Source organism: Peribacillus sp. V2I11 (genome assembly GCF_030817135.1).
Classification (GTDB): domain Bacteria; phylum Bacillota; class Bacilli; order Bacillales; family DSM-1321; genus Peribacillus; species Peribacillus simplex.
This window is the reverse complement of sequence record NZ_JAUSYW010000001.1, coordinates 2,119,264-2,176,934: the sequence shown is the minus strand read 5'-3', so window position 1 is coordinate 2,176,934 and position 57,671 is coordinate 2,119,264. Positions and strand designations below refer to the sequence as shown.

The window sequence follows — 57,671 nt, the reverse complement described above, 5'->3', positions numbered from 1 at the left end:
AATTGGAGTACCTTTTAAAAAGGGAGATGGATGAAATATTATTCGATTTGCAGGATGAAAGAGTTGACCACTTAGTCAAAAGGGCAATAAACGAGAAATATAACATCCTTTTCAGGCTGTTTAAAAGGGTGAGCACCGAGGAGGAATGCTTAATGTATATGAGGGGAAAAATGAATTTATCCAAGTGGAATCAGTCATGATATTTAAAAGTGAATTATATTCAAAAAATCTATTGACTATTGATTTATACGCTGGTATATTATAAAAGTTGCTGCAACATATAAGCTTTTGAAAAAGAATGAAAAAAGTTTTTTAAAAAAGTTATTGACGAAGCAACGATAAGATGTTAAGATATTAAAGTCGCTAAGAGAGATGGCGAATAAATTGCTCTTTGAAAACTGAACAAAACAAAGCGCCAACGTTAAATTTTAAGTGAGCACACACTATCAAAAAAGCAAATGAGCAAGTCAAACATTTCTTCGGAGAGTTTGATCCTGGCTCAGGACGAACGCTGGCGGCGTGCCTAATACATGCAAGTCGAGCGAATCTAAGGGAGCTTGCTCCCTTAGATTAGCGGCGGACGGGTGAGTAACACGTGGGCAACCTGCCTATAAGACTGGGATAACTTCGGGAAACCGGAGCTAATACCGGATACGTTCTTTTCTCGCATGAGAGAAGATGGAAAGACGGTTTACGCTGTCGCTTATAGATGGGCCCGCGGCGCATTAGCTAGTTGGTGAGGTAATGGCTCACCAAGGCGACGATGCGTAGCCGACCTGAGAGGGTGATCGGCCACACTGGGACTGAGACACGGCCCAGACTCCTACGGGAGGCAGCAGTAGGGAATCTTCCGCAATGGACGAAAGTCTGACGGAGCAACGCCGCGTGAACGAAGAAGGCCTTCGGGTCGTAAAGTTCTGTTGTTAGGGAAGAACAAGTACCAGAGTAACTGCTGGTACCTTGACGGTACCTAACCAGAAAGCCACGGCTAACTACGTGCCAGCAGCCGCGGTAATACGTAGGTGGCAAGCGTTGTCCGGAATTATTGGGCGTAAAGCGCGCGCAGGTGGTTCCTTAAGTCTGATGTGAAAGCCCACGGCTCAACCGTGGAGGGTCATTGGAAACTGGGGAACTTGAGTGCAGAAGAGGAAAGTGGAATTCCAAGTGTAGCGGTGAAATGCGTAGAGATTTGGAGGAACACCAGTGGCGAAGGCGACTTTCTGGTCTGTAACTGACACTGAGGCGCGAAAGCGTGGGGAGCAAACAGGATTAGATACCCTGGTAGTCCACGCCGTAAACGATGAGTGCTAAGTGTTAGAGGGTTTCCGCCCTTTAGTGCTGCAGCTAACGCATTAAGCACTCCGCCTGGGGAGTACGGCCGCAAGGCTGAAACTCAAAGGAATTGACGGGGGCCCGCACAAGCGGTGGAGCATGTGGTTTAATTCGAAGCAACGCGAAGAACCTTACCAGGTCTTGACATCCTCTGACAACCCTAGAGATAGGGCTTTCCCCTTCGGGGGACAGAGTGACAGGTGGTGCATGGTTGTCGTCAGCTCGTGTCGTGAGATGTTGGGTTAAGTCCCGCAACGAGCGCAACCCTTGATCTTAGTTGCCAGCATTCAGTTGGGCACTCTAAGGTGACTGCCGGTGACAAACCGGAGGAAGGTGGGGATGACGTCAAATCATCATGCCCCTTATGACCTGGGCTACACACGTGCTACAATGGATGGTACAAAGGGCTGCAAACCTGCGAAGGTAAGCGAATCCCATAAAGCCATTCTCAGTTCGGATTGTAGGCTGCAACTCGCCTACATGAAGCCGGAATCGCTAGTAATCGCGGATCAGCATGCCGCGGTGAATACGTTCCCGGGCCTTGTACACACCGCCCGTCACACCACGAGAGTTTGTAACACCCGAAGTCGGTGAGGTAACCTTCATGGAGCCAGCCGCCTAAGGTGGGACAGATGATTGGGGTGAAGTCGTAACAAGGTAGCCGTATCGGAAGGTGCGGCTGGATCACCTCCTTTCTAAGGATAATTACGAGAGCGCTTTTGTTTTGTTCAGTTTTGAATGAGTGATTCATTCAAATAGGAAAGACAAACATCACGATGTGATGGATTCTTTCTGCTTTGTTCCTTGAAAACTAGATAATAGATAGAAGGCAATTAATTTTTTTCAAAGCATCTGTAAGATCTTTTTTAACGGTTAAGTTAGAAAGGGCGCACGGTGGATGCCTTGGCACTAGGAGCCGATGAAGGACGGGACTAACACCGATATGCTTCGGGGAGCTGTAAGTAAGCTTTGATCCGGAGATTTCCGAATGGGGAAACCCACTGTTCGTAATGGAACAGTATCTTTACCTGAATACATAGGGTACTGAAGGCAGACCCGGGGAACTGAAACATCTAAGTACCCGGAGGAAGAGAAAGCAAATGCGATTTCCTGAGTAGCGGCGAGCGAAACGGAATTAGCCCAAACCAAGAGGCTTGCCTCTTGGGGTTGTAGGACACTCAACATGGAGTTACAAAGGAACGGGGTAAATGAAGCGATCTGGAAAGGTCCGTCGAAGAAGGTAAAAACCCTGTAGTTGAAACTTCGTTCCCTCCTGAGTGGATCCTGAGTACGGCGGGACACGAGAAATCCCGTCGGAAGCAGGGAGGACCATCTCCCAAGGCTAAATACTCCCTAGTGACCGATAGTGAACCAGTACCGTGAGGGAAAGGTGAAAAGCACCCCGGAAGGGGAGTGAAATAGATCCTGAAACCGTGTGCCTACAAGTAGTCAAAGCCCGTTAATGGGTAATGGCGTGCCTTTTGTAGAATGAACCGGCGAGTTACGATTTCATGCGAGGTTAAGTTGATGAGACGGAGCCGCAGCGAAAGCGAGTCTGAATAGGGCGAATGAGTATGAGGTCGTAGACCCGAAACCAGGTGATCTACCCATGTCCAGGGTGAAGTTCAGGTAACACTGAATGGAGGCCCGAACCCACGCACGTTGAAAAGTGCGGGGATGAGGTGTGGGTAGCGGAGAAATTCCAATCGAACCTGGAGATAGCTGGTTCTCTCCGAAATAGCTTTAGGGCTAGCCTCAAGATGAGAGTATTGGAGGTAGAGCACTGATTGGACTAGGGGCCCCCAACGGGTTACCGAATTCAGTCAAACTCCGAATGCCAAATACTTATTCTTGGGAGTCAGACTGCGAGTGATAAGATCCGTAGTCGAAAGGGAAACAGCCCAGACCACCAGCTAAGGTCCCAAAGTATACGTTAAGTGGAAAAGGATGTGGAGTTGCTTAGACAACCAGGATGTTGGCTTAGAAGCAGCCACCATTTAAAGAGTGCGTAATAGCTCACTGGTCGAGTGACTCCGCGCCGAAAATGTACCGGGGCTAAACGTATCACCGAAGCTGTGGATTGACACCATTAGGTGTCGATGGTAGGAGAGCGTTCTAAGGGCGTCGAAGTCAGACCGGAAGGACTGGTGGAGCGCTTAGAAGTGAGAATGCCGGTATGAGTAGCGAAAGAAGGGTGAGAATCCCTTCCACCGAATGCCTAAGGTTTCCTGAGGAAGGCTCGTCCGCTCAGGGTTAGTCGGGACCTAAGCCGAGGCCGAAAGGCGTAGGCGATGGACAACAGGTTGATATTCCTGTACCACCTATACATCGTTTGAACGATGGGGGGACGCAGAAGGATAGGGTAAGCGCGCTGTTGGATATGCGCGTCCAAGCAGTTAGGCCGGAAACGAGGCAAATCCCGTTTCCATTAAGGCGGAGCTGTGATGGCGAGGGAAATATAGTACCGAAGTTCCTGATTCCACGCTGCCAAGAAAAGCCTCTAGTGAGATGTAAGGTGCCCGTACCGCAAACCGACACAGGTAGGCGAGGAGAGAATCCTAAGGTGTGCGAGAGAACTCTCGTTAAGGAACTCGGCAAAATGACCCCGTAACTTCGGGAGAAGGGGGTGCTTTTTAGGGTGAATAGCCCAGAAAAGCCGCAGTGAATAGGCCCAGGCGACTGTTTAGCAAAAACACAGGTCTCTGCGAAGCCGCAAGGCGAAGTATAGGGGCTGACACCTGCCCGGTGCTGGAAGGTTAAGGGGAGAGGTTAGCGCAAGCGAAGCTTTGAACCGAAGCCCCAGTAAACGGCGGCCGTAACTATAACGGTCCTAAGGTAGCGAAATTCCTTGTCGGGTAAGTTCCGACCCGCACGAAAGGTGTAACGATCTGGGCACTGTCTCAACGAGAGACTCGGTGAAATTATAGTACCTGTGAAGATGCAGGTTACCCGCGACAGGACGGAAAGACCCCGTGGAGCTTTACTGCAGCCTGATATTGAATTTTGGTACAGCTTGTACAGGATAGGTAGGAGCCTGAGAAGCCGGAGCGCTAGCTTCGGTGGAGGCGTTGGTGGGATACTACCCTGGCTGTATTGAAATTCTAACCCGCGCCCCTTATCGGGGTGGGAGACAGTGTCAGGTGGGCAGTTTGACTGGGGCGGTCGCCTCCTAAAGAGTAACGGAGGCGCCCAAAGGTTCCCTCAGAATGGTTGGAAATCATTCGTAGAGTGTAAAGGCACAAGGGAGCTTGACTGCGAGACCTACAAGTCGAGCAGGGACGAAAGTCGGGCTTAGTGATCCGGTGGTTCCGCATGGAAGGGCCATCGCTCAACGGATAAAAGCTACCCCGGGGATAACAGGCTTATCTCCCCCAAGAGTCCACATCGACGGGGAGGTTTGGCACCTCGATGTCGGCTCATCGCATCCTGGGGCTGTAGTCGGTCCCAAGGGTTGGGCTGTTCGCCCATTAAAGCGGTACGCGAGCTGGGTTCAGAACGTCGTGAGACAGTTCGGTCCCTATCCGTCGCGGGCGCAGGAAATTTGAGAGGAGCTGTCCTTAGTACGAGAGGACCGGGATGGACGCACCGCTGGTGTACCAGTTGTCTTGCCAAAGGCATAGCTGGGTAGCTACGTGCGGACGGGATAAGTGCTGAAAGCATCTAAGCATGAAGCCCCCCTCAAGATGAGATTTCCCATGGCGCAAGCTAGTAAGATCCCTGAAAGATGATCAGGTTGATAGGTCAGAGGTGGAAGCGTGGCGACATGTGGAGCTGACTGATACTAATAGATCGAGGACTTAACCAACGCTTTAAAAAAATGAAATGCCTTCTTATCATTATCTAGTTTTGAAGGAATGAAAATTCTTCAAAAATGAATATAGTCTGGCAATGATGGCGAAGAGGTCACACCCGTACCCATTCCGAACACGGAAGTTAAGTTCTTCAGCGCCGATGGTAGTTGGGGGTTTCCCCCTGTGAGAGTAGGACGTTGCCAGGCTATTCATTTAAATCTTTAAATGGGTTTTAGGAAACATTATATTATTCCGCAGTAGCTCAGTGGTAGAGCATTCGGCTGTTAACCGAACGGTCGTAGGTTCGAGTCCTACCTGCGGAGCCATATGCTTCCATAGCTCAGTAGGTAGAGCACTTCCATGGTAAGGAAGAGGTCAGCGGTTCGAATCCGCTTGGGAGCTTCCCAATCTATCTATGAACACAAAACAGTTCGGCCCGTTGGTCAAGCGGTTAAGACACCGCCCTTTCACGGCGGTAACACGGGTTCGAATCCCGTACGGGTCACCATTTCTTAATTACTAAAACGGAGGATTAGCTCAGCTGGGAGAGCATCTGCCTTACAAGCAGAGGGTCGGCGGTTCGATCCCGTCATCCTCCACCATTTTATTCTTTACTTGCCGGTGTAGCTCAACTGGTAGAGCAACTGACTTGTAATCAGTAGGTTGGGGGTTCAAGTCCTCTTGCCGGCACCATTTACAACCATATATTGCGGAGGGGTAGCGAAGTGGCTAAACGCGGCGGACTGTAAATCCGCTCCTTCGGGTTCGGCAGTTCGAATCTGCCCCCCTCCACCATTTTAATAAAATCCTGTGGATCAGTTATATATTCTCTGTATTGGGGAAATATATGATTACCACCTTTTTATTTTGTTGATCATTAATCTTTGCATTTTATATATTGGGCTATAGCCAAGCGGTAAGGCAACGGATTTTGATTCCGTCATGCGAAGGTTCGATCCCTTCTAGCCCAGCCATTTGCGGAAGTAGTTCAGTGGTAGAATACAACCTTGCCAAGGTTGGGGTCGCGGGTTCGAATCCCGTCTTCCGCTTAATATATTTTATAAAACCCTTAGGGGCCTTAGCTCAGCTGGGAGAGCGCCTGCCTTGCACGCAGGAGGTCAGCGGTTCGATCCCGCTAGGCTCCACCATCAACTACATACACCAAAACTTACGTCTTAAACCAAAAATGGTTTAAGACTTTTTTTTGTTTAAGACATAGTTGGGTAAACTAATATCCAGAAAAATATTTTTTCACAAAAAACATATGTGATAGGAAAACGTGCATCTTTATACATGGAAATGTGGAGTTGAACCAATCGGCATATACGATATAAAATGTTGGAAAGGGGGAATTGTATGTCTATTCAGAGAATTTCCGTCATCGGATTGCCTATGGACCTTGGTCAAGCAAGGCGAGGGGTGGATATGGGACCTAGTGCCATTCGCTACGCAGAAATTATCGAGCGTCTTGAAAAGTTGAATATAGAAGTAGAGGATTTAGGAGATATAATTGTAGGGCGTCCTGAAAATGCAGATGAGCCTGGGACAAATCTAAAAAACTTACAGCTTGTTGCAAAAGGGAACACCCAGTTAGCTACAAGAGTTGATGAAATAATAGAAGGGGGTTCCTTTCCGCTTGTATTGGGAGGAGACCATTCAATAGCTATAGGTACACTGGCTGGAGTTGCAAAGCACTATGAAAATTTAGGTGTGATTTGGTACGACGCACATGGGGATTTAAATACGGAAGATACTTCTCCATCAGGGAATATACACGGGATGCCCCTAGCTGTCAGTATTGGGGTTGGACATCCGGACCTAATCAATATCCATGGTTTTGCTCCAAAAGTGAAACCGGAAAACATCGTAATAATTGGAGCAAGGTCATTGGATGAAGGGGAAAAAGAACTTATCCGTGAGAAAGGGATTAAAGTATTCACGATGCATGAGATCGACCGTATGGGAATGTCACGGGTCATGGAAGAATGCATTGATTATTTAAGGGAAAGAACGGATGGGGTCCACCTTTCATTGGATTTGGATGGAGTTGATCCAGCAGATGCACCCGGAGTGGGGACACCGGTAATTGGTGGTATAAGTTATCGGGAAAGTCATTTGGCCATGGAAATGCTTGCGGAATCCAACTTGATTACATCCGCTGAATTCGTTGAAGTGAATCCCATTTTGGATGAGCGAAATAAAACGGCGATCGTTGCCGTGGCCCTAATGGGTTCGTTATTTGGGGAAAAGTTATTATAACTAATAATAAAAGAAACAGTAACCGGCTTGTAATGGGTTACTGTTTTTTATATGCTATAAGACGTAGTTTATCTTCCAGGGTGTATGTAATAGGAATAAATCTATAGATAGATGGTTGCAATCGTATTTCCATATTCACTTAAGAGCACGACTGTCTGTGAGATCTCCATTTTTAGTTAAATGGATGTATTGGATGATTAAAGAATCCAGTTTGATGCTAACTTCAACAACTTCATTATCCACCATCGAGGAACGGGAAGCTAAAAACATCATTTTCTGTCTGTATTGTTCAATATGGTCCAATATTTGTTCAGCAGTCATATAGAGAATCACTCCCTTGAATTTTACAATTTCTTACTATATAGCCCTGTTTTTTTTTCTTAAACATAAAATGTAAAACTTTGTTAAAATTAATATATTGAATTTTTGAAACCTTTTAGCTTACGATTCGTAGTAATCGTATAGCCGCATGAGCGGGGGTAATACCGGAAAATGGATGCACTCATTAAAGAGAGAATTAATCAAGTATTAAAGGGAGACCATAATGCATTTGGGGAAATTGTCGAAATTTACAAGGACAAAGTATTCCAAATATGTTTTAGGATGCTCGGAAACAGGCAAGAAGCAGAAGATTTGGCACAAGAGGCCTTTGTAAGGGCCTACGTGAATATTCGAAGTTTCAATATACAAATGAAATTTTCTACATGGTTATATCGGATTGCGACCAATCTTTGTATTGACCGGCTTCGGAAGAAAAAACCGGATTACTATTTAGATGCAGAGGTGGCAGGAACAGAGGGATTGAATATGTATTCCCAAATTGCATCGGATATCGCGAAACCTGAGGAAGAGGTTGAATCTTTAGAACTACAGGAAACCATTCAAGTGGAAATAATGAAATTGCCCGAGAAATACCGATCGGTAATCGTATTGAAGTATATTGAAGAGTTATCTTTAAAGGAAATCAGTGAGATACTCGATTTGCCGGTCGGTACGGTTAAGACGAGGATACATCGCGGTCGGGAAGCCTTGCGTAAACAACTACGCCATTTATAAAAAGAAGGTGAGAAAAATGAACTGCCATGAGGAAATCATTGAATATATGCATGATTATTTAGATGAGGACATCAAACCGGAGCATAAAGAAATTTTACGGGAGCACTTGCATAACTGTGCTGAATGCCGGGATTACTTTCATGAAATGAAAAAGGCGGTCGCTCTTGTACAAAGCACTTCCCATATAAAGGCCCCGGATGACTTTACAGCAAAGGTTATGGCTCAATTGCCAAAGGAAACGAAAACAACAGGTGCCAAACGTTGGTTCAAAAGCCATCCCTTCATGACAGCGGCAGCGATGTTCATCATATTGATGACAGGATCTGTTTTTTCCACTTATAATCAGGACGAACATTTTTCAGTATCAAAGCAGCCTAACTTAGTGGTCGAAGGTGAAACGGTGATTGTTCCTGAGGGTGAGACAATAAAGGGAAATGTGGTAGTTCAAAATGGTAACATTCAAATAGATGGTGAAGTAAAGGGAGATGTGACAGTCATAAATGGGCATAAATATATGTCTAAAGCAGGGAACGTGACTGGGAGCATCCGTGTTATTGACCAAGCCTTTGAGTGGATGTGGTATAAAGTAAAGGACACTGCAACCTCGTTGGTTCCTGCTAAAGAGGAGAAAAAGGAATAAGGAATGGAAGCTGGGAGGGGGCATCGTTTTTCATTTACGGTGACTTCGCTCAGCTTTATTTTTTAAAGGGAAGGGAACCATTTTTCATGATATGTTTTTCCTATGTGAATTTCTCACACTAGTTTTTAGATGTATCATTTAAAAAATGGTATACTATTAAGGTTATCGTATAAAGATTGTAATTGGTATTTGGAGTAATACTGACTGGAGGAAACAACATGTCTTTAACCAATTTGACTGTTTGGGACTATGTAGTAAATTTCATTGATATTCTCCTTGTATGGTTTGTGATATATAAATTGTTAACTATTATTCGAGGCACGAAGGCTATTCAGCTGCTAAAAGGAATTTTTGTAATTGTCATTGTAAAAAGCTTAAGCAACCTGTTTGGTTTCAATACACTCGGATGGTTAATGGCACAAGTCATGAATTGGGGAGTATTGGCGATTCTCGTCATTTTTCAACCTGAACTGAGAAGGGCACTTGAACAATTGGGACGCGGGAAGCTCTTTGCAAGGGGCACCGTTCCAGAAGAGAATCAACAAGAGCGTTTAGTCGAAGAAATCCTAAAGGCGTCCACTTATATGGCAAAAAGGCGGATTGGAGCCTTGATTACGATAGAGAAGGGTACGGAGCTGGGGGATTATGTTGAAACGGGGATACCCCTAAAATCCTATATTTCTTCAGAACTGCTCATTAATATCTTCATCCCAAATACGCCGCTCCATGATGGCGCAGTTATTTTGCAAAATAACCAGGTGGCGGCTGCAGCTTGCTACTTGCCATTATCGGAGAGTCCATTCATATCAAAGGAGCTTGGCACACGGCATAGGGCAGCCATAGGCATGAGTGAAGTTACGGATAGTCTTACGATTGTCGTTTCAGAAGAAACGGGAGGGATATCCGTCACTAAAAACGGGGAACTTTACCGGGATTTGAATCAAGAATCATTTAGGGCCATGCTTACAAGTGAACTGGTAGTGGAAAACATCAAATCAACTTCCTCAAGCATCTTTAACTGGAGGGGGAAAAAGAATGGATAAATTCACCAATAGTGCTTGGTTTATGAGAATCGTAGCTTTTGCCTTGGCAGCACTTTTGTTCATTTCCATTAACTTTGAGATGGAATCGGATAAAAAATCCCTTGGCTTATCGACAGCCCCTGAAATCAGTACGGAGACCATCGAAAATGTACCGGTTGAAGTGTACTATGACCGTGAGAATCTAGTGGTGAGCGGAGTACCGGAGACGGTTGATGTTACTCTGAAGGGAGCAAAAAGCCTATTGATAAATGCGAAAAACCAAAGGGACTTTAAAGTGTATGTAGACCTTTCTGATCCTGCAATCTCAATGGGGGACAGAACCGTCACATTTAAAATAAGTGAGTTGAATGAAAAGTTAGTGGCGACGATCGATCCGGAATATGCGGAAGTCAACGTTCAGGAACGGGTGACGAAGGAGTTCTCCGTAGAAGCCGAGTATAATAACTCTTTACTTGAAGAGGGATATACCGCTGGTCAGCCAACAGTCAGCCCGAAAACTGTCAAAATAACGGGTGCTAAAGATGCGATTGAACAAATTTCCTATGTAAAGGCAAACCTTGAAATAAGTAAGGGACTTAACGAAACGGTGAACGGCAAGGCAACCGTTAAAGCCCTGGACAGGGATTTGAATAAGCTGGATGTGACGATCGAGCCATCTTCCGTTGCCGTTTCCTTAGAAGTGAGCATTCCTACCAAGACGGTGTCGATAGCACCGAAGCAAACTGGCAAGGCAAAGGATGGCATCAGGATCACGAGTATAAGTGTCGACCCAAAAGAGGTCACCTTATTTGGGTCGGAAACGAGCCTGGAGAAAATAGATGGAATAAATCTTCCTGTAAATATCTCGAAAATTGATGGTGATACAGAACTGGAACTCGATCTTAATAAACCGGAAAGTGTACAAAAAATGTCCTTGGGTAAGGCAAAGGTCAAGATCCGCACAGAGAAAGTTGATGTAGATGAAGATGAAGTGAATGCAGAGCCAGTCGTAGAAGAGGAAGAACCAGAAACTGAACAAAAACAAGAAGAACAAGTAGTCGAAGAAGAAGCGGAAGAAGATGAACCGGCTGCCGTTGAGTCTAAAACTTTCAACAATATACAAATAGTGCCTGTGGGCATACAGGATGACCAAAATGCCGAATTGGAATCCGATGTAACAAGCATCACTTTGCTTGGTGAGGCGGATGATTTGAAGAAAATAACTAAAGACGACATTAATCTTACAGTAGATGTGAGTAATTTAGATGAAGGTACGCATGATGTGGAATTGGCAGTAACAGTGCCTGAGGGAGTGGAATGGGAACTGGATTCTAAAACGGTTTCGGTCACCATCACACAAAAAGACGAAGAGACATGACCTTCCTTTAACATCATCATTAAATTCAGTAACGATTCGAAGAAGGAGCGATAAAGATGGGTAAATATTTTGGAACAGACGGAGTCAGGGGTATAGCGAATAGCGAGTTAACACCGGAGTTGGCATTTAAACTAGGCCGTTTTGGTGGCTATGTTCTTACAAGAAATACAGAAAAACCTAAAGTGCTGATAGGGCGCGATACTCGTATTTCAGGTGAAATGCTGGAAGGTGCACTTGTTGCCGGTCTTTTATCCATTGGGGCTGAAGTGATGCGCCTTGGTGTCATTTCGACACCGGGAGTTGCCTATTTAACAAAGGCCTTAAGTGCTGAGGCAGGTGTCATGATTTCCGCTTCGCATAATCCGGTAGCGGATAATGGCATTAAATTCTTTGGACCGGATGGGTTTAAGTTATCCGATGATCAAGAAGCTGAAATTGAAACACTATTGGATATGGAAAAGGATGAACTTCCACGCCCGGTTGGCGGAGATTTAGGTCATTTGAACGATTATTTCGAAGGAGGGCAAAAGTATCTCCAGTACTTGAAACAATCTGTGGATGAAGATTTTACAGGCATTCATGTTGCTCTTGATTGTGCACATGGGGCGACATCTGCCTTGGCCATGCATTTGTTTGCAGATCTTGATGCAGACATCTCTACAATGGGGGCATCGCCAAATGGCTTGAACATTAATGATAAGGTAGGTTCTACCCACCCAGAAGCACTTGCTGAATTCTTAAAAGAAAAAGGTGCGGATGTTGGACTTGCTTTCGATGGTGACGGGGACCGTGTCATTGCGATAGATGAAAAAGGAAATATAGTGGACGGCGACCAAATCATGTATATCTGTGCGAAATACTTGAAAGAAAATAATCGTCTGAAACAGGGAACAGTGGTTTCTACGATCATGAGCAACCTTGGTTTTTATAAAGGTCTTGAAGAGCATGGTATACAAAGCGCCCAGACGGCAGTGGGGGATCGCTATGTGGTCGAGGAGATGCGAAAAGGCGGTTATAACCTTGGCGGCGAACAATCCGGACATATCATCTTCCTGGACTATAACACGACAGGTGATGGCTTATTGACGGGCTTACAGCTTGTGAACATCATGAGTGACACCCAAAAAACCTTATCGGAGCTCGCTGGCGAGATGAAGAAATATCCTCAAACGCTGATCAATGTCAGAGTTACCGATAAACACGCTGTAACCGATAATGAAAAGGTACAGGAAGTCATCAAGGCAGTCGAAGGGGAAATGAACGGAAACGGTCGTATTTTGGTGAGACCATCCGGTACTGAACCGCTAGTCCGTGTTATGGCTGAAGCCCCGACAGCTGAGGAATGCACTAATTATGTAGATCGCATCGTCGCAGTTGTAAGAGCGGAAATGGGTATGAACGAATAACCAAACCTATGCATAAAGGGAACGAAATTTCCTTTTATGCATATTTTTATAAAGAAGTTCTTTTTTGTTGGTAAAGGTAATAAAGAATTGACCTATGTCCCTTGTTTAAGGTATGATTATCCTGATTTACAACTCATTTTCTGAAAATGGTTGTGTTAAAAAGGAGGGTAGGCAAGGAGAAACGGATTCACAAAAGCGCCTGAACTAAGTCTGGACGAGAAATGGCTTAGTTGACGAGGAGGAGGTTTATCGAATGATCGGCGGATACCTCCCGGCTGAAGTGCACAGCCGCAGTAATTCCAATCTTAAAACAGTAGGGCAACTCACTGCACAAAGGATTGGAAATGCACAATGGGAAAAGTGCTTTAGGGCATTTCCTTTATAAAAATATATATCAGAGATGAGGGGGCAGGGATGCCCCCGTGCATTCCTGTTCCCTCAAATCGGTTGGAGGAACAGAAATTATGTGTGGAATTGTTGGATATATTGGACTTAACGATGCAAAGGAAATTTTATTAAAAGGTCTTGAAAAACTTGAATACCGCGGTTATGACTCTTCAGGGATTGCTGTGAGAAATGAAGCAGGCGTGACAATCTTTAAGGAAAAGGGAAGAATCGCGGACTTACGCGGAGCCGTGGATGAAAATACTATGGCACATACTGGAATAGGACATACGCGCTGGGCCACCCATGGTGTGCCAAGCCGTGATAATGCCCATCCTCACCAAAGTAATTCAGGTCGATTTACTTTAGTTCATAATGGGGTCATTGAAAACTATGCAATTCTAAAACGTGAATATTTGAAGGATGTTGCCTTTAAAAGTGAAACGGATACGGAAGTCATCGTTCAACTCATAGAGAAGTTCGTAAACGATGGTATGGAAGTGGAAGAGGCGTTCCGTCAAACACTCACTCTTTTAGAGGGTTCATATGCCATCGCCCTGTTGGATGCTGAAAATGATGAAACCATCTTAGTCGCAAAAAATAAAAGCCCGCTGCTAATCGGTGTCGGAAAAGACTTTAACGTTATCGCTTCCGATGCAATGGCCATGTTGCAAGTCACAGATCAATTCCTCGAACTGATGGATAAGGAAATGGTTATCGTGACAAGTGAAAAGGTAACGATCAAGAATCTTTCCAACGAAGAAGTTATGCGTGCTCCATATACTGCTGAACTGGATGCAAGTGATATTGAAAAAGGTACGTATCCTCACTATATGCTCAAGGAAGTCGACGAGCAGCCAGCTGTCATACGTAAAATCATTCAAGCATACCAAAATGAAGAGGGTAAACTTGCAATCGATTATAGCATTACTGAAGCTGTAAGTGAGGCTGACCGTATTTATATCATTGCTTGCGGAACCAGCTATCATGCAGGGTTGATTGGTAAGCAATTCATCGAAAAAATGGCGGAAATTCCGGTTGAGGTCCATGTGGCATCGGAATTCACTTACAATATGCCGTTATTATCGAAAAAACCGTTATTCATCTTCATTTCACAAAGTGGTGAAACTGCAGATAGCCGTGCCGTGTTAGTGTCCATCAAAGCGCTTGGCCATAAAGCCCTGACCATCACGAACGTACCTGGCTCCACATTGTCACGTGAAGCGGATTATACGCTCTTGCTGCATGCTGGCCCTGAAATTGCCGTTGCATCAACAAAGGCCTACACAGCTCAAGTGGCAGTCTTATCCATCTTAGCGAATGTAACTGGCCAATTCCGTAACATGGAGTATGATTTCGACCTTGTAAAAGAGCTTGGAATCGTTGCGACAGCAATGGAAGCCCTTTGTGATTCGAAAGAAGAGATGGAAGACATTGCCCGTGAATATTTGTCCGTTACGAGAAACTGCTTCTTCATTGGCCGTTCCCTTGACTACTATGTTGTTCTTGAAGGGGCCCTTAAGCTGAAGGAAATCTCATACATCCAGGCGGAAGGCTTTGCTGGCGGAGAGCTTAAACATGGAACTATCGCCTTGATTGAAGAGGGTACACCTGTCATAGCCCTTGCTACGCAAGCAGGCGTCAACCTAAGCATCCGTGGTAATGTAAAGGAAGTGGTTGCCCGAGGCGCCAACCCTTGCATCATTGCCATGAAGGGGCTTGAAGAAGAGGATGACCGTTTCGTCATCCCGGAAGTGAATGAACTATTAACACCCCTTATCTCTGTTATCCCGCTGCAGCTCATTGCTTACTATGCAGCCTTGCACCGCGAATGTGACGTGGATAAACCACGTAATCTTGCGAAAAGTGTAACGGTTGAGTAAGTTTGAATGAATGCAATGTATGTTTATGTAGAGTAGAATTGAAATACAGTTCTACCGTTTTGAAAATGATTAACTGTTTTTAAAAAGTTGCACCGTTTCACCCCTTTGGATATGATTATTTAAAGGGGTGTTTTTTTATGTCTAAAAGAACGGGAACCTCTCAAGCTGACAAGTGGAAAAAGAAGGCCGAGGAATAGGAATCGGTGTGCAGTGTAAATAAAGTCGTTAAATGCAATCTATCAAATCCATCGGTTAGTAATCACGGAATCTTTAAGAGCAAAGTTAAAGATGTGGATAAGGCGCTGGCTTATAAACGATTGATTTTCCATGGTGGATTGTTGAAAGAAAAGATGGTGTGGTAGATGGCGATTTAATTCGTATTGATGCTGATACGGATGAGGTTGCGAATGGTGCAATTGATAATATTTTGTATTGGCATGAAAAATTAAATCTTCAAGATAATTATTAAATTTAGGAGAGAATGACATGGGAGTTTTTGCAGAATATTTAGCGAATATTGATAACCCGCAACATAGGGACCGAACGGAAGAAGTATTGGCTTGGGTAACTAAGAAATTTCCAGATTTAATGCCGAAGATTGCTTGGAATCAGCCCATGTTTACCGACCATGGAACATATATTATTGGCTTTAGCGTAGCCAAACATCATTTGGCTGTTGCCCCTGAAAAGGCAGGGATTGATCATTTTTCTGATGAAATCGTGCAGGCTGGCTATGACCACACCAAACAGTTGGTACGTTTCAAGTGGGATAGTCCGGTTGATTACTCATTACTTGAAAAAATGATCGAGTTTAATATTTTGGATAAGGAAGACTGTTCAACTTTTTGGCGGAAATAAAAAAATGGATTATGAAGGGTGAAATTAATTTCACTCAAACTTTACACTAAACCAAATAGATTTTAAAAACTGCTGCCTTTGCAGCTGTTTTTTTATTACTATGGATTTAAAATAAACTTTAAAATCAGAAATCTCTTCATGAAATAGGGAGCAGAATGGTGAAAGTCGTTCCCTTTTCGAGCTCACTTTTTAAGGAAGTGGTCCCTTCATGCATCTCAATAATTCTTTTCACGATGGATAGACTAAACCACTCCGCTTTCTGAGCGCTCCCATGCCAGCTTTATAGAATCGCTCGAATAAGTGAAATTGGTCTTTCTCAGAAATGCCAATTCCATTATTGGAAATCTTTATGGAAGCTTGATCATCAATCTGTTGTAACCGAATCGTGATCGTTCCACGATGGCGGGTGAATTTATACTATTGTGTATTAAAGTTGCCATACTGGAGGTAATTACGATTGAAGGACATATTCTTCCAGGAAGACAGTGTTTCAGTGTAGACTAGGAGTTTCTTTCTCTGTACTTCTGGTTATTCCGGTGCATGAGTGTGAGGATTTCCTCACTTTAATTATAAAAGCTTGAAAAAAACGATAGTTATGGTGATTTTTTCAAGCGCATTCTCTCAATACAGTCTCTAAGTCTCTCAAAATCAATTCTTTTTGGAACGGAACTCCACACAAATACTTTTGCATCATATTTTTCAATAGACATATATAAGCGATCAGTGATTATTAAATCAGGATGTTCACCTTCGTTACAGAGTTGAATATGACTGGATATCCTTTTTATTTGATTAATGATAAATTCAATTGGATTTCCTTCCAGGATTGAAAAGATTTTAATCTTAATTGGCTGGTTGTCCACTTTAAAATTAATTGTGCGCTTCAGTATTCCATGATACCTACCCAATAATCTCTCCCGGTGTTTCAATATTCTCGTAAGCGCCTTTTTCTCGGCAAGTTGATCAAAGAAACGGTCCATTAATTCCACTAGTTTAGGGGAATCCTGTTCAAAAGCTATCTTATATGGATCCTCTTTAAATAGAAAGGTAGGCCCATCAAAAGTCTGAGTATAGTAATGAAGGTATAATAGATTGGCAAACAAGGCACCATACTCTTCCGCGCCAATTTCCATCGAAAAGAATTCCATGAAAGTTTCCAACCAGTGTATGGTCGTTTGTACAAAAAGATCTTGGTTGTGATGGTGGGCAAAATTCATGATTAAACTGATTTGGGGATTTTTTTTATCATAAAATTCAAAACAACTAATTACAGTAAAGGAAAACATCATTTCTAAAGTGATTTGCTCTTCCGTTAAAGTTGTTAACTCTTTAAATAGAGGTTCTGCCAATCTTGAAAATGATTTAAATAAATGATGATGTTTCGTGAAAGACTCATAGGTAGGATCTTCTTCAATGATAAACCCCAACTTAGCTCTAGTAATGGATATGGCCAGCCAATACAACACATGCTCAGAGATGTTTGCCCTGTCTCCTTTTAGCATATCAAGGATTTGCTCCCTGTTGACAGATGAGAATGGCCAAACCTCGCCCCAGCATGAATTCCAATAAAACAAGTAGTAGAAATATCGAAATTGCTTTTCCGGACCATTGAAAGTCGCCATATGCTGTGTTGTATATTGTAAATTGAACTGATCCAAAAGCGGTTTAATTTTATTGATTCGTCTGTACATGGATGTATAGCTTGTATAATTCTCTTTTGTGAAGGAATGTATGTCACCAAACTTGTTATAGAATATCTGATCACACGCCTTATACGTCAAAGAATGTTCTAAATACAGCCTCTCGATCGATTTGATTGAGAAATTATCCTCTGTTTTTAAATAAAAGCTTTTATGCTCACGTTCAATGATTTCTGCTTCTGGTCCAATTTCTTTTAAATCATGTTTTAGTTCGTCTATAAGTTTTAGGATCGTCCTATCTGAGGCATTTAAGCTTTTTGCCATATCGGAAATGGAACAAAATTGATTTATTGAATGCAAATGGATTAAAATCCGTACTTTTTGATAAACTGAGCGATCTAAAAAGTTATACATCCAATCACTTCCCCTCACTCTAAAACGTTCTAAAAAACTCCAATCTTCTTTAACGGTACTTATTACCCGTTCTCTTTATACTAGCATACTTTTTAATCGGAAGCCGATTTTAATCTGGTGAAGTACCGAATTAATGCTTTCGGGATAAAAATGGCAGAGTATCATTATGCAATAGCTTGAAAAGTGAATATTGGGCTTTATGAAGTACTGATTACGCGCTTGAAAGTTATTCCTTCCATGGCATGGAGTATCTTTTTCATATCTTGTACTTAAAGATTCCCTAATTTGAAAAAACTCGATTATTCAGTCGAATATTGTCGGTTGAAGAGTTGGAATTTTTCGAAAAATGCTAATTAAGGTACTAAATATGAACATCAAATTCTATTGTATATCGCCATGAACTGTAATTATGATTGAGTTGTAGAAACCCTGCAGAAATCATAAAAATTTTCTACAGGAATGGAGGTGAAAAATAATGAGGAGCCAAACGAACGAATGGAAGAACAACAATAAAGGATCTTTCTGAAAATAGGGAGAGTAATAGGTCTTATTCCTAACAATAGTATGATAGTGGATTTTAACAACCGGCAGATCTCAGGTTTTACCGAGATGGTCTTTTAGGACCAGATCATGAATGAAACTAAATGGCATCGTTTTCAGGGCATTAGAAGAAAGTCCACCAAATGATTGAAGGAGGGTGGAATGGTGAAAAAATCAATTAAATATATAAGTATATTAATGGTTTTACTTGGAATGAATTTTTCAAATGTACATGCCGAATCAAGCGGTTCATATGGTTCTGACTCAAATGTAGGGTTCTATGGAGAATATATTCATAAAAAGGATTCTGACAGTAATAAATCCCCCGAATCAGGTGTATCTGTAAATGGATCAAATGAAAATGGGGCATCAAATGATGTAGGGCTTGCAAAATTACCTCAAACGGGTGATCGATCGAGCGCTCAAAATATGTTTTTTGGAGGTCTAGTAATTTTGTTAGCTTTCTTTCTTTTACAAAGAAAGTCATTAAGAGTCATAGATAAATAAAAGTCATGGAGGGAAATACATTGAAAAAACGATTGAAAGTACTTACAGGCTCGGCTTTAGCAACTTCACTAATTTTAGGCGGTTCAATTTCAGCATTTGCGGCAGATGGAGGGGAGTATAATTCCTCCGGTACAGTAAAATTCAAACCGTATACAGGAATAACGGAGCCTGTTGACCCGAATGATCCAGATAATGAAGTGAAACCTGAAAATCCGGATGGTACGGATCCAGATCCAGGAACGAATGGTCCATTAAGTATCGACTTCGCTTCAAGTTTGGACTTTGGGGAAAATGAAATTTCAAACGTGGACCAAGTATATTATGCAGCGCCCCAGAAAGTTAACATCACAGATGATCTAGGTGCAGTGACTCAGGAAACTAGGGCCAATTATGTTCAGATTTCGGATAATCGCGGGAGCAATGCAGGCTGGACTTTAAAAGTGAAACAAGAAGGCCAATTTAAAAACGATGCTACACTGAACCCTGTTCTGATAGGATCTGAAATAAAATTCACTGATGGTGTGCCAGTAACAAATATGGAAAATGTAACTGCGCCTACCGCTTCCGATATCACCTTAGATCCCTCAGGAGCCGAATCATTAGTGATGACAGCGGCTGAGAATACTGGTGCAGGAAAATGGCTTGATGTTTTTGGGACAGTAGAAGATGTTGACGGTGAGCCTAAGAATGCTGCGATTACATTATCGGTACCTGGAAGCACTCCAAAGGATGCAGTCGAATACAGCACAAAACTAACATGGGTTTTAACGGATTCACCGACAAATAACTAAACTAATAAGAGGGAGAGTTCACTATGAAAATTGCAAAATATCTTGTTGCTTCAACGTTATTGGTCACAGGTTTCGGAATCGCAGGACAAGGAGCCTCAGCAGAAGGTGGAGAATATGAATCTAATGGTACCATTACATTTGAACCATATACAGGTATCACACCTCCAGTTGACCCAGAAAATCCAGGTAAAGAGGTTAGCCCGGAACCTACTCCAAATCCAGGGACAAATGGTCCATTAAGCATTGATTTCGCTTCATCGTTTGATTTTGGCACTCAAAAAATCACAACACTGGATATGGTTTATAATTCAGCTGCACAAAAAGTGAATATTCCGGATGGTTATGGAGCAACCACGCAAGATTTACGGCCTAATTATGTACAGGTCAGTGATAATAGAGGAACTGAAACGGGCTGGACACTGCAAGTACGACAAGATGCACAGTTCGAAACCACTGATAATGATGTATTGGATGGTGCAGCCATAAAAATCATAAATAATAATGTGAACACATCTTCGACTTCTCCAGTGCCAAGTACAGTCCCTACTGAAATCGACTTAGTACCAGGTACACCGTCAACGGTAATGGCAGCAAAAGATGCTGAAGGTGCCGGTACTTACGTTTCTCGTTTTGGTAAAGCAAATGATGGAAACATGGATAAAAGTGTTCAATTATCGGTTCCAGGCAGTACGACAAAATATGCTAAAGAGTATAATACAACGCTTACCTGGATTCTGACTGACACACCAGCAAATTAAAATGGTCGTGGTGTAATAGAGTGAAGGAGATGATACATCGTATGAATAAAAATACGGTGTATTACTATTTTATGACTTGTAAAACATTTCACGGATTAAACTGCTAGGGAAGAAGTGGAATGAAATTAAATATTAATGAGTGGAAGATCATGAATAACACTTTTTCAATGGGAATTGAGGTGGAAACAGAGAAATGAGAAAAGGACGTCTAACATATAAACGGAGATCCAGAAGGGCTTTAAAGGATTATTCATATATAGGGGTATGGGGCATCATATTGGTTATTATGCTGCAGCAAATGAATATAAATGGTTTTTTCAATCTTAGATCCGCAGCCGCAGCAGCTACTGTAAAGCTATCATCGGAACAAAGTACTGTAAGTCTAGGGGACCAAATAAGGCTAGAGGTAAACACGACTATAGAAGAAGCAGAAATTTTTTCAGTAAAAGTTCCTGAAGGGTTGGCATATGACCAAGATGCTACAAGGCAATCATTGCAAAGTAATGGTAGTCCACCCATAGTGGATTATGAATCTGGTAAAAATGAAATCACTATAGCATATAGTGAACAGCAAATAGGTGAAAATGAAGTTCATTTATTCTTTCAGGCCCAAACGGCCGGGAACTTTGTGGTAGTTGCAACTTCTGATGAGAACCAATCAAATGAGATCAGCATAAATATAGAGGCCATAGAAAAGGATGTACCAGAAATAGAGGGGGAAACGGTAGAAGAGGATGAGGCAAAGGCTGACGTTGGAGAAATAAAAGAAGAGCCTGAAGAATCGGGCCAAGTTGCGGAAGAAAAGGAAGAGCCTAAAGAATCGGGCCAAGTTGCGGAAGAAAAGGAAGAGCCTAAAGAATCGGGCCAAGTTGCGGAAGAAAAGGAAGAGCCTAAAGAATCGGGCCAAGTTGCGGAAGAAAAGGAAGAGCCTGAAGAATCCGGCCAAGTTGCGGAAGAAAAGGAAGAGCCTAAAGAATCGGGCCAAGTTGTGGAAGAAAAGGAAGAGCCTGAAGAATCGGGCCAAGTTGTGAAAGAAAAAGGAGAAAACGAAAAAAAAGATGGTGTAAATGTAGATGCTAAGCAAGAGGATGCATCAATTGATCAGAGTGGTCAAGAGACGGAACAGGGTCTTGAAGTTTTAGCTAAAGAGGAAGAAGATCTTTCAGAAATGGATCCTTCCAATAGTGTTGAAGGAAATATTATGGTTACTGCTTTAGCCGCTGACGAAATAGAGGTTGATAGTTGGGATACTTTTGTAGCGGCGGTGAAAAACACTTCCATATCTAAAATAAATTTAACTGAAGATATTGAAAATCCAAGTGCTTCTGGTGATACTCCAGGGTTACGGACTTACCAGGTAACCAGAGACTTGGAGATTAACGGAAATGGATTTAGGCTTTCCTTTAAAAACTCATCCATTTATTTAGGGAATCCAACCAATGGTATGGGTAACTTCCATATGCACGATATCGTATTGGCACAAAGCTATGCAGGTGCATATTCAGAAGATATAGTCGGCTCAAGGCTTATAGCATCATACACAGGAAAATGGAAATATCGATTTGGTAATATCACTACGGAGGCCTCCGTACAAAGACTAGCTAGGGCTCAATATGCCGAAGTAACCATTTATGGAGAAATGAATATTGATACCCGTGCCGAAAATTTTTATCTAGGTAGCCTCAAAATGGAAAATGGCACAAAATACTCCGGGAATGTAAATTATTATGACTTCTCGATATTTTATTACAATCTCCCTGCAAGATCAGGGGATACTGGGGAATCCAAGGAATTTACAATCGGTGATGAAAGTATTGTTCAGCTGACTCAGTCTCAAAAAACAGGGGTAACCTATCCCGCAGTCTATCTGTATTACAAAGATATCACGGTAGGGGAGAACTCTAAGCTAGATATCAACATGCCCGGAAATGCTGTTAGATTAGAGTATGGAAATGGCTCATTTACTGCAAAAAGCGGCTCGTACACCAATTTAACAAGCAGGCAATCTTCTGGATCTGTTGTTGAATACAGATCAAGTAATAATTCTTTCTATGTTGCTCCCAATGCTGAATTATATGTTATTGGGAAAAGTTCGACGCCATTAATTAATTTAGGATCTGATCCTAGCCATAGGGGCAATACCTTCACATTGGATAATCCCAAACAATATGATTTACGGAATATGGGAAATAATACTGCGGTCGGTTTGGGGGCAGATACCTCTGCATCAGGATATGCGAATACTTTCAAAATCAATGAATCCGATATCGATTTATGGAAAACTGGCAGTAACGTATTGGGGCCATCAAACTTTTCATATGCTGCAGTCGAAAACTTTACTGCTACTGGCCGTCATTCTGGTACTGCCGGCCGTCAAACGGTAGTTTCCTCTGAACCGGCATTACAAACCGGGTTCAATACAACGTACTATAGGCGAATTGCGGGAATGAATACAAAACCTATAGTAGAGTTTGAACCAGTGACGGATGCTGATTTAACCATTAAGGCAAGGGTGAAAATCGGGGAAGCACCTGATAATGATGGCCTGGATGAGAACGGTGTCGTTCATTATATGGATGTTTATGCTTCCGAAAACCAGGCCAGTGTTGATATCACTGATACCCATGGTAAAGTTCATGGGGATTTAAAAACGGATGCAAATGGCTATGTGCAGTATATGGATCCGATTTTTAATGTTGGCGGCCAAAAGATGTCTGGAGTATCAACAAGAGGGCCTTGGGTACAAGATGGACAATCCGAAACGACGGTATATGATGTAACCCCGCCAACACCGGCAGAGGTATCACTTCAAGAGATTGAGGAAGGAACATATCAGATCATGGGAACTGCTGATGAGGTGGGAGCAACCGTTCTTATTGAAGTGGGCGGGGAGCCGTTAAAGGATGCTGAAGGAAATCTTATTACAACGACAGTAGCTGAAGATGGAAGTTGGTCCATTGATTTACCAACACCATTAACCGCAGGCCAAACTGTACAAATCTTACTGAATGATAATACCGGTGAAATTACAGGGTTATCCGATGCTCCATTAACGAACAATTATATGGGGAATGTAAACCCGGCTGTATCAACTGAATATCATGATGCTATTTTTAAAGCAGGTCCATTACTTACTGTGGTCGAATACTCAGGAAGTTTAACATTGCTTGCACCAGACTCTTTATCCTTTGGCAGTGATGTTAGGATATCACCACAAGATAAACGCTATCAAATTGAATCGATGGATCAGAAACTTGGTGTACAGGATAATCGGAAACATAAATCCACTTGGAAGCTGAAAGCGGCCTTGGCGGAGGACCTTTACAACTCTTTTTATGATAGTACGTTATCTCTGGTTTATTCAAATAACGGTAGTGACACAGTGCTTTCACATACAGGGTCGCTTATTTATGAACATCTCAGTACCGATGATGAACCACTATATATAAATGACTTATGGTACGGAGACACAAAAAATGGCTTGTTTGTCGAGACGAAGGCTGGAGAAGCTAGAGTCGGGGAATATGAGGCAAAGATTAAATGGTCATTGGAAGATACTCCAGCAAATGAATGAAAATGGATGGAGGTCGTCAAAGAATCTTCATCAAATTAACCGTAGTAGAAATTGATATTTTAATAATAATGCCAACAGATGCCCCGGCAAAGCTTTATCTGTTGGCGGATGTATAAAGAAAAGAAAAGAAAATCATACATCGTAATTAGGATACGATGCGTAATTTTCATCAACTGGGGGTTATCAGATGAAAAAGAAAGCTATATGTACTTTATTGTTAGTAAGTTTACTATCCATCATTTTCCCTTTTACTATACCTAAGGGCTCGGCTGCGGAATTTAATTTTGGCGTTGAGACAGTCGTTCCAAAAAATCAAGTTGATAAAAAAAAGACATACTTTGATTTGTTGGTGGAACCAGGTCAAAAACAAATACTGGAAATCAACTTGCGTAATGATACAGATGATGATGTTAAAATAAACCCGCTTATCCATAGTGCAACGACAAACCTTAATGGTGTAGTTGAATATGGGGAAAATGATAAAGAAGCGGATCCAACTTTACTTTATAAGTTGGAAGATATAGTGAAGACGGAAGAGGAAGTTATCATTCCGGCAAAAGGAAACTACGTATTAAAGCTGGATGTAACGGTACCAAAAAAAGAGTTCGATGGTGTAGTGGCTGGTGGGATCATCCTTCAGGAAGATACTGAAGGTACTGATGAAAAACAAAATAAGAATGAGGATAATAAAGGATTATCGATCAAAAATGAGTTCGCCTATGTCGTCGCCATTTTATTAAGGGAAAATGAGAATGAAATCAAACCAGAACTTCAATTGAATGATGTATTCCCAGATCAAGTAAATGCAAGAAACGTAATCAATGTTAATATCCAAAATACCATGCCCATGTATATGAATCAAATGACTGTGAAATCGAAAGTGACCAAAAAAGATGATAGTCAAGTTCTGTATGAGTCTAATAAAGAGGGCATGCAGATGGCCCCGAACTCTAATTTTGATTATCCGATCTCTTTGAATGGTGAAAGGCTTGAGGCTGGTGATTATACATTGGAAATGACCGCTGCCTCCATGGGAGAAGAATGGCATTGGACACGCGACTTTAAGATTGATGGGGATATAGCAAAGAAGCTTAATGATAGTGATGTGACCATTCAGAAGGATAATACGTGGCTCTATGTAATAATAGGGGGCATCGTCATATTATTAGCCTTAATTCTATGGGTAATTATTATGCGAAGAAAGAAAAAAGAGAATGAAGAGACTAGAAAACAAATAGCCAATGTTGATGAATAGGATGAATGATGTTATATGATTCCATTTGAGATGCTAAAAAAAAAGAAAGTTAAAATATGTGATGTTTTATCCATTATTATATTCATTGTTCTTTTATTAATGGGGTTTTTGTTGGTTCTTTCACCTTGGTTAAAAGAAGCGGTAATTAAAAAGGAAATCGAAAAGTACAATATAGTTAGTTTTTCTGAAGAAGAAATCCAAGATAATGTTGATAATAAAAAGCCCTTTTCTGAGAATGCCAGTATAGAAGCTCCTGATTTTCTAAAGGTATTAGTGAATATTCCTTCAGTGAAACGTGAAGACGTGATAGGTGCAATAGTAATTGGGGGTAATATAGTATCTTTACCGATCTTACATGGAACGAATACACAAAATTTACTTGTAGGTGCCACGACAGTAAAAAACGATCAAGTAATGGGTAAAGGCAATTATGTGCTGGCTGGACATCATATGAGAGATGACCGCCTGTTGTTTGGGCCTTTATTAAAGATTGAAAAAGGGACATATATTCATATAACGGATAAACGGCAAATCTTCACCTATAAAGTAAAAGCAAAGAAGATTGTCCAGGAAACGGAAGTTAGTGTTCTGGAAGATACAGGAAGTCCCAGACTTACTCTGATCACTTGTGATGTTACGGGGATCGATACGGACAAACGTGTCATAATTACAGCGGAATTAGTAGATACGAATGATAATTCCAATCAGGCTGAATTCGAGGGAAAGTATGGATACGGAATGGGTACAGAGCCGTCTTGGTATTCAAATGTTACTTATTTCCTTTGGGTTTCATTAGTGGTAGGCTTACCGTGTGTACTGGTGCTCATCATGTTAATCATAAAGAGACGAAAAGATGAGGGGAGATAGTGTTATCTCGCCTTTTTCATTTGGAATGATTTATCAGGATATGTTTGGTCATCAGTAGTTGGATGATCTTCTAGTAAATACGTTTGGCGGAATGCTAGGTTATGTCATTTTTCAAAGTCGGCATCCATCGAAAAACCGTCAAGTTGTTACTGTAGATGTACTTAATGAAAGTATTTCGTTCAGCATGAACAATAGGAAAAGCTCAGGGCTGATGAACTGGGCTTTTCCTATGTTCTTAAATGATTTTTATGTTAGAGGTAGATAGGTAAAAAGATATATTGATATCTTGCTTTCCAATGCTTTTCAATAATAAATACCTATATAAGCTAAATACTCACCGCTTTTAACCGATTAAATATGGAGATACAAAAAACAGTATAAGTTAGGTGGAAATGTCACCAATTCTTCTAAAGGTGTTAGAGGAACAGCAAATTCCAGTATTGGAACAAGGGCAATGGGGAGACAGATTAACATCAGAAAAGCTAAACATTCAAAAGGGTACAGAATTTTTCAAGTCCATGGAAATGGACCAAAGAATTCTTACAAACTCTGAAAATGGCATAACATTATTAGGTCATTTTCAACCGAATAGCAATGAATACATTTGGTCAAAGTTATTGAAGGATAAGAGTCAGGTGCGAAATTTGACGAAATCTTTATATCCTGATTTCTATTTCCAAGATATTGATTTATCCATAATAAGTGACCTGGATAAAAACCAAATACCGTTTCCGGTAGTTATCAAACTCAATATTGGCTATTCAAGTGTAGGGGTGCAAAAAGTCAAGAATGAGCAGGATTGGGATAGAGCCGTGAACCAGCTTAAAGCGGATTTACTTCATTCGGATGGATTATACGATTCAGAAGTGGTCGGTTCCCAGACCGTTTTAATAGAAGAGTGGATTCAGGGTGAAGAGTATGCCATTGATGGTTATTACAATCAAGATGGTGAACCGGTCATTTTGAATGTCTTCAAACGATTATTCAAGGATGACTATGATACTTCCGATCGAATCTATTATACTTCGAAATTGGCCATTAATGAAATCTATCATGATGCACTGAGGTTCATGAGGAATATCCAAACGGTCCTTCCACTTAGGAATTACCCTGTACACTTTGAAATTCGCCAGAAAGGAAACCGGGTGATACCCATCGAAATCAATCCTCTGCGTTTTGCCGGGGCGGGTACAACGGATCTAGGTTACCATGCCTATGGAATGAATATGTATGAGCACTATTTTTCAGGAACGAAACCCGATTGGGATCGGATATTGGAAGAGATGGACGATCATATATATAGCTTTTTCTTTGCAGAGGTTCCACTGGAAATCAATGTGGAAGATGTTGCAATGATTGATCATGATGGACTTCGACATGAATTCGGACATGTCTTGGAATATAGGCAGCTTCCTTTTCAAAAGGACCGGAGCATGGCAAACATCTTTTATAGAAGTGAGAATTTGAATGAAAATCTCCAATTGCTCCATTTGGATTTAATACCATATTTGACTATAAAACACCTGGTTTTCAACTAAGGGGGGCATGGAAATGAGATTTTCAAAGCTGAATCCTAAAAGATCTCTTTTGGCAAAACTATTCTTGTTTTATATTATTCCTTTCGTACTTTTCGCATGGGCCATGGGTCTTTGCTTTTCCTATATTACTAATAAAATGATCAATGAGAATGTCCTTCCGCAATTCGATGATCGCCTTTCTGAAAATGTCCACAGTTTAGCAGCAAGCCTCAATCCCACTTTAATAAGCAAAGCTTCGGTACGGGGAAAAGAGATTAAGCGGAAGTTAGATGACTTTGTTAAAGATAAGAAGGGAATCGAATATGTTTATGTTTTGAAGCGGGAGAACGATGCCGACATGATTGTAGCCTTGAACGGCAGCGAGGACTACATGGTGGAATCCCCTTTCACCCCGGAACAGGCAAAATCGAAAAATGGAAAAGAAGATGTATTAAGTGAAATATATAAGGATAAGTGGGGTATACACAAGTCATACTTTACATCCATCTAAGGAACGGACGCGATTGTGGGAATCGATATGGATGCAAAATTCATTAGTGAATTGAAAAGCAGAATGATATTCTACAATATCTTATTTCTTGCTAGTGCCATTATATTAAGTGTGCTATGCGCCGTTGTCATCGGGAAAAGGATCTCGGGCCCCGTCAATGAACTTGTTGGTTACACGAATGAAATGGCAAAAGGGGACTTATGTAAATCGATTCCCGTTGGTAGACAGGATGAGATTGGCGATCTTTCAAATGGATTCGAAGATATGAGATTGAGTTTGGCCCATATCATCCAGAGTGTACGTGAACACGCTCAAACGATGAATCAAACGACAGTGTCCATTCAGCAATCCTTTGAAGAGATGGTGGAATCCTATGGCCAGATAGTGACGGGGACAACGGAAGAAGCAAAAGCTTCAGAAGAACGTGCCCATCATATTGACCGAATTTCCTATATGATCAGTGACTTATCGGATATAATCCGTTTAATGAACGAGCAAACGAATGAAATGAATGAATTTTCCATGCATACGAATACACTTGCTGAACAAGGAAGTAAGCAAGTGAAGATGTAACGAGCCAGATGGATAAAATCATGGAAAACGGCCAAGCGAATAAAGCCAATTTGGTGAGCCTGGAAGAGGATGTAGTGAAGATAAATTTTAATAAGAGTGATTGCTTCTCAAACGAACCTGCTATCCCTGAATGCTTCCACTGAAGCGGCACGGGCAGGGGATGCCGGCAGAGGTTTTGCCGTAGTCGCTCAAGAGGTGTAAAAATTGGCTGTGCAAACAGATGAATCCATAATGCGGATTAATGAACAAACAGCCAAAGTCATCCAAAATAATGATGAGAGTTTTCTGGATATATTAAATGGTGTTCCCTTGGTGGAAAACAATGGCGAGATTTTCAATGAGATATTTGAATCCGTAGAGAAATTGCTGAAAGGCACGGAACAATTAGCCGCCCATTCGAAAAATCAATGAGTCTTCGGATGAAAGCCTGGCATCCATTCAGGAAATTGCAGCGATTTTAGAAGAAGGAGTCGCAACAACGGAGCAAATCTCGGCAGCTGCAATTCAACAAAGTACCATAATGACAGGATTGAAGGAACAAAATGAGGATTTAGCAAATGAATCGGCGATTTTAGAAGGAATGGTAGAAAAGTCATTACCGAAAAATAAATATTTGATGTAAACATTTACAAAAACCTTTCGTTATTACGGGAGGTTTTTGTTTGGATGAATGCATGTGAGAGTTCATGTGAGCCATTAGCTGTAATAGATAGAGTCACTTTGGTTACTGCTTAATTTTTAATCGAATTTAGAGAGTATTAAAAAATTGCTGGAAAAAAGTTTTTCCAAACTATTTGCAATCGCTACCATTTAATGTTATGCTTAGTCTTAATTATTTTTGTTCGGTACTAAGGATACTAAAAGTACTACTTTTCGTTTTCGATGATGACTTAGAGCAAGGATAGTAATACATTGTGCTTAGATGCACTAGGAGGCAACAACAATGGAACAAGGTAAAGTAAAATGGTTTAACGCAGAAAAAGGTTTTGGATTCATCGAACGCGAAAACGGAGACGACGTATTCGTACATTTCTCAGCTATCCAAAGCGAAGGTTTCAAATCTTTAGACGAAGGCCAAGAAGTTACTTTTGAAGTAGAACAAGGTCAACGCGGACCTCAAGCTTCTAACGTTCAAAAAGCATAATTTCACAAACAAAAAAAGACGGATCCTTATAGGGTCTGTCTTTTTTTATTTGTGAAAATACATAACAAAAAACCCTGCTCAACGATAAGCAGGGTAAATGGTACAAGTAAAGTAAAACGCTTAAAAAGGTTTGACTAAGTATATCATAGTTTTTCTAAAAAATACTAAATTAAATATTTTATACTTTTCAAGGTATCGATAGGTAATTACTGAAATCATTGGAATGAAGGGACGTGAAGGAATTTATGTCCCTTCTTTTTTTCGCATGAAGATAGGAAATAGGACAGCCTGCCCTTTTTGTTCAGCAAAATTCCAGGGGAGCAACGTGAAACAAAAAAACGATGGCCCACATATAAAAACATAAGGGCACTTTCACTAACTTGGTGAAGGAGAAAAGATTTTTATACATTCAAATATGGATTTGAATATTCAGGGAATTATGTTATATTATAATCAAACGAAGATTTGAATGAGAGGTGTGAGAAGATGACGGAACTGAAAGATATATGTGATGTCCACCTGCATGATGAAGTGAAGGTTAATCGTATTCAAGAGGAAATGAGCCAGGTGAATATAACCAGCATGTCGAAGCTGTTTAAAGTTATAGGCGATGAAAATAGGGCGAAGATAGCTTATGCGCTCTGTACGGACGAGGAATTGTGTGTGTGCGATCTGGCCAATATCATTGGTGCTTCGATGGCGACAACGTCACATCATCTTCGTACCCTTTATAAACACGCAATCGTAAAATATCGAAAAGAAGGAAAGTTGGCTTTTTATTCTTTGGATGATCACCATATAAAGCAATTGATTCTCATTGCATTAGAACATCAGCAGGAGGTAAGGGTCGATGGCTGAGTCCCCAATGAAAACATATCGTATCCAGGGTCTATCCTGCACGAATTGTGCGGCTAAATTCGAGAACAATGTCCGTGAACTAGAGGGTGTGAAGGATGCCAAAATCAACTTTGGCGCCTCGAAGATATCGGTACAGGGCAGCGCGACTATCGAAGAGATTGAAAAGGCGGGAGCTTTCGATAACCTGAAGATCCGCGGTGAACAGGAACAGGCAACTCAAAAGGAACCATTTTGGAAGCAAAAAGAAAATATTAAAGTGGTGTTTTCGGTTATCTTATTGCTGGTCAGCTGGATATTGGATAATCGATATGCTGATGGAAGCATCATGCCGGTAATCGGTTATGCGGCTGCAATCATAGTTGGAGGATATTCATTATTTGTCAATGGTTTGAAAAACCTTGTAAGGCTTCGCTTTGATATGCACACCCTTATGACGGTTGCCATTATCGGGGCGGCCGTGCTTGGTGAATGGGGCGAGGGCGCGACCGTCGTCATTCTATTTGCGATAAGTGAAGCGTTGGAAAAATATTCGATGGATAAAGCCCGTAATTCTATAGAATCATTAATGAACATCGCACCTAAAGAAGCCTTGATCCGTAGGGGGCATCACGAAATGATGGTTGCTGTCGATGAGATTGAAGTGGGCGACATCATGATTGTTAAACCGGGTCAAAAGCTTGCTATGGATGGCAGGATCATGAAAGGGGCCTCGACACTTAATCAAGCGGCCATTACTGGGGAATCCGAGCCGGTTTTTAAAACGGTTGAGGGTGAAGTATTTGCAGGAACCTTAAATGGTGAAGGGTTGCTCGAAGTGGAGGTCACGAAGCGAGTCGAGGATACGACGATTGCAAAAATCATCCACCTTGTTGAAGAAGCACAGGCCGAAAAGGCTCCTTCCCAAGCCTTCGTGGATAAATTCGCAAAATTCTATACGCCGGCCATTATGCTCATAGCCTTGGCCATTGCCGTGTTACCCCCGATTGTGATGAACGGGGATTGGAGTGAATGGATTTACCGGGGGTTGGCCGTACTGGTTGTCGGTTGTCCTTGTGCTTTGGTCATTTCTACGCCCATCGCTATTGTGACGGCTATCGGAAATGCTGCGAAGCATGGTGTGCTGATTAAAGGCGGGGTCCATTTGGAGGAAGCAGGAGCTTTAAAGGCGATTGCGTTTGACAAAACGGGTACTTTAACAAAGGGCGTACCTGAAGTGACTGATTTCACAGTGTTATCTGATGATTTGAATGAACAGGACGTGCTGGCTATCGCAGCTGCTTTAGAAAGCAGATCACAGCACCCCCTTGCCACGGCCATTCTTCAAAAGGCAGAAAACCACGATGTGGACTATCATTCTTTATTGGTAGAGGATTTTACTGCGATCACCGGTAAAGGTTTAAAAGGGAAAATCAATCAAGGAATCTATTACATTGGTAAACCCCACCTTTTTGAAGAAGAGGCAGGTTTAGTTTTCTCTGATGATGTGCTTAAATTAATCAGCGTCTATCAAAATACAGGGAAAACGGTGATGGTGCTTAGCGATCAAGTGAAGCTCCTGACACTCATCGCGGTGTCTGATGAAATAAGGGAAAGCAGTAAGGAAGCAATTCGAAAACTTCATGCATTGGGCATTGAAAAAACGATCATGCTAACTGGGGATAATATCGGAACTGCAAAAGCAATTGGAGCGGCAGCTGGCGTTCATGAGATTGAGGCGGAGCTATTGCCACAAGATAAATTGACCATTATCAAACGATGGAAACAAAAATATGACCGTGTGGCCATGGTAGGCGATGGTGTCAATGATGCTCCGGCCTTGGCAGCTTCCACGGTAGGAATCGCAATGGGCGGGGCGGGTACAGATACGGCCCTTGAAACAGCCGATATTGCCTTAATGGGTGATGACTTATCGAAGCTGCCTTATACAATCAGCTTAAGCCGCAAAACATTAAAAATCATTAAGCAGAACATCACGTTTTCATTGGTGATTAAAATCCTGGCCTTATTATTGATAGCGCCGGGCTGGTTAACACTTTGGATGGCGATTTTTGCCGACATGGGTGCGACGTTATTAGTTACATTGAATAGTCTTAGGTTATTGAGAATAAAAGAATAGAATAATATGGGCTCCCTGGTGCATCTTAAGGTGCATCAGGGAGCTTTTATTTATAGGCTTTCCAATTGTTTCATGTGAAACTTTGAAATTAATTAATCGGTCCTGTTGTTGAAGTTTTTTTAGTAAAAGGAAGTCGGATAAAAACACTTGCTTGGGCAGCAATCGTTATGCAAGTGATGTCTGGTATGCTACAATGTGGCTGGCTTTTAGCTATAGGGAGTAAGGTATGTACGGAAGGGATTTGAAATAATGGAATTACAGCAGAGGGCAATCTTGGTTGGAGTTAATCTCAACGGTCAAAAGGATTTTGAGTATTCAATGGAGGAATTGGCCAATTTAACGGAAGCATGTGAGGTGGAGGTTGCAGGAACCATCACACAAAATTTGCATCGGGTGAACTCATCACATTTTATTGGCACCGGGAAGATCGAGGAAGTAAAAAATCTCGTTGAGCATAAAGAAGCTAATGTCGTCATTTTTAATGATCAGCTCTCCCCTTCGCAACTTCGTAATCTGGAGAGGGACATGGATTGCAAGGTGATCGACCGGACAATCTTGATTCTGGACATCTTCGCGCATCGGGCGAAAACGAAGGAAGCACAGCTTCAGGTAGAAGTGGCAAAGCTCCAGTATATGCTCCCGCGCCTCGTTGGTTTGAGGGAGTCATTAGGGCGTCAGAGTGGCGGAGTCGGTACGAACAAAGGTGCAGGTGAAAAGCAGTTAGAGCTTGACCGCAGGAGAATCGAGGAAAATATAAGTGTTTTGAATAAAGAACTGGAAGACCTTGTTGCGCACCGGCAAACGCAGAGGAAACAGCGGAAAAAGAATGCGATCCCTGCCGTATCCTTAGTCGGTTATACCAATGCAGGTAAATCTTCGATCATGAATGCTCTGATTGAGATGTTCCATCCAACAGCCGAGAAGCGGGTGTTGGAGAAGGATATGCTGTTCGCTACGCTTGAGACATCCGTACGAAACATTCCGCTTCCGGATAAAAAGGAATTTTTATTGACGGATACGGTGGGATTTGTGTCTAAATTGCCCCATCATCTTGTGAAAGCATTCCGATCCACATTGGAAGAAGTGGTAGAAGCCGATCTGTTGATCCATGTTGTCGATTTTTCCAATCCTAATCATGAGCAGCAAATAGAGATTACGGATAAGACTTTAAACGAGATAGGCATTAAAGGGATTCCAACGATTTTTGCCTATAATAAAGCGGACCTTACCGATTTGGATATCCCTCAGGTGAATCGTGGCTCTGTGTATATGTCAGCAAAAAACAAAGTCGGCATCGAGGAATTGATAGATCAAATTAGCAAGTATATTTTTGTCGACTATACTCGCTGTGAAATGCTGATTCCATTTGATCAAGGGCAGCTGGTTTCTTATTTCAATGAAAATGGTCACATAACGGAAACTGAATATGAGGCAAATGGATATCGAATAAAGCTTGAGTGCAAGAAAACGGATTATGAGAAATATAAAAGATACGTTATTCATCCGAAATGAACCTGCTTGTTGATAAAATGTTAACGGTTTGTTGATAAGTGGAAAAGTCGATTTATTAATGTGGATAACTTTTGCTGGAATGCTTCTGTTCTGCGTAAACAAAGAGAAAAACACCATATAATATGTGAATAAGTTGTGGATAAAATTGAAAAGCCCCAGGAAACCAAGGATTGAGTTTCTGGGCTTTTTTTATGTGGACAAAGTGTTGATAAGTAGGTATTCAGAAAAAATCATCCAACGAGTATCATGATGAAAAGTAAGTTTGAATGTAGAAAAATGCCGATGTTTATCATTTATTGTTAGGAAATATAACATGAATATTACATATTGCATATCTACCGGATGGAAATCCTTTACACTTTGTATAATGTAACTTGCTTTTTAACATTATAAAATAAAGAATACTCAATTCTCTGATCCATTATCAAGATTTGAGTTTTTAAGATTAGTAGGGGGGGCTTTTTGTGGCCGAAGGAAGCGGGGATCGAGGCGTGACCAGTCAGAGAATGATAAAAAATAATAATAAACGGAACGAGAGAATTTTTTTGTCTAGGAAATCGCCATGACTGTTTGTTGTATAAATTGAAAAACCATGTTGCATTGCTTTTAATATGAGGACAGTAGAAAGAAATGCATGCAATTCCTCCCTTTTTATTTTTCAAAATAAATTTTTGGAAGGAGAAATAGCGGATGAGTATGACGAGCCCGTTAAAAGGTGGCCTAGAGATTAACTTTCAGGAAGCGGAGAGGGGTTTATCCCCAAGGGAAGCTTTGGAAGAATCGAATCGATGTTTATACTGCTATGATGCCCCATGTATCCAAGCCTGTCCGACCGGAATAGATATTCCAGGTTTCATTAAGAAGATAGCTTCAGGTAATTTTAAAGGGTCGGCCAAGACAATCATGACGGCCAATCCTGTCGGTGCCAGCTGTGCGCGAGTATGTCCGACTGAAGAGTTATGTGAGGGGGCATGTGTCCTTAACCATTCTACAAAGCCAATCATGATTGGCAATCTCCAGCGTTATTCCACAGATTGGGCCATCCAAAATAAACAAGCCCTATTCAAGGCCGGGAAGAAGAATGGCAAAAAAGTTGCCATTGTAGGAAGCGGTCCGGCGGGTTTGTCTGCAGCAAGGGAATTAGCCTTGCTTGGTTACAGTGTAACCATTTTCGAAGCGGAAAAGAATCCAGGCGGATTAAATACTTACGGAATTGTATCGTTCCGTTTGCCTCAGAACATTTCTTATTGGGAAGTTGAACAAGTAAAGAGTTTGGATGTTGAAATTAAAACGAATACACGGGTCGGAGTGGATGTTTCCGCAAATCAGCTGACTGCCGACTATGATGCGGTCATTTTAGCGATCGGCATGTCCGATGTTCCTAAGCTTGGAATTGAAGGGGAGGATTTGGCTGAAGTTTATGATGCAATCGATTTCGTAAAAGCAACGAAAACAGGGGCAATCACTGATAAATACATTGGGAAGAAGATGGCGGTAATAGGGGCTGGAAACACGGCGATCGATGCCGCGACCTGTTCTGTACGCCTGGGCGCCGAACAGGTGAGCATTATTTACCGTCGTACCCAAAAGGAAATGACAGCCTATGATTTTGAATTTGAGTTTGCCAAACAAGAAGGTGTCGGGTTTCACTGGCTGACTGCCCCATCCAGGATCCTATCGGATGAAAGCGGTCAAGTCACGGGCATCGAGTGCGTAAAGATGGTGCTAAGCGAGGCAGGGGAAGATGGCCGGCGCCGTCCAGTCCAAATGCCCGGTTCAGAGTTCGTCATACCGGTCGATGGGGTCATTCGTGCTATAGGCCAATCCAGGTATGTAGGATTGATTGAACAGTTCGGCATTCAACATGATGATGGCGTCGTAACATTGGAGGGTGATTCTTACAGGACATCGAATGAAAAGATCTTTGCGTGCGGTGACGTGATTTTCGGAAAAGGACAAGGAGAGGCAATGGTTGTTTCAGCTGCCCAGCAAGGGAAGAAGACAGCCTATGAAATTGACTCGATTTTGATGGGCGAAGCGGTGGATATTGCTTAATAACTATGAAAATTAGGAGGCTTATCATGGCTGATTTATCAATTGATCTTGCAGGTATAAAATCTCCCAATCCTTTTTGGCTTGCTTCAGCACCACCTACTAATTCGGGTTATCAAGTCCAGCGTGCATTTGAAGCTGGCTGGGGAGGAGCCGTTTGGAAGACATTAGGTGATCCCATCCTGAATGTCTCATCACGTTTTGCAGCAGTCAGTTTTAATGGACAGAGAGTTGCCGGGTTCAACAATATAGAATTGATTACGGATCGGCCGCTTGAAGTGAATCTGAAAGAAATATATGAAACGAAGAAAAGGTTCCCTGATCATGCAATCATTGCATCGGTAATGGTTGAGCCACAACAGGAAAAGTGGCATGAAATCATCAAGCGTATAGAAGATGTAGGGGTCGATGGTTACGAGTTGAACTTTGGCTGCCCCCACGGTATGGCAGAGCGTGGGATGGGAGCTGCTTCGGGACAGGTCCCCGAACTTGTGGAAAAGCAAACATACTGGGCGAAAGAAGCTGCATCCAAACCCGTCATCGTCAAGCTTACACCCAATATAACCGACATTACGGTTACGGCTGAAGCGGCGGTGCGCGGCGGTGCGGATGCAATAAGCATGATCAATACGATCAACAGCTTGGCAGGAGTGGATATCCATTCATGGAATACGATTCCCCATGTAGGCGGCAAGGGGGCTCACGGAGGGTATTGTGGTCCAGCTGTGAAACCGATCGCTTTGAATATGGTGGCAGAGTGTGCAAGGAATAAAATGATCAATGTTCCCATTTCCGGAATAGGCGGGATTTCAAATTGGCAGGATACGGTGGAATTTTTATTGATGGGTTCGACTGGCGTGCAAATTTGTACGGCTGCCATGCATCACGGTTTTAGAATAGTAGAAGACTTGATTGATGGCCTGTCCAATTACCTTGATGAAAAAGGGATTTCTTCCGTGATGGATATTGTCGGTAAGTCCGTACCTCGCTATTCCGATTGGGGGAATTTAGATCTTAATTATAAGGTCGTTGCGCGAATTAATAATGATGTGTGCATTAACTGCAATAAATGCCATATTGCGTGTGAAGATACATCTCATCAATGTATAGATATGTTAAAGGACACGTCAGGCAGCTCCTTCTTGAGAGTGCGCGAAGAAGATTGCGTAGGCTGTAATCTTTGCTCAATCGTCTGTCCGGTCGATGGGGCGATCGATATGATCGAATTGACAAATGAATTACCGCCAATGACCTGGAATGAACGCCAATCGTTCCTTGGGGGCATAGGCAGTGAAAGCGTTGATTTCGTAAAATGATGGAGGGGTCGAATATGAAGAAAATCATTAAAAATGGAACGATTGCAACCGCTGCGGATACGTATCAAGCGGATATATTGATTGAAAATGAGAAGATTGCAATGATTGGAAAGGACCTGCCGGCTGAGGGGGCCGAAATAATTGATGCAAAAGGCGCTTATGTTTTTCCGGGGGGCATTGATCCGCATACCCATCTCGATATGCCGTTTGGCGGGACAACGACAAAGGATGATTATGAAACGGGTACGATTGCTGCTGCATATGGAGGCACGACAACAATCATTGACTTTTGTCTGACCGAAAAAGGGGTGCCGTTAAAGAAAGCAATTGAAACATGGCATGAAAAGGCCAATGAAAAGGCGGCCATAGATTATGGCTTTCATTTAATGATCAGTGAGATTAATGATGATGTATTGGCTGAATTGCCAAGTATCATCGATAATGAAGGGATTTCTTCCTTTAAAGTGTTCATGGCTTACAAGAATGTTTTTCAGGCTGATGATGCCACTCTATACCGCACTTTGTTGCAAGCAAAGGAACTTGGCGCACTTGTCATGGTTCACGCTGAAAATGGTGATGTCATCGACTATCTTACAAAGCAGGCGCTAGCTGAAGGTAACACCGATCCAATTTACCATGCATTAACAAGGCCTCCGGAGCTTGAAGGGGAAGCAACTGGACGGGCAGCTAAACTGACGGAAATGGCAAATGGTCAGCTCTATGTCGTTCATGTCACCTGTGAAGATGCGGTGGAAAAGATCACTGAGGCAAGAAATAAAGGGGTGGATATTTGGGGGGAGACTTGTCCGCAATATTTGGTTCTTGACCAGTCATATCTTGAAAAGCCCCATTTCGAAGGATCTAAGTATGTATGGTCACCGCCGTTAAGGGAGAAGAAAAACCAGGAAGTGCTATGGAATGCTTTGAAAACGGGACAGCTGCAAACGATCGGCTCCGATCAATGCTCTTTTGATTTTAAGGGACAGAAGGAACTTGGACGTGAAGATTTCACGAAAATACCGAACGGCGGACCCACGATTGAGGACCGCATGAGTATCCTCTTTTCTGAAGGGGTCATGAAAGAGCGTATTAACTTGAATCAATTCGTCGATATGACCGCTACGCGTGCTGCCAAACTATTTGGATTATTCCCGAAGAAAGGGACGATTGCAGTAGGTTCGGATGCTGATATTGTCATTTTTGACCCGAAAGTTGAAAGGGCCATTTCTGCTGATACTCATCACATGGCTGTGGATTATAATGCGTTTGAAGGTATGGAAATTACAGGTGAACCGGTTTCCGTTTTATCGAGAGGTCAATTCGTCATTAAAGACAAACAATTCGTAGGCGAAGCTGGAAAAGGGCAATTCTTGAAACGGGCAAAATATAATGCGGCGCTGAATCCGGATACCGGGAAAAAGCTTCCTGTCTAACTTCGGTAGGAACCTTGCAAATTCATTTAGGGGGATTATCTATGAGTGAGAAGAAAGATTATTTAAAGTCTCCCGATTTGCTGCCTATACCTCATAGTGAGAAAAATATAAGTGCAGCCGGATTTGGTTTCATTTGGGTGGGCATGGCTGTAGTATTGGCTGCTTTCGCAATCGGTGGGAACGGTGTTCAGAGTTTATCCTTAGGCTGGGTCGTTCTTGCAACGGTCATTGCCTGTGTGGTTCTCGGCTTTTTGATGACAATGACAGGGGATATTGGTGTTGAACATGGAATATCATTCCCAGTCTATATGAGGGCGCCGTTCGGTACGATTGGCACCCACATCCCTTCGGTTGTACGGGGTTTTGTAGCGTCATGCTGGTTCGGCCTCAATACTTACTTTGGAGCTACTGCAATGAACGCTATCTTCACAACCCTTTTTGACTTTGATAATTGGTTTATCTGCTTCCTCATTTTTGCCGTTTTACAATTAGTCAACACGGCTATGGGAATAAAGTCGATAGAACGATTCGCCGACTTGGCGGCGCCCGTCATCATTTTAATTTCTGGCTGGATGTATTTCACTCTATCCGATCAGGCTGTGGCCCAAGGAAGAGATGTATGGTCCTGGATTGAAAGTCCGGTCACTGGCGGGGCTGCCGCTACAGCTTTCATGGTCGTCATTATGGCAAATATGGGATTTTGGGGCACGTTGACTGCAGATATGCCCACGCTTTCCCGCTATATAAAGGCACCAAAAAATGAAAAAAATTGGTTCAAGCGCAATAAGGGGCAAATAATTGGGAATATTATCACCTATCCCATCACTCAGACGTTCATGGTGATTATCGGAGCGGTTTCTTATATGGCTGTTTCCAATTATGATCCTGTAGTTGCCATACAGGGATCAGCAAGTGGAATTGCTCTCGGCGTCCTTTTAATCATGATCGTATTTGCTCAATGGTCGACGAATACTACGGCCAATGTCATTCCCGCAGCTACCATTTTCTCCAATGTCATGGGTCCTAAAATGCCATTTTGGGCGGGAGTCGTCGTAGCAGGGGTCATTGGTATAGTAGTTCAGCCATGGAGCCTGTTCGGCATCATAATAGAAGTTTTATTAATAATAGGCGGAATCCTGGCATCCATTGTCGGCATCCTGGTAGCGGATTACTATTTCCTCCGTAAACGGAGAGTGAATGTACAAGAACTCTATGAGAGTGAAGGCCAGTATAAATACTTGAATGGAGTGAATTGGGCAGGAATCATTTCTTGGGTGATTGGTGGAATTGGTGCCACGATTTTTTCGAATTATTCGTTCATTATTGGTTTTCTTCTCGGCGGTGCAAGTTATTATATATTAGCTAAGTATTGGTGGTTCAAGCAATATGAACAAGCTGAAATCGTTGATCCCAGCGATGAGAAATATTTAGGTATTTCCGTTGGGAGGGATTGGAAAATCGGAGAAGGTCCAGAACTTGAGGAAGAGATTGTTTTTACGGCTTCAACCGGCAAGGAGAACGTGTGAAAAAGGGGGAATGGAAATGTCCGAATATCAAGAGTATCGCTTGGAAAGGGAACAAATCGATTTTTTACTTGAAAGAGGATATCGAATCACCCGGGTTTCCGAAAGTTTAAGTGGAGCTTTTCTCGATTTTGAACTGATTGAAGGAACGAAGCAGGAATGGAAGCAATTGAACATCAAAACCCCGGAAGGAAGGAAATACTTCTCTACATTGCTTTTCAAAAAATTGAATTGAAATAGTTATGAACCGGCCCCATTCCTCACGAATGGGGCCTTTTTTCGTGCGCCCGGCATGGGTGCAATCTATAGGGTGAAAGTCCCGAACCATGAAGGCAGTAGTAGTGGTTAGCTTAATGCAAGGGTGTCCACGGTGACGTGGAATCTGAAGGAAGCAAGCGGCAAACCTCCGGTCTGAGGAACACGAACTTCATATAAGGCTAGGTATCATTGGATGAGTTTGCGAAACAAAACAAAGTCCTTACTGCCGAAGGTGGTACAGAGTAAATGAAGCAGATAGATGGAGGGAAAGATTGCACTCTTACCCGGGGAGGTCTGATGACAGCCAAGTACACTTGGTAACCTGTCCAGTGATGGACAGCTGAATCATCAGAAGTCAGCAGAGGTCATAGTACTTGTCTACTCGGAAGATAAGGAAGGACCGAACAGATTAAGGAGGATGAATACTAGGCGTTCGTTATCTGCAAAGAAGCAAACAATTCCTAACGGAACTTATTTGAAGGAAGAAGTGGTGAATACACGGGGAACTTCAAAAGGGTGGAGCAGATAAAGGCACAAATAGACCATTTATCCACGTAGAAAGGATATCAACGATGTTAATGGAACAGATACTAGAGAGGGAAAACTTAATACAGGCATTGAAGCGTGTAGAAAGAAATAAGGGAAGCCATGGTGTAGATGGAATGCCGGTTCAAAACCTGAGACCGCACCTCGTAACCGAATGGTACAACATGAAAACTGCCCTTTTACAGGGTACCTATCAACCGCAGCCCGTCCGTCGTATCGAAATCCCGAAACCAAACGGCGGAGTTTCGGCTATTGGGTATTCCAACCGTTCTAGACCGTTTCATTCAACAAGCCATTGCCCAAATATTGACCAAGATATATGACTCAACCTTTTCGGAGAATAGCTATGGATTTCGCCCTAACAAACAAGGGCACCAGGCGGTTCGAAAGGCAAAGTCCTATATAACCGAAGGTTATACATGGGTAGTGGATATGGACTTGGAGAAGTTCTTCGATAAAGTGAATCATGACAAGCTCATGGGAATGTTAGAGCGGAAAATTGAAGATAAACGAGTTCTCAAACTGATTCGAAAATTCCTTCAAGCAGGCATTATGATAGGCGGACTTTTTCATAAAAGTGAGGAGGGAACTCCGCAAGGAGGTCCGTTAAGTCCTTTATTATCTAATATCAAGTTAGACGACTTAGATAAAGAACTAGAGAAACGCAATCTTCGATTCGTAAGGTATGCGGATGACAGTACTATCTTTGTGAAGACACGAAAAGCCGCCAAACGTGCAATGGGAAATATCTCAAGCTTCATTGAAAATAAACTGAAGCTAAAGGTCAACTACGAGAAGTCGAAGTATGATCGCCCTTGGAACAGAACGTTTCTCGGTTTTAGTTTCACGAAGTCAAAGAAGAACCCGAAGGTTCTACTGGCTAAACAAACGGTGAAGAGAGTAAAGAAACGAATCAGGGAAATGTCCTCGAGAAAATTACCGATACCCATGAAACTCCGAATAAATAAGTTAAAGCAATACCTTAGAGGTTGGATGGGGTATTTCGCCCTCATTGATACTCCGAACGTATTGAAGAATTTAGATTCATGGATTCGAAGAAGACTCAGGATGTGCCTATGGAAGCAATGGAAATTGCCAAGAACGAGGGTGAGGAAACTCAAAGGATTAGGCGTCCCATTTGGAAAAGCCTATGAATGGGGAAATAGCAGAAAAGGCTATTGGCGCATAGCGCATAGTCCTATTCTAGACAAAACCCTTAATAATGTTTATTGGCTCCATCATGGGTTAGTAAATCTATATGAACGATATACAAAACTACGTCAGACTTAAACTGAACCGCCGTATACCGAACGGTATGTACGGTGGTGTGAGAGGTCGGAGGCTAGGCGCCTCCTCCTACTCGATTTGTACCTGTTCGAGTTTTTTGTAGAATTTTGACGTTAGATATTCTAACAAGTGTCTGGAGATTTAAGGATTGTCCGTTTATAATAGATTTTAAAGCAGTTTTATAAAAGGATGTGGATGGATGAATACATCGATTACAATCGAGGAGATTCTAACACGCAAGCATTTTAATCTGACGGATATAATTGCAGGTAGCAGTGGGATAAAGCGTCAAGTGAAGTGGGTCCACTGCATGGAAGTCACCCAAATCAGCCATTTGTTAAATGGAAATGAACTGATTCTGACTACCGGTTTAGGGTGGAAAGATTGCGATGACACATTTCTATCCTACTTAAGACAGTTAATTGAATGCGATGCAGCTGGACTCTGTATAGAGATTGGCGCGAACACCATGGCAGTGCCGCAATGTGCCATTGATCTTGCAAATGAACGGCAATTCCCTATCATCCTATTTCATGAAGAAGTCCCTTTCGTAGAAATTACGCAGGATATTCATTCCCTTATCATAAATAAACAATATCAAATGATCTCCAACTTAGAAAACTACTCCCAGCAGTTAAATAAAAATCTCCTCGAAATTGACCATTATGAACCAATCCTAAAATTTCTCCACAGTTATTTAAATGTACAGGTTATTCTTATCTTTAATGAAAATGATATAGCCAGCATTCCAAAAATAAAGAAAAAAATAACCTATCAAATGGTAGCGGACATATACGAAGAGAAGCGGAAATTGGATAAAACCGTTCTTGGACAGCCGATTCAAGTGCTCGGTGAAAATTATGCGGAACTGCTCATTTGCAGCAACGACAGAGAGTTGACTGATTTTGATTCACTGATCTTGGATCGAACGGCTACCGCATTGGCACAGCATCTATTAAGGGAGTTATATATAGAAGAAAAGAAAATGTCGGAAGAAAGTAAATGGCTTACAAATTGGATTGAAGGTGAATATAGCGACGAAGCAATTCGGGAGAGGCTTTCCTATATTGATCCGAAAATGCAGTTGGATGGCGGAATTGTTTGCATTTGCAAACAACACCAAAAATACAATAAAAGTTCCACAAAATTAGATGGAACCTATTTTAAGATAATGTTTAGAACAGTTTTTGAACAGTACGGCTTTCAGATATTTTCCATGGAAATACATCAGCATCTTGTTTTTATTTTAGGTGATAATCGTTCATCTGAAGATTGGAAATCAAGGGTTTCAAGCGCGGTGGATCGAATCATGAAAATGGATGTAAGCGGGCGTAATCGTATGGGGATGCTTTCCATTGGGTTTGGAAAGCATGTTCAAAGGTTAAGTGAGATTTATAAAAGTTATGAAACGGCCCGTGAGACTTTGCTGCTTCAGGATACTCTACCAGAGGATAACAGGAGCTTCTTTTATCAGGACTTACATATGCATCGCATGATTTCGCTCATAAATAAACATGGTAATCTGGAGGAAACGGTGTACGAATATTTAGGTCCGGTCATTGAATATGACAAGCAAAACAATGGTGAGTTAATGCCTACCCTGAAGACCTATCTTGCTTGTAACGGTTCTAAACAGGAAACATCGAAACAACTATTCATTGTCCGGCAAACGCTATATCATAGGCTTGAAAAATTGGAGAAACTGCTAGGTTCTGATTTTATGCGTTCAGATAAGCGTCTGGGCCTTGAATTCATGATTTTTGCATTGGACTTCTTACAATACAGCAGCAGGAAGATCAGTGGAAAATATGTAGACAAATATATTGGGAGATAAAAAATAAGTACGGCTGAAGGGTGTCCCGAGGGCATCCTTTTTTGAATGCAAGGAAAGGGAAGCTAATACAAGGTTAATGCTGACATCAAATTAGCCTATATAGCTTATTGATGTCAGCATCTTTTATTAATATTCATCTTTTTTGGAAAGGCAGCGGTCACATTCCAAGAGGTAGGATTCAGCTTGTTCAATGATATGGGTCCCGCATTCCGAACATTGTTTAGGTGGCAGTGTCCTGAAGAATTCCAATGGGTTTTTAGTTTGCATGATGATTCCTCCTTATGTTTTGGTTTAATCAGTCTTCATGTTTCGAAAGGCAGTGATCACATTCCATTAAGTAGGATTCAGCTTGTTCAATGATATGGGTCCCGCATTCCGAACATTGTTTAGGTGGCAGTGTCCTGAAGAATTCCAATGGGTTTTTAGTTTGCATGATGATTCCTCCTTATGTTTTGGTTTAATCAGTCTTCATGTTTCGAAAGGCAGTGATCACATTCCATTAAGTAGGATTCAGCTTGTTCAATGATATGGGTCCCGCATTCCGAACATTGTTTAGGCGGCAGTGTCCTGAAGAATTCCAATGGGTTTTTAGTTTGCATGATGATTCCTCCTATTTGATTTGGTTTAATCAGTCTTCGCGTTTGGAAAGGCAGCGGTCACATTCCATTAAGTAGGATTCAGCTTGTTCAGTGATATGGGTTCCGCACTCCGAACATTGTTTAGGCGGCAGTGTCCTGAAGAATTCCAGTGGATTAATAGTTTGCATGATGGTTCCTCCTTTTGATTTGGTTTAATCAGTCTTCGCGTCTGGAAAGGCACCGGTCACATTCCATTAAGTAGGATTCAGCGTGCTCAATAATATGGTCACCGCACTCGGGGCAATGTTTAGCAGGGATATTGTTAAAAAACTCAATGGATTTTTTCATTTGCATGATATTTCCTCCTTTTAATGGTAGATATATTTTCCGATCGCTTTATTCTTCACGTTTGGAAAGGCAGCGATCGCATTCCATCAGATAGGAATCTGAGTGGTCCACATGTGTTTCACCACACTCCGGGCAATGTTTAAATGAATCGATTATGAATAAATCTGATTGATTTGCTTGCATGTCTCGCTCCCCCTCTTTATAGTACAGTTTTTCGTGTTTGCTTGTTGTTATAATACAGTATATACCCGAATTTGGAAAATGTATAGGTATTTTACAGAAAATTTGAAATTTATTTCGCGGATAGTCTGAAAACCCTATAAGGAAAGGGATTCATCACCTGTTTATTTTTGTATTTTTCTTCGCGGCAAGTAGGAAATTGAAGAAATAATGCTTTTTATAAAAGAAAAGAACAAAGAGGGAGCGAAAGGGACAGACAATTTTCAATTGATTGAGATAGGTATGAATGTAACAGATGAGGAACAGGAAAGTTCAGTGATCAATGAATGGCTGTTCCACAGTCCATGTAACATATAAGAGCTTGTTCTAAAAGGTCAGCAGAATTCAAGTGGCAGCGATATTTTTAAGTTACTGGGGAAATGCTTATTCAACAATCAGAAAAATTGTCCGTATGGTTTTAGTACATCAGTAAAGAGGTAACTTGCTAATAGAAGTACAATAATGGGAGGTAGCATATGTCGAAAGCGATGATTATCATCAATCCATCTTCAGGTAAGGAAAAGGCAGGAAAGATTTTGCCGAAAGCGGAAAAGGCACTTGGTGAAATTTTTGATGAGGTGTGCGTTCGTGAAACGGAAGGAGAGGGGGATGCTACGGATTTTGCTAAGGGGGCATGTGCAGAAAGGTTCGATGCTGTCATTTCCATGGGTGGGGATGGAACGGTGAACGAGATAGTGAGTGGCATGGGCGAGCAGCGACATCGGCCCATTTTCGGAATCATTCCACTAGGAACCATTAATGATTTCGCGAGATCTTTGGGAATACCCCTGAATCCCAATGCAGCCATCGAGATATTAAAGGATATGCATATTAAGGAATCGGACATAGGGAAGATCAATGATCGTTACTTCATGAATGTGTTGGCAGTAGGGGCGATTGCCGAGGCTACCTATAATGTTACCGTTGAACAAAAAACCCGTCTGGGGTCTTTTGCATATTTCATTGAAGGAGCAAAAGCGATCATTAAAAAGACTCCATTTCCTTTAACGGTTGAACATGATCAGGGAAAGTGGATGGGCGAGGCTCATTTACTAATTGCAACAATGACTAACTCTGTCGGCGGTTTCGAACAACTTGCACCAGAGGCGGAAGTGAATGATGGAAAGCTGCACACATTCATCATTAAGGATTTATCTCTTCCTCTAATCGTCAAGATCATTCCCAGTTTAATTAGGGGGGAGATCAAGGGGCATGATGAAGTTGAATATATTAAAACATCCAAGCTCCATTTAGCCACATCAGAGGAACTTGCAGTCAATATCGATGGCGATGAAGGCATTCTTCTTCCTTTCCAGGCAAATGTACTGCACAAACATCTTCGTCTCTTTGTCCCGGGAACTATATAAGTTATTTAATCCCAACTTGTTATGTTGGTTGTCTTTCTTTAGGTGGGAAGCTGATTATGTTAGCCAATCAGCTTTTTCCTGTTATGCGGTTACCCAAGTTTGTTGATGGAGTTGATTTTGTAAACATCCAATCACCTCGATCTTCATGATGGTTCATCGCGCAAAACGAAAGCTCCTTTGCTTTTATAAAAGGTATCATTATTCAGGTGGGTTCTAGGTTAGAATAGTTAATGCATGAATGAATGGGTATAAATATGTTACGCTTATAGTTATGATAATAGATGAGAGAGGAAGTTTGATGTTTGTATGGAGTTTTTTCTTGTTATATTAGCCCTTCTAATATTGATTGGAGTGTCTAATGTAATTAACCATTTTATACCCTTTATACCTGTACCATTAATACAAATAGCACTGGGTGTCATATTGGCACTTTTACCCCTGGGTATACATGTTGAGATGGAGACGGAATTATTTTTGCTGTTATTCATCGCACCCCTATTATTCAATGATGGCAAAAATGTACCCCGAACAGCACTATGGAAGTTGAGAGCACCCATTCTAATGCTTGCACTGGGCCTGGTATTCATAACGGTTTGGGCAGGCGGTTATTTAATTAATTGGATGATCCCTTCGATACCATTGCCGGCAGCGTTCGCTTTAGCGGCCATTTTGTCACCTACGGATGTTGTGGCAGTAAGCGCTTTGGCGAGTCGGGTCAAGTTACCGAAGAGCATCATGCACCTTCTCGAAGGAGAAGGGTTAATGAATGATGCCTCAGGTTTAGTAGCCTTTAAGTTTGCCGTTGCAGCTACAGTCACTGGTGTTTTCTCCTTAGTCGACGCAACCTTCAGTTTCATATGGATAGCAATTGGTGGATTTGTAGGTGGAGCAATACTTGCTTTCATCATTATCAGGCTTCGTGTATTTCTTCGCCGTTTAGGGATGGAAGATGTCACGATGCATATGCTGATCCAAATCCTAACTCCTTTTATTATTTTCCTCGCTGTGGAACATTTCCACCTTTCTGGGATTTTAGCGGTCGTGGCTGGAGGGATTGTCCATGCCATTGAACGAGATCGGGAAATATCACCAACTGTAGAACTTCAGGTCGTATCAAAGAGTACATGGTCCGTCATTTTATATGTATTGAATGGTCTTGTATTCGTTTTGCTTGGATTGCAAATCCCAAGCGTGGCGAAAACGATCTTTCAAGATCCAGCCTTCAATAATGGACAAGTTATCCTTTATATCGTGATCATTACACTTTTTCTCTTCGCTTTACGATTCATTTGGCTTACGGCTGCCTGGTCGATTGGCTGGATGACGAAAAAAGCAGGCGCCCAAAAGCCAGACTTCAAAGCGGCCGGAATCATTACGATTTCCGGTGTTCGCGGAGCTGTAACATTAGCGGGTTCGTTCTCGATTCCGTATGTGCTGGCAGATGGAAGTCCTTTTCCTGAGCGTTCGTTAATCATCTTCATTGCAGCAGGTGTCATATTGCTGACCTTGATTGTTGCGAGTGTATTTCTGCCAATCGTGGCACGGTCAGAAGAAGAGGAAGTGGTGGACAAGCAGGCTGATAAAACGAAAGCTGCTGCCATTCACTCACATCAAGCGGCCATTCGGGTGATTGAGTCCCAAATGACAGATGAAAACCGGGAAGCGGCTTTATCAATCATTTCTAGGTACTGTACCAAGATCAATGAATTGTCCTATGTAGAACAGGAGAAAGAACCGGCTGCATTAAGGGAAGAAGAGAAGGTCCTTCGCTTCAAGGCCCTTGAAGCAGAGCAAAGATTCCTGGATAAACTTATTAAGGATGAAAAAGTGGACCGGGAAACGGCGTATATATGCAAGGAATACATCCAGCGCATGGAAGGTGCCGTAACAAATCGACTGAAGTTCCGTTTTTTCAGGTCAGTAACGCTTTTCAGAAGAAGTATGCTGAGGGTTTTAAAATTATTTTTCCCTAATAAAAGAGAAATAAGAAAAATCAATCTTGAGAGATTGGAAAAGGTCAGGGACCTTAAAATCAGGATGTATAAAGCTGCCATCCAAGAGATACAAGCCGGAATTACACCTGATAATCATGAGACATCCTCGATGATCATAGAAGAGTATAAAGTGTTGATTTTAAAATGCAAACGTGAAAATAGAGGCCGTACCCCTAGTAAAATGGCCGATTATGAAAAAGAGCTGTTCTATAAAGCGATCCAAGCAGAACGGGACGAAGTGCAGGATATGTTTGAAAAACGACAAATTTCCCGTGATGTTGCCAACATACTCCGCCAGCAAATCAATTTACGAGAAGCACTAACAATCAATGAAAATACACATTGATAACTTAAGGAGCACTGCCGATATATTCGGCAGTGCTCCTTCCGGTTTGTGAAGGGAATATCTGACGGGGCATCGAATCTTTAATGTATCCAATAATTGATGAAAGAGGGTGTCTTAATGAAACAGGATAAGGAAATCGAGACCATCACCTTAACGCCTTATTTACCAGAACATATTCACGGGCTTTCCCAGTTTTATTTACCGGATACACAAACCCCTTTTTCTGCTCTGCCCGAAGAGTCACTGAAATATTGCCGGGAAGATTGCGACAGGCATCCTATCGTTATATTGGCTGAGGGTATCCCAGTTGGCTTTTTCGTTCTACACATTGGCAAGACCATCACCCCTTTTACCAACGATAAAAAAGCGATATTACTCCGTGGATTTCTTGTTGATCAAAAGCATCAAGGTAAAGGGATTGCGAAGAAAGCCTTGCAAATCCTTCCGGGATTCGCAAAAGGGATTTTTCCAAACAAGGATTCGATCATTCTGGCAGTGGACGTCATGAACGTGATTGCAAAAACGCTTTATACGAAATCGGGGTATCGGGATACAGGGATTCAGAAGGAAGGCAGAAGCGGGTTGATGGAGATAATGGAATATAGATTGGATACGATGAACAAGGATATGGAATAAGGAACGAAATAACAAATACTATATAATGGCATGTAGACTTTTCGAATGAGGGAAGGTCTTTTTTTGTCCAATTTGTTACAGGCTTCATTATGAAACCAATGATTTAGAAGGGCAGCTTTTAATAATGCCGCTGCCTTATGGTACACTTTACTTAATGTAAAATTCGTTAATCGAGGTGTAGTCCTAATGAAGACAGTCGTAGTCGTAGGTGGAGGCATTACCGGTTTATCAACCATGTATTATTTACAAAAAACAGTTAAAGCGAGGAGTCTCTCCGTACGATTAATATTAATAGAAGGAAATGAGGAACTGGGCGGTAAAATAAGGACTGTACACGATGGTCCTTTTAAAATTGAAGCGGGTGCCGATTCGATTGTCGCCAGGAAACAAAATATAAAACCATTTCTTAAGGAATTGAACCTAGAGGATCAAGTTGTCTATAATGCCACGGGAAAATCATTTATCCATACAGATGGGATGCTGAAGGGAATTCCCGAAGATGCCCTATTCGGAATACCAATGAGCCTGGAGTCGCTGGCGAAAAGTGATCTGGTTTCCGCCCAGGGGAAGGTTGACGCCTTAAAGGATTTCTATACAAAAAATGAGACGTTTACTAAGAATGACTCAATTGGTTTATTTCTTGAAAGCTTCTTAGGTAAGGAATTGGTGCAAAAGCAGATATCGCCTGTCCTATCGGGTGTTTACTCAGGAAAATTAAATGAATTGACCATTGCCAAAACACTGCCAGAAATGCTGGATTATAAAAATGAATATGGCAGTATAATACGCGGTCTATCGGAAAATAAGCAGAAATACCAAAGCAAGGGAAATAAGAAGTTCCTTTCGTTTAAAAATGGCCTATCAACATTGGTTGAACGAATTGAGGAAAGCCTCGATATGGTGGAGATTTTAAAAGGGGTCAGTGTAGATAAAATTGGAAGAAATGATGAGGGGTATTTCATTTCATTGGCAAACGGTGAAACGCTGGAAACGGACTTTATCGTATTGAGTACACCGCATACTGTTGCCCAGAAATTATTGGGTGATCGGGAGTTGGATGAGGACTTCGACGGCTTGATCAATAGTTCGATGATTAGCGTTTATCTTGGATTCGATATCCCGGACAGCATGCTTCCCAAAGACGGGACAGGTTTCATTGCAGGTGATAACAGTGATTTGATCTGCAATGCATGTACCTGGACAAGCCGGAAATGGGAGCATACTTCTGAAAACAGTCAGCTTTTGGTAAGGCTTTTTTATAAAAGCTCAAGACCGGACTATGAACGATTACGGTCCCTTACAAACCAGGAATTGATCCAGGTGGCTTTACGCGACATTAAAAACAGTCTAAGCATTTCCGGGGATCCAATTACGAGTGAAGTGACGAATTGGCATGAAAATATGCCGAACTACCATATTAAACATCCTCAAATCGTTCAATCACTGGAGGCGAAAATCTCCGAGAATTATCCGAATGTTTTACTTGCGGGCTGTTCATATAATGGTGTCGGAATCCCTGACTGTATTGCTGATGGGGAAAAGAAAGCGCAAGAGATATGTCTGAAGTTGTAAAAGGGGGACTGCCAGGTGGCAGTCCTTTTTTTAGCATGACTGGAAATTCTGTTTAAAGTTTCCAATATTTCCTGTATAATGATATTCGTAAAATTAAACTGAAAGTTTACTTATATAAAACTTTATCTACTGTGGGTTTACTATAAGTAAACCGATTGAGGGTAATGGGATGCAAATTGGGAAAAAAATAAAGAACCTTCGCTTGAAAAAAGGATTGACCCAGGAAGAATTGGGGGAAAGAACGGATTTAAGCAAAGGATATATTTCACAGTTGGAAAGGGATCTTAGTTCCCCTTCAATTGAAACTCTTTTCAATATTTTAGAAGTACTCGGCTGCAAGCCGAAGCAGTTCTTCGATGAAGAGGATCAGGTCCAAAAAGTGGTGTATGAAGAAGAAGCACAAACATTTTTCATCGATGAAGAACGCGGGTATCAAATTCAGTGGCTCGTGCCTGAATCGAATGAGAAGGAAATGGAACCTATTCTACTGACTCTCCAGGAAAAAGGGGAGTTCAAACAATTTGAACCATCCTTGTCTGAAACATTCGGTTATGTATTAAGCGGAAGAGTCATTGTAAAGCTTGGTACACATACGTATTTCGTCAAGGCAGGGGAATCGATTTATTTTCATGCTTCAGATGAACATCAAATCATCAATGATTTTGAAGGTCAGTCCGAGTTATTACTCGTGGTGACGGAATCATACTTATAGAATTCAAAACAAATGCAATCGTTGAAGATTGATGAGTAAGGTAATGGAGAGAGGGAAGAAGCTATGGCAAAAGGGAATATAATACGCTTCGATCAGGTTACGAAGCAATTTGATGATGAAACGGTAGTTCTCGATAATGTTAGTTTTGAAATCGAGAGAGGGAAGTTCTATACACTCTTGGGTCCTTCTGGATGTGGGAAGACCACCATCCTTCGCTTGATTGCCGGATTTACGGAAGCCTCCAAAGGTGATATTTACTTTGAAGGAAAAAAGATCAATGATGTGCCAGCCAATAAAAGGCAAGTGAATACGGTATTTCAAGATTATGCACTTTTTCCGCATTTAAATGTGTTTGAAAATGTAGCATTTGGTCTTCGGATCAAAAAAATGAAGAATACGGAAGTGGAAATCAAGGTGAAGGAAGCCCTAAGCTTTGTTAATTTGGAGGGTTATGAAAAACGGGAGATCAGGGAAATGTCCGGCGGTCAGCGGCAACGGGTAGCGATTGCCAGGGCGATTGTTAATGAACCTGAAGTCATCCTTCTGGATGAACCGCTATCTGCCCTCGATTTGAAATTACGTACAGAAATGCAATATGAATTGCGGGAGCTGCAGCAGAGGCTTGGAATCACGTTTATCTTCGTCACTCATGACCAAGAAGAAGCATTAGCGATGTCAGATGAGATTTTTGTCCTTAACAAAGGGAAAATTCAACAAAGTGGGACCCCTACGGATATTTATGATGAACCGCTGAATCGATTCGTTGCCGATTTCATCGGTGAGTCTAATATTGTAAAAGGAAAAATGATTGAAGATTACCTCGTGGAATTCGTAGGCAGACAGTTCGAATGTGTCGACCAAGGATTGAACAGTAATGAAGCTGTCGATATTGTCATCCGCCCGGAAGATTTAGAGATTACTTCCGTCGATCGCGGAAAACTGCAAGTTCGGGTGGACTCCCAGCTATTTCGCGGTGTTCATTATGAAATCAGCTGTTATGACCATGATGGAAATGAATGGCTTGTCCAATCAACGAAAAAAGTGGCAGTTGGAGATGAAATAGGTCTTTATTTCGATCCAGAATCGATTCATGTCATGCGATTGGGTGAAACTGAAGAAGAATTCGATAAGCGTCTGGAAGCGTATCATGATGGGGAAAGTCATGAAGAATAAAATATCCCGGAATATTTACTTCATACCCTATGTCTTATGGATTGCTTTATTCGTCATCGCACCCATTTTGTTAATCCTTTACTATTCCTTCTTTGACATTGAAGGCAAACCATCTTTGATTAACTATCAAAAGTTCTTTACGCCAGTATATTTAAAAATGACTTTAAGCTCATTTTGGTATGCTTTCCTGATTACGGGAATATCCCTTTTAGTCGCTTACCCGACCGCATATTTGTTAACGAAAACCAAGCATAAGCAGTTGTGGCTTTTGCTGATTATCGTGCCTTCCTGGATCAATTTACTTTTGAAGGCTTATGCCTTCATTGGTATTTTTGGCACGTATGGTGTGGCGAATGGTTTTCTAGAGGCTGTAGGAATCGGAAAGCAGCAGATTCTCTTTACGGATTTCAGCTTCATATTCGTTTCGGTTTATATTTTCATCCCGTTTATGATCTTACCGATATTCAATGCGCTTGATAAAATGAATCCAACCCTTTTGGATGCGGCCAATGACTTGGGAGCCTCCCGATGGATGACATTCCGCCGTGTCATTTTTCCATTGACGTTAGATGGTGTAAAGACGGGATGCCAGGTAGTCTTCATCCCGGCACTTTCATTGTTCATGCTTACAAGACTGATTGCCGGTAACCGCGTCATTACGCTTGGTACGGCTATCGAGCAGCACTTCCTTGTAACACAGGATTGGGGAATGGGTTCCACAATCGCGGTATTTTTGATTATTATAATGTTCCTGATTATGTTTGTAACGGGTAACCGAAAGCAGGGTGTGTAAATTGGGCAATAAATTATCACCAATATCAAAAGCGTTTCTCGTTTTGATTTTTCTCATACTCTATGCACCGATTTTCTTTTTAGTCTTTTATTCTTTTAACAGCGGTGGAACGATGTATGACTTTAAAGGGTTCACGATGGAGTGGTACAAGGAGCTGTTCCAAGATACAAGGCTGTTGATCATTGTATTGAATACACTTGTGATTGCTTTATTATCTGCACTGATCGCAACGATCATAGGGGTGATAGGGGCGATTGGAATTCGGTCCTTTACGAGCAGTAAAGCTAAGAATACGGTATTGTCATTGAATAATGTATTGATTGTCAGTCCCGATGTGATCATCGGTGCTTCCTTCCTGATTTTATTCACAATGGCCGGGATCAAGCTTGGATTCTACTCGGTACTTTTGTCGCATATCGCCTTCAGTATCCCGATCGTTGTGCTGCTGGTCCTTCCGAAACTTCAGGAAATGAGCCCTACTTTAATTGATGCGGCCCGAGATTTAGGGGCAAGCCGGTGGGATGTATTGACGAAGGTCATCCTTCCATACATCTTACCAGGTATCTTTGCTGGTTTTTTTATGGCATTGACTTATTCACTTGATGATTTTGCGGTTACGTTCTTTGTGACCGGTAATGGCTTCTCCACTCTTTCTGTGGAAATCTATTCCTTGGCCCGCCGTGGTATTTCATTGAATATCAATGCACTATCGACATTGCTGTTCGTCTTGACACTGCTGTTGGTTGTCGTATATTACTTTATAACTCAACGTGCAAGGCAAATGGGAATGGGGGGGAAACGATGAAAAGGCTTGTCCAAATGTTTTTGATCATTTCCTTCGTATCCGCTTTGCTGCTATATACGATTTCAAGATTGAATTCATCGCAGGGGTTTACGAGCGGCAATACGCTTACCATCTATAATTGGGGCGATTACATCGATACGAATCTAATCGAACGTTTTGAAGAAGAAACAGGCATAAAGGTCATTTATGAGACGTTCGATTCGAATGAGGCAATGATGACTAAAATCGAACAGGGCGGTACGACTTATGATATTGCCATTCCGTCTGAGTATATGATCGATAAGATGAGGCAAGAAGACTTGTTGGTTCCCTTGAATCATTCCAAGCTTCCGAATTTGAAAAATATCGATGAGCGATTCATTGATCTGCCATTCGATCCGGAGAATAAATATTCCGTGCCATATTTCTGGGGAACGGTTGGGATTGTTTACAATTCCAAGATGCTCGGTGGCAAAGAAATAACGGCCTGGGCGGATTTATGGGATAAAGATTTAAAAAATGAAATCCTTTTGACGGATGGGGCTAGAGAAGTGATGGGCATGGGTCTGAACTCTTTGAATTATTCATTGAATGATATAGATGAAGAACACCTTCAAGAGGCAAAATCCAAACTTGATGCCCTCACCCCGAATATCAAAGCGATAGTAGGAGATGAAAGCCGCATGCTATTGGAAGCCCAGGAAGCGGCGATTGGCCTTGTTTGGTCGGGGGTTGCTTCTGAAATCATGGCTGAAAATGAAGATCTCGAATACGTTGTTCCAAAAGAGGGGTCCAATTTATGGTTTGATAATATGGTCATCCCGAAAACAACCAAAAATGTCGATGCGGCTCACCGGTTCATCAACTTCATGCTTGACCCGAAAGTTGCGGCACAGAATGCTGAATATGTAAGTTACTCGACACCTAATAAAGAAGCACTGAAATATATGCCTGAAGAAGTGGTGAAGGATGAACGTTTCTATCCATCACCGGAACTGACAAAGAAACTGGAAGTATACGAAAACCTTGGGAAGAAAAACTTGGCCCATTACAACGAACTCTTCCTTGAATTCAAGATGCATCGTAAATGACACAGGAAAAAGCATGGTGTAGGAATTCCCTCCGTACACCATGCTTTTTTCTGTGTTTTTGGCACTCTGTTACCTATATATCAAAAGTCAATATAACGGTATAATTTTGTTTTTTGTAATGATCAACCAAAATCTCAATATAAATTGGTAGCAGATTGAAATACTCTAAAATATCTGTAGGGATATAAGTATGTTAGTATAATGATAGAGTTAGTACATATTGAAAGTTGAATTAAAATCTTAAGGATTAATTAATATTTCCAAGCTAACATAATAGAAAAATTAAGGGAGAGTATTCATGAAACTATTAAGAAGCACGAAAGCATATATTTGGGCAGGGAGCATTTTAATCATTGGCGGGATCATGGCATTTGCTATGATTTCGTCCACGGATAAGACAATGGCCAGTATCGATGGCGAGAAAATCAATAAGGATGAGCTGTATGACGCGCTTGTTGCGGGATACGGAGCAGATACTTTAGACCTGTTAATTACGAATAAATTGGTGGAATTGGAAGCGGAAAAAGCAGGAATTAAAATTAAGGATGAAGAAATACAGAAAGAAATCGATACCATGGTTGAGTCCTATGGTGATGAAAAGTCGTTAAAAGAGCAATTGGAAGCAAGCGGTTCTTCCATGGAAGCCTTAAAAAAGGACATCGTGGTATATCTGCAAACGAAAAAACTGGTAGAACCGAGAATAACCGTGACGGACGATGAAATCAGTACGTATTTTGAAGATAACAAAGATACATTTGCTCAAGCGGAACAAGTGGAAGCTAGTCATATTTTAGTCGAAGACGAAAAAACGGCTAAAAAAGTTGCGAAAGAAATCGCAGAAGGCGGTGATTTCGCTAAATTGGCAGCTGAATATTCCACTGATACTGAAACGGCGGATAACGGTGGAAGCCTAGGATATTTTGGGAAAGGTGATATGGTGGATGAGTTTGAAGATGTTGCCTTTGACCTTGATATAAATAAAGTCAGTGATCCAGTCAAAACCGATTATGGGTACCATATCATAAAAGTAACCGGTAAGAAGGAAGCAAAAAAAGCTAAATTAGAAGACAATAAAGATGTAATTAAAGAAACGCTTCTTTCTGAAAGATTACAAGAGGAATATCCCGTTTGGTTAGCTGAAGTGAAAAAAGAGCATGAGATAACGAATAAATTAGAGAGTGCTAACTAAGGTTATCAAGTGAATTGATATAAGGTACAAAAAA

Annotated in this window: 47 protein-coding genes, 9 tRNA genes, 3 rRNA genes and 4 pseudogenes (1 of these 63 running past the window's edge); 53 read left to right on the top strand and 10 right to left on the bottom strand. The window is 41.8% G+C overall.

From position 1 onward, the window contains the following. The 14 genes from QFZ73_RS10380 to rocF form a co-directional block, all read left to right on the top strand. On the top strand, positions 1 to 200 hold the 3' portion of the coding sequence (locus tag QFZ73_RS10380) for a hypothetical protein (protein ID WP_251436413.1). It extends 37 nt beyond the left edge of the window; the window shows 200 of its 237 coding nt (coding positions 38–237); its start codon lies off the left edge, out of view; it ends in the stop codon at positions 198 to 200. 276 nt (positions 201 to 476) lie between these two features. Then, positions 477 to 2,027: ribosomal RNA gene (locus QFZ73_RS10375) — 16S ribosomal RNA — on the top strand. A 176-nt stretch (positions 2,028 to 2,203) separates the two neighbouring features. After that, positions 2,204 to 5,137: ribosomal RNA gene (locus QFZ73_RS10370) — 23S ribosomal RNA — on the top strand. Between the two features lie 76 nt (positions 5,138 to 5,213). Beyond that, positions 5,214 to 5,329, top strand: a 5S ribosomal RNA gene (gene rrf / locus QFZ73_RS10365). Together the 16S, 23S and 5S rRNA genes with 9 tRNA genes alongside form the textbook arrangement of a ribosomal RNA operon. 45 nt (positions 5,330 to 5,374) lie before the next feature. Beyond that, positions 5,375 to 5,449, top strand: a tRNA-Asn gene (locus QFZ73_RS10360). A 3-nt stretch (positions 5,450 to 5,452) separates the two neighbouring features. After that, positions 5,453 to 5,525: transfer RNA gene (locus QFZ73_RS10355), tRNA-Thr, on the top strand. A 31-nt stretch (positions 5,526 to 5,556) separates the two neighbouring features. Then, positions 5,557 to 5,631: transfer RNA gene (locus QFZ73_RS10350), tRNA-Glu, on the top strand. 18 nt (positions 5,632 to 5,649) lie between these two features. Beyond that, positions 5,650 to 5,725: transfer RNA gene (locus tag QFZ73_RS10345), tRNA-Val, on the top strand. Between the two features lie 15 nt (positions 5,726 to 5,740). Continuing rightward, a tRNA-Thr gene (locus QFZ73_RS10340) sits at positions 5,741 to 5,816 on the top strand. A gap of 18 nt (positions 5,817 to 5,834) precedes the next feature. Further along, positions 5,835 to 5,918 (top strand) — tRNA-Tyr (locus QFZ73_RS10335). A 104-nt stretch (positions 5,919 to 6,022) separates the two neighbouring features. After that, a tRNA-Gln gene (locus tag QFZ73_RS10330) sits at positions 6,023 to 6,097 on the top strand. A gap of 3 nt (positions 6,098 to 6,100) precedes the next feature. Continuing rightward, positions 6,101 to 6,172: transfer RNA gene (locus QFZ73_RS10325), tRNA-Gly, on the top strand. A 23-nt stretch (positions 6,173 to 6,195) separates the two neighbouring features. Next, positions 6,196 to 6,271 (top strand) — tRNA-Ala (locus QFZ73_RS10320). A 208-nt stretch (positions 6,272 to 6,479) separates the two neighbouring features. Next, the gene (gene rocF, locus QFZ73_RS10315) at positions 6,480 to 7,382 is read left to right on the top strand and encodes an arginase (protein ID WP_251435841.1); all 903 of its coding nucleotides are present in this window, start codon (positions 6,480 to 6,482) and stop codon (positions 7,380 to 7,382) included. A 135-nt stretch (positions 7,383 to 7,517) separates the two neighbouring features. On the opposite strand, the gene QFZ73_RS10310 is transcribed toward rocF, so the two are convergent. Next, complete coding sequence (locus QFZ73_RS10310) at positions 7,518 to 7,703, bottom strand: aspartyl-phosphate phosphatase Spo0E family protein (RefSeq protein WP_251435842.1); 186 nt, start codon at positions 7,701 to 7,703, stop codon at positions 7,518 to 7,520. Between the two features lie 171 nt (positions 7,704 to 7,874). On the opposite strand from QFZ73_RS10310, the gene sigW reads away from it, so the two are divergent. The 7 genes from sigW to QFZ73_RS10275 all read left to right on the top strand — a co-directional run bounded on the left by sigW (position 7,875) and on the right by QFZ73_RS10275 (position 16,009). Continuing rightward, positions 7,875 to 8,438, top strand: coding sequence for an RNA polymerase sigma factor SigW (gene sigW, locus QFZ73_RS10305; protein WP_207440976.1), 564 nt, complete (start codon positions 7,875 to 7,877; stop codon positions 8,436 to 8,438). Between the two features lie 16 nt (positions 8,439 to 8,454). Beyond that, the gene (locus tag QFZ73_RS10300; protein WP_251435847.1) at positions 8,455 to 9,078 is read left to right on the top strand and encodes an anti-sigma factor family protein; all 624 of its coding nucleotides are present in this window, start codon (positions 8,455 to 8,457) and stop codon (positions 9,076 to 9,078) included. 218 nt (positions 9,079 to 9,296) lie between these two features. Beyond that, on the top strand, positions 9,297 to 10,121 hold the full coding sequence (gene cdaA / locus QFZ73_RS10295; protein ID WP_034304935.1) for a diadenylate cyclase CdaA: 825 nt from the start codon (positions 9,297 to 9,299) through the stop codon (positions 10,119 to 10,121). Then, positions 10,114 to 11,478: a CdaR family protein gene (locus QFZ73_RS10290; RefSeq protein ID WP_307265871.1), complete on the top strand. Its 1,365-nt coding sequence runs from the start codon at positions 10,114 to 10,116 to the stop codon at positions 11,476 to 11,478. Before cdaA ends, QFZ73_RS10290 begins: the two co-directional genes overlap by 8 nt. Before the next feature lie 56 nt (positions 11,479 to 11,534). Beyond that, positions 11,535 to 12,884, top strand: a complete 1,350-nt coding sequence (gene glmM / locus QFZ73_RS10285; RefSeq protein WP_207440979.1) for a phosphoglucosamine mutase — start codon at positions 11,535 to 11,537, stop codon at positions 12,882 to 12,884. A gap of 464 nt (positions 12,885 to 13,348) precedes the next feature. After that, on the top strand, positions 13,349 to 15,151 hold the full coding sequence (gene glmS, locus QFZ73_RS10280) for a glutamine--fructose-6-phosphate transaminase (isomerizing) (protein ID WP_251435853.1): 1,803 nt from the start codon (positions 13,349 to 13,351) through the stop codon (positions 15,149 to 15,151). A 486-nt stretch (positions 15,152 to 15,637) separates the two neighbouring features. Beyond that, a complete protein-coding gene (locus QFZ73_RS10275; RefSeq protein ID WP_307265867.1) occupies positions 15,638 to 16,009 on the top strand; it encodes an iron chaperone in 372 nt (123 codons plus the stop codon). A 136-nt stretch (positions 16,010 to 16,145) separates the two neighbouring features. On the opposite strand, the pseudogene QFZ73_RS28915 reads toward QFZ73_RS10275, so the two are convergent. From QFZ73_RS28915 to QFZ73_RS10270, 3 genes and pseudogenes are all read right to left on the bottom strand, one after another. After that, a pseudogene (locus QFZ73_RS28915) lies at positions 16,146 to 16,247 on the bottom strand (hypothetical protein); the annotation flags it as partial. Continuing rightward, positions 16,238 to 16,411, bottom strand: a pseudogene (locus tag QFZ73_RS28910) (ATP-binding protein); the annotation flags it as partial. The pseudogenes QFZ73_RS28910 and QFZ73_RS28915, both read right to left, overlap by 10 nt. Positions 16,412 to 16,602: 191 nt before the next feature. Beyond that, complete coding sequence (locus QFZ73_RS10270; RefSeq protein WP_251435859.1) at positions 16,603 to 18,063, bottom strand: AcpB/EbpR/MafR family transcriptional regulator; 1,461 nt, start codon at positions 18,061 to 18,063, stop codon at positions 16,603 to 16,605. Between the two features lie 705 nt (positions 18,064 to 18,768). On the opposite strand from QFZ73_RS10270, the gene QFZ73_RS10265 reads away from it, so the two are divergent. The 22 genes and pseudogenes from QFZ73_RS10265 (at position 18,769) to QFZ73_RS10160 (ending at position 44,835) form a co-directional block, all read left to right on the top strand. Continuing rightward, positions 18,769 to 19,110, top strand: a complete 342-nt coding sequence (locus QFZ73_RS10265; RefSeq protein ID WP_307265865.1) for an EF2685/EF0750 family sortase-dependent surface protein — start codon at positions 18,769 to 18,771, stop codon at positions 19,108 to 19,110. Between the two features lie 20 nt (positions 19,111 to 19,130). Next, positions 19,131 to 19,901: a WxL domain-containing protein gene (locus tag QFZ73_RS10260; protein ID WP_307265863.1), complete on the top strand. Its 771-nt coding sequence runs from the start codon at positions 19,131 to 19,133 to the stop codon at positions 19,899 to 19,901. A 23-nt stretch (positions 19,902 to 19,924) separates the two neighbouring features. Then, a complete protein-coding gene (locus tag QFZ73_RS10255) occupies positions 19,925 to 20,659 on the top strand; it encodes a WxL domain-containing protein (RefSeq protein WP_307265861.1) in 735 nt (244 codons plus the stop codon). A 193-nt stretch (positions 20,660 to 20,852) separates the two neighbouring features. Then, entirely contained in the window at positions 20,853 to 24,233 is a 3,381-nt protein-coding gene (locus QFZ73_RS10250; RefSeq protein WP_307265859.1) for a pectate lyase-like adhesive domain-containing protein, read from the top strand. A gap of 187 nt (positions 24,234 to 24,420) precedes the next feature. After that, positions 24,421 to 25,488 (top strand): WxLIP family cell surface protein, encoded by a 1,068-nt coding sequence (locus QFZ73_RS10245; protein WP_307265857.1) that lies wholly within the window; start codon positions 24,421 to 24,423, stop codon positions 25,486 to 25,488. A 15-nt stretch (positions 25,489 to 25,503) separates the two neighbouring features. Next, positions 25,504 to 26,355: a class A sortase gene (locus tag QFZ73_RS10240; RefSeq protein WP_307265855.1), complete on the top strand. Its 852-nt coding sequence runs from the start codon at positions 25,504 to 25,506 to the stop codon at positions 26,353 to 26,355. A gap of 392 nt (positions 26,356 to 26,747) precedes the next feature. Further along, positions 26,748 to 27,893, top strand: coding sequence for an ATP-grasp domain-containing protein (locus tag QFZ73_RS10235; RefSeq protein WP_307265853.1), 1,146 nt, complete (start codon positions 26,748 to 26,750; stop codon positions 27,891 to 27,893). A 13-nt stretch (positions 27,894 to 27,906) separates the two neighbouring features. Continuing rightward, positions 27,907 to 28,383: a hypothetical protein gene (locus tag QFZ73_RS10230; protein ID WP_307265851.1), complete on the top strand. Its 477-nt coding sequence runs from the start codon at positions 27,907 to 27,909 to the stop codon at positions 28,381 to 28,383. A 15-nt stretch (positions 28,384 to 28,398) separates the two neighbouring features. Further along, positions 28,399 to 28,956: a HAMP domain-containing protein gene (locus QFZ73_RS10225; RefSeq protein WP_307265849.1), complete on the top strand. Its 558-nt coding sequence runs from the start codon at positions 28,399 to 28,401 to the stop codon at positions 28,954 to 28,956. Between the two features lie 90 nt (positions 28,957 to 29,046). Then, positions 29,047 to 29,154, top strand: a pseudogene (locus QFZ73_RS10220) (methyl-accepting chemotaxis protein); the annotation flags it as partial. 6 nt (positions 29,155 to 29,160) lie between these two features. Beyond that, positions 29,161 to 29,367, top strand: a complete 207-nt coding sequence (locus QFZ73_RS10215; RefSeq protein ID WP_307265846.1) for a hypothetical protein — start codon at positions 29,161 to 29,163, stop codon at positions 29,365 to 29,367. 532 nt (positions 29,368 to 29,899) lie between these two features. Next, positions 29,900 to 30,100, top strand: a complete 201-nt coding sequence (locus QFZ73_RS10210) for a cold-shock protein (protein WP_034304915.1) — start codon at positions 29,900 to 29,902, stop codon at positions 30,098 to 30,100. A 486-nt stretch (positions 30,101 to 30,586) separates the two neighbouring features. Next, a complete protein-coding gene (locus tag QFZ73_RS10205) occupies positions 30,587 to 30,958 on the top strand; it encodes an ArsR/SmtB family transcription factor (protein WP_251435890.1) in 372 nt (123 codons plus the stop codon). Further along, positions 30,951 to 33,074: a heavy metal translocating P-type ATPase gene (locus QFZ73_RS10200; protein ID WP_307265844.1), complete on the top strand. Its 2,124-nt coding sequence runs from the start codon at positions 30,951 to 30,953 to the stop codon at positions 33,072 to 33,074. Before QFZ73_RS10205 ends, QFZ73_RS10200 begins: the two co-directional genes overlap by 8 nt. Positions 33,075 to 33,320: 246 nt before the next feature. Then, the gene (gene hflX / locus QFZ73_RS10195; protein WP_251435982.1) at positions 33,321 to 34,586 is read left to right on the top strand and encodes a GTPase HflX; all 1,266 of its coding nucleotides are present in this window, start codon (positions 33,321 to 33,323) and stop codon (positions 34,584 to 34,586) included. Between the two features lie 696 nt (positions 34,587 to 35,282). Then, positions 35,283 to 36,641: an NAD(P)-dependent oxidoreductase gene (locus QFZ73_RS10190; RefSeq protein WP_373459004.1), complete on the top strand. Its 1,359-nt coding sequence runs from the start codon at positions 35,283 to 35,285 to the stop codon at positions 36,639 to 36,641. Positions 36,642 to 36,667: 26 nt separating this feature from the next. Then, positions 36,668 to 37,954 carry an NAD-dependent dihydropyrimidine dehydrogenase subunit PreA gene (gene preA, locus QFZ73_RS10185; RefSeq protein ID WP_251435899.1) on the top strand — a complete coding sequence of 429 codons (1,287 nt, stop codon included), beginning with the start codon at positions 36,668 to 36,670 and terminating at the stop codon, positions 37,952 to 37,954. A 14-nt stretch (positions 37,955 to 37,968) separates the two neighbouring features. Continuing rightward, on the top strand, positions 37,969 to 39,387 hold the full coding sequence (gene hydA / locus QFZ73_RS10180; RefSeq protein WP_307265840.1) for a dihydropyrimidinase: 1,419 nt from the start codon (positions 37,969 to 37,971) through the stop codon (positions 39,385 to 39,387). Between the two features lie 41 nt (positions 39,388 to 39,428). Beyond that, positions 39,429 to 40,913 carry an NCS1 family transporter gene (locus QFZ73_RS10175; RefSeq protein WP_251435905.1) on the top strand — a complete coding sequence of 495 codons (1,485 nt, stop codon included), beginning with the start codon at positions 39,429 to 39,431 and terminating at the stop codon, positions 40,911 to 40,913. A 16-nt stretch (positions 40,914 to 40,929) separates the two neighbouring features. Next, on the top strand, positions 40,930 to 41,145 hold the full coding sequence (locus tag QFZ73_RS10170) for a hypothetical protein (RefSeq protein ID WP_063236190.1): 216 nt from the start codon (positions 40,930 to 40,932) through the stop codon (positions 41,143 to 41,145). A 595-nt stretch (positions 41,146 to 41,740) separates the two neighbouring features. Further along, positions 41,741 to 43,004, top strand: a pseudogene (gene ltrA / locus QFZ73_RS10165) (group II intron reverse transcriptase/maturase). A gap of 196 nt (positions 43,005 to 43,200) precedes the next feature. Then, positions 43,201 to 44,835: a PucR family transcriptional regulator gene (locus tag QFZ73_RS10160; protein WP_307265837.1), complete on the top strand. Its 1,635-nt coding sequence runs from the start codon at positions 43,201 to 43,203 to the stop codon at positions 44,833 to 44,835. A gap of 126 nt (positions 44,836 to 44,961) precedes the next feature. On the opposite strand, the gene yhfH (QFZ73_RS10155) is transcribed toward QFZ73_RS10160, so the two are convergent. Genes yhfH (QFZ73_RS10155) through yhfH (QFZ73_RS10130) form a run of 6 tightly spaced genes read right to left on the bottom strand, consistent with a single transcriptional unit; the run spans position 44,962 to position 45,944 of the window. Beyond that, positions 44,962 to 45,102, bottom strand: coding sequence for a protein YhfH (yhfH, locus tag QFZ73_RS10155; protein WP_082201098.1), 141 nt, complete (start codon positions 45,100 to 45,102; stop codon positions 44,962 to 44,964). A gap of 28 nt (positions 45,103 to 45,130) precedes the next feature. Further along, positions 45,131 to 45,268, bottom strand: coding sequence for a protein YhfH (gene yhfH, locus QFZ73_RS10150; RefSeq protein ID WP_307265832.1), 138 nt, complete (start codon positions 45,266 to 45,268; stop codon positions 45,131 to 45,133). 28 nt (positions 45,269 to 45,296) lie between these two features. Further along, positions 45,297 to 45,434, bottom strand: a complete 138-nt coding sequence (gene yhfH / locus QFZ73_RS10145; RefSeq protein WP_307265832.1) for a protein YhfH — start codon at positions 45,432 to 45,434, stop codon at positions 45,297 to 45,299. Positions 45,435 to 45,463: 29 nt separating this feature from the next. Continuing rightward, positions 45,464 to 45,601 carry a protein YhfH gene (gene yhfH / locus QFZ73_RS10140; RefSeq protein ID WP_251435914.1) on the bottom strand — a complete coding sequence of 46 codons (138 nt, stop codon included), beginning with the start codon at positions 45,599 to 45,601 and terminating at the stop codon, positions 45,464 to 45,466. Positions 45,602 to 45,629: 28 nt separating this feature from the next. Continuing rightward, positions 45,630 to 45,761: a protein YhfH gene (gene yhfH / locus QFZ73_RS10135; protein WP_373459003.1), complete on the bottom strand. Its 132-nt coding sequence runs from the start codon at positions 45,759 to 45,761 to the stop codon at positions 45,630 to 45,632. 48 nt (positions 45,762 to 45,809) lie between these two features. Further along, entirely contained in the window at positions 45,810 to 45,944 is a 135-nt protein-coding gene (yhfH, locus tag QFZ73_RS10130; protein ID WP_098372155.1) for a protein YhfH, read from the bottom strand. A gap of 512 nt (positions 45,945 to 46,456) precedes the next feature. On the opposite strand from yhfH (QFZ73_RS10130), the gene QFZ73_RS10125 reads away from it, so the two are divergent. The 10 genes from QFZ73_RS10125 to QFZ73_RS10080 all read left to right on the top strand — a co-directional run bounded on the left by QFZ73_RS10125 (position 46,457) and on the right by QFZ73_RS10080 (position 57,637). Continuing rightward, positions 46,457 to 47,347 (top strand): diacylglycerol/lipid kinase family protein, encoded by an 891-nt coding sequence (locus QFZ73_RS10125; protein ID WP_307265826.1) that lies wholly within the window; start codon positions 46,457 to 46,459, stop codon positions 47,345 to 47,347. A 306-nt stretch (positions 47,348 to 47,653) separates the two neighbouring features. Beyond that, positions 47,654 to 49,687 carry a Na+/H+ antiporter gene (locus tag QFZ73_RS10120; RefSeq protein WP_307265823.1) on the top strand — a complete coding sequence of 678 codons (2,034 nt, stop codon included), beginning with the start codon at positions 47,654 to 47,656 and terminating at the stop codon, positions 49,685 to 49,687. A gap of 117 nt (positions 49,688 to 49,804) precedes the next feature. Further along, entirely contained in the window at positions 49,805 to 50,323 is a 519-nt protein-coding gene (locus tag QFZ73_RS10115; RefSeq protein ID WP_251435922.1) for a GNAT family N-acetyltransferase, read from the top strand. A 186-nt stretch (positions 50,324 to 50,509) separates the two neighbouring features. After that, complete coding sequence (locus QFZ73_RS10110) at positions 50,510 to 51,895, top strand: protoporphyrinogen oxidase (protein ID WP_251435925.1); 1,386 nt, start codon at positions 50,510 to 50,512, stop codon at positions 51,893 to 51,895. Between the two features lie 169 nt (positions 51,896 to 52,064). Next, complete coding sequence (locus QFZ73_RS10105; RefSeq protein WP_251435928.1) at positions 52,065 to 52,607, top strand: helix-turn-helix domain-containing protein; 543 nt, start codon at positions 52,065 to 52,067, stop codon at positions 52,605 to 52,607. A 63-nt stretch (positions 52,608 to 52,670) separates the two neighbouring features. Continuing rightward, complete coding sequence (locus tag QFZ73_RS10100; protein ID WP_307265820.1) at positions 52,671 to 53,780, top strand: ABC transporter ATP-binding protein; 1,110 nt, start codon at positions 52,671 to 52,673, stop codon at positions 53,778 to 53,780. Beyond that, positions 53,770 to 54,573: an ABC transporter permease gene (locus tag QFZ73_RS10095; protein WP_307265818.1), complete on the top strand. Its 804-nt coding sequence runs from the start codon at positions 53,770 to 53,772 to the stop codon at positions 54,571 to 54,573. The genes QFZ73_RS10100 and QFZ73_RS10095 overlap by 11 nt, the downstream gene beginning before the upstream one ends. A 1-nt stretch (position 54,574) precedes the next feature. Then, a complete protein-coding gene (locus QFZ73_RS10090) occupies positions 54,575 to 55,378 on the top strand; it encodes an ABC transporter permease (RefSeq protein WP_307265815.1) in 804 nt (267 codons plus the stop codon). Further along, positions 55,375 to 56,448: an ABC transporter substrate-binding protein gene (locus QFZ73_RS10085; protein ID WP_307265814.1), complete on the top strand. Its 1,074-nt coding sequence runs from the start codon at positions 55,375 to 55,377 to the stop codon at positions 56,446 to 56,448. The genes QFZ73_RS10090 and QFZ73_RS10085 overlap by 4 nt, the downstream gene beginning before the upstream one ends. Positions 56,449 to 56,746: 298 nt before the next feature. Further along, positions 56,747 to 57,637 (top strand): peptidylprolyl isomerase, encoded by an 891-nt coding sequence (locus tag QFZ73_RS10080; protein WP_307265812.1) that lies wholly within the window; start codon positions 56,747 to 56,749, stop codon positions 57,635 to 57,637. Positions 57,638 to 57,671 lie beyond the last annotated feature (34 nt).

Excerpts from the sequence above, each read along its gene's own strand:
- QFZ73_RS10270 (WP_251435859.1), bottom strand. The coding sequence starts at position 18,063 with ATGTATAACTTTTTAGATCGCTCAGTTTATCAAAAAGTACGGATTTTA.
- QFZ73_RS10245 (WP_307265857.1), top strand. The coding sequence starts at position 24,421 with ATGAAAAAGAAAGCTATATGTACTTTATTGTTAGTAAGTTTACTATCC.
- QFZ73_RS10210 (WP_034304915.1), top strand. The coding sequence starts at position 29,900 with ATGGAACAAGGTAAAGTAAAATGGTTTAACGCAGAAAAAGGTTTTGGA.
- QFZ73_RS10275 (WP_307265867.1), top strand. The coding sequence starts at position 15,638 with ATGGGAGTTTTTGCAGAATATTTAGCGAATATTGATAACCCGCAACAT.
- yhfH (WP_307265832.1), bottom strand. The coding sequence starts at position 45,434 with ATGCAAACTAAAAACCCATTGGAATTCTTCAGGACACTGCCGCCTAAA.
- QFZ73_RS10255 (WP_307265861.1), top strand. The coding sequence starts at position 19,925 with ATGAAAATTGCAAAATATCTTGTTGCTTCAACGTTATTGGTCACAGGT.
- QFZ73_RS10290 (WP_307265871.1), top strand. The coding sequence starts at position 10,114 with ATGGATAAATTCACCAATAGTGCTTGGTTTATGAGAATCGTAGCTTTT.
- QFZ73_RS10120 (WP_307265823.1), top strand. The coding sequence starts at position 47,654 with ATGGAGTTTTTTCTTGTTATATTAGCCCTTCTAATATTGATTGGAGTG.
- preA (WP_251435899.1), top strand. The coding sequence starts at position 36,668 with ATGGCTGATTTATCAATTGATCTTGCAGGTATAAAATCTCCCAATCCT.
- QFZ73_RS10100 (WP_307265820.1), top strand. The coding sequence starts at position 52,671 with ATGGCAAAAGGGAATATAATACGCTTCGATCAGGTTACGAAGCAATTT.
- QFZ73_RS10080 (WP_307265812.1), top strand. The coding sequence starts at position 56,747 with ATGAAACTATTAAGAAGCACGAAAGCATATATTTGGGCAGGGAGCATT.
- QFZ73_RS10230 (WP_307265851.1), top strand. The coding sequence starts at position 27,907 with ATGAGATTTTCAAAGCTGAATCCTAAAAGATCTCTTTTGGCAAAACTA.
- glmM (WP_207440979.1), top strand. The coding sequence starts at position 11,535 with ATGGGTAAATATTTTGGAACAGACGGAGTCAGGGGTATAGCGAATAGC.
- hydA (WP_307265840.1), top strand. The coding sequence starts at position 37,969 with ATGAAGAAAATCATTAAAAATGGAACGATTGCAACCGCTGCGGATACG.
- sigW (WP_207440976.1), top strand. The coding sequence starts at position 7,875 with ATGGATGCACTCATTAAAGAGAGAATTAATCAAGTATTAAAGGGAGAC.
- QFZ73_RS10250 (WP_307265859.1), top strand. The coding sequence starts at position 20,853 with ATGAGAAAAGGACGTCTAACATATAAACGGAGATCCAGAAGGGCTTTA.
- QFZ73_RS10175 (WP_251435905.1), top strand. The coding sequence starts at position 39,429 with ATGAGTGAGAAGAAAGATTATTTAAAGTCTCCCGATTTGCTGCCTATA.
- yhfH (WP_307265832.1), bottom strand. The coding sequence starts at position 45,268 with ATGCAAACTAAAAACCCATTGGAATTCTTCAGGACACTGCCACCTAAA.
- QFZ73_RS10110 (WP_251435925.1), top strand. The coding sequence starts at position 50,510 with ATGAAGACAGTCGTAGTCGTAGGTGGAGGCATTACCGGTTTATCAACC.
- glmS (WP_251435853.1), top strand. The coding sequence starts at position 13,349 with ATGTGTGGAATTGTTGGATATATTGGACTTAACGATGCAAAGGAAATT.
- QFZ73_RS10190 (WP_373459004.1), top strand. The coding sequence starts at position 35,283 with ATGACGAGCCCGTTAAAAGGTGGCCTAGAGATTAACTTTCAGGAAGCG.
- yhfH (WP_082201098.1), bottom strand. The coding sequence starts at position 45,102 with ATGCAAACTAAAAACCCATTGGAATTCTTCAGGACACTGCCACCTAAA.
- QFZ73_RS10310 (WP_251435842.1), bottom strand. The coding sequence starts at position 7,703 with ATGACTGCTGAACAAATATTGGACCATATTGAACAATACAGACAGAAA.
- QFZ73_RS10205 (WP_251435890.1), top strand. The coding sequence starts at position 30,587 with ATGACGGAACTGAAAGATATATGTGATGTCCACCTGCATGATGAAGTG.
- QFZ73_RS10240 (WP_307265855.1), top strand. The coding sequence starts at position 25,504 with ATGATTCCATTTGAGATGCTAAAAAAAAAGAAAGTTAAAATATGTGAT.
- QFZ73_RS10105 (WP_251435928.1), top strand. The coding sequence starts at position 52,065 with ATGCAAATTGGGAAAAAAATAAAGAACCTTCGCTTGAAAAAAGGATTG.
- QFZ73_RS10160 (WP_307265837.1), top strand. The coding sequence starts at position 43,201 with ATGAATACATCGATTACAATCGAGGAGATTCTAACACGCAAGCATTTT.
- yhfH (WP_373459003.1), bottom strand. The coding sequence starts at position 45,761 with ATGAAAAAATCCATTGAGTTTTTTAACAATATCCCTGCTAAACATTGC.
- QFZ73_RS10235 (WP_307265853.1), top strand. The coding sequence starts at position 26,748 with ATGTCACCAATTCTTCTAAAGGTGTTAGAGGAACAGCAAATTCCAGTA.
- QFZ73_RS10085 (WP_307265814.1), top strand. The coding sequence starts at position 55,375 with ATGAAAAGGCTTGTCCAAATGTTTTTGATCATTTCCTTCGTATCCGCT.
- QFZ73_RS10125 (WP_307265826.1), top strand. The coding sequence starts at position 46,457 with ATGTCGAAAGCGATGATTATCATCAATCCATCTTCAGGTAAGGAAAAG.
- yhfH (WP_098372155.1), bottom strand. The coding sequence starts at position 45,944 with ATGCAAGCAAATCAATCAGATTTATTCATAATCGATTCATTTAAACAT.
- QFZ73_RS10095 (WP_307265818.1), top strand. The coding sequence starts at position 53,770 with ATGAAGAATAAAATATCCCGGAATATTTACTTCATACCCTATGTCTTA.
- QFZ73_RS10300 (WP_251435847.1), top strand. The coding sequence starts at position 8,455 with ATGAACTGCCATGAGGAAATCATTGAATATATGCATGATTATTTAGAT.
- cdaA (WP_034304935.1), top strand. The coding sequence starts at position 9,297 with ATGTCTTTAACCAATTTGACTGTTTGGGACTATGTAGTAAATTTCATT.
- QFZ73_RS10115 (WP_251435922.1), top strand. The coding sequence starts at position 49,805 with ATGAAACAGGATAAGGAAATCGAGACCATCACCTTAACGCCTTATTTA.
- yhfH (WP_251435914.1), bottom strand. The coding sequence starts at position 45,601 with ATGCAAACTATTAATCCACTGGAATTCTTCAGGACACTGCCGCCTAAA.
- QFZ73_RS10170 (WP_063236190.1), top strand. The coding sequence starts at position 40,930 with ATGTCCGAATATCAAGAGTATCGCTTGGAAAGGGAACAAATCGATTTT.
- rocF (WP_251435841.1), top strand. The coding sequence starts at position 6,480 with ATGTCTATTCAGAGAATTTCCGTCATCGGATTGCCTATGGACCTTGGT.
- QFZ73_RS10200 (WP_307265844.1), top strand. The coding sequence starts at position 30,951 with ATGGCTGAGTCCCCAATGAAAACATATCGTATCCAGGGTCTATCCTGC.